At 72.1% G+C, this 41,516-nt stretch carries 38 protein-coding genes (1 of these 38 only partly in view); 24 read left to right on the top strand and 14 right to left on the bottom strand.

The genetic code is table 11. From position 1 onward, the window contains the following. Window positions 1-113 precede the first annotated feature (113 nt). Window positions 114-2,435 (bottom strand): transglycosylase domain-containing protein, encoded by a 2,322-nt coding sequence (locus tag ACZ4UB_RS19360; RefSeq protein ID WP_468071594.1) that lies wholly within the window; start codon window positions 2,433-2,435, stop codon window positions 114-116. 385 nt (window positions 2,436-2,820) lie between these two features. On the opposite strand from ACZ4UB_RS19360, the gene ACZ4UB_RS19355 reads away from it, so the two are divergent. Beyond that, complete coding sequence (locus tag ACZ4UB_RS19355) at window positions 2,821-3,171, top strand: WhiB family transcriptional regulator (protein WP_330331229.1); 351 nt, start codon at window positions 2,821-2,823, stop codon at window positions 3,169-3,171. Between the two features lie 17 nt (window positions 3,172-3,188). Here ACZ4UB_RS19355 and bagB read toward each other — a convergent pair whose 3' ends face one another. Both bagB and bagA read right to left on the bottom strand, forming a co-directional pair. After that, window positions 3,189-4,586, bottom strand: a complete 1,398-nt coding sequence (bagB, locus tag ACZ4UB_RS19350; RefSeq protein WP_468071592.1) for an ATPase BagB — start codon at window positions 4,584-4,586, stop codon at window positions 3,189-3,191. Next, window positions 4,583-5,563 (bottom strand): ATPase BagA, encoded by a 981-nt coding sequence (gene bagA, locus ACZ4UB_RS19345; RefSeq protein WP_468071590.1) that lies wholly within the window; start codon window positions 5,561-5,563, stop codon window positions 4,583-4,585. Before bagA ends, bagB begins: the two co-directional genes overlap by 4 nt. Before the next feature lie 96 nt (window positions 5,564-5,659). Between bagA and ACZ4UB_RS19340 the strand changes: the two genes are divergently transcribed. The 4 genes from ACZ4UB_RS19340 to ACZ4UB_RS19325 all read left to right on the top strand — a co-directional run bounded on the left by ACZ4UB_RS19340 (window position 5,660) and on the right by ACZ4UB_RS19325 (window position 8,157). After that, window positions 5,660-5,821 carry a DUF4177 domain-containing protein gene (locus ACZ4UB_RS19340; protein WP_007264966.1) on the top strand — a complete coding sequence of 54 codons (162 nt, stop codon included), beginning with the start codon at window positions 5,660-5,662 and terminating at the stop codon, window positions 5,819-5,821. Next, window positions 5,818-6,297 (top strand): RidA family protein, encoded by a 480-nt coding sequence (locus ACZ4UB_RS19335; RefSeq protein ID WP_468071588.1) that lies wholly within the window; start codon window positions 5,818-5,820, stop codon window positions 6,295-6,297. The genes ACZ4UB_RS19340 and ACZ4UB_RS19335 overlap by 4 nt, the downstream gene beginning before the upstream one ends. Before the next feature lie 88 nt (window positions 6,298-6,385). Continuing rightward, window positions 6,386-7,300, top strand: coding sequence for an NUDIX hydrolase (locus ACZ4UB_RS19330; RefSeq protein ID WP_468071586.1), 915 nt, complete (start codon window positions 6,386-6,388; stop codon window positions 7,298-7,300). Then, window positions 7,297-8,157: an MBL fold metallo-hydrolase gene (locus tag ACZ4UB_RS19325; protein WP_468071584.1), complete on the top strand. Its 861-nt coding sequence runs from the start codon at window positions 7,297-7,299 to the stop codon at window positions 8,155-8,157. The genes ACZ4UB_RS19330 and ACZ4UB_RS19325 overlap by 4 nt, the downstream gene beginning before the upstream one ends. On the opposite strand, the gene ACZ4UB_RS19320 is transcribed toward ACZ4UB_RS19325, so the two are convergent. Both ACZ4UB_RS19320 and ACZ4UB_RS19315 read right to left on the bottom strand, forming a co-directional pair. Then, window positions 8,154-8,954 carry a nucleotidyltransferase domain-containing protein gene (locus tag ACZ4UB_RS19320; RefSeq protein WP_468071582.1) on the bottom strand — a complete coding sequence of 267 codons (801 nt, stop codon included), beginning with the start codon at window positions 8,952-8,954 and terminating at the stop codon, window positions 8,154-8,156. The two genes, ACZ4UB_RS19325 and ACZ4UB_RS19320, sit on opposite strands and share 4 nt — an antisense overlap. Window positions 8,955-9,070: 116 nt before the next feature. Continuing rightward, window positions 9,071-9,745 carry a Crp/Fnr family transcriptional regulator gene (locus tag ACZ4UB_RS19315; protein WP_003981529.1) on the bottom strand — a complete coding sequence of 225 codons (675 nt, stop codon included), beginning with the start codon at window positions 9,743-9,745 and terminating at the stop codon, window positions 9,071-9,073. Between the two features lie 193 nt (window positions 9,746-9,938). Between ACZ4UB_RS19315 and nth the strand changes: the two genes are divergently transcribed. From nth to ACZ4UB_RS19300, 3 genes are all read left to right on the top strand, one after another. Beyond that, window positions 9,939-10,973 (top strand): endonuclease III, encoded by a 1,035-nt coding sequence (gene nth, locus ACZ4UB_RS19310; RefSeq protein ID WP_468071580.1) that lies wholly within the window; start codon window positions 9,939-9,941, stop codon window positions 10,971-10,973. 98 nt (window positions 10,974-11,071) lie between these two features. Continuing rightward, the gene (locus ACZ4UB_RS19305) at window positions 11,072-11,839 is read left to right on the top strand and encodes an NUDIX hydrolase (protein WP_354380706.1); all 768 of its coding nucleotides are present in this window, start codon (window positions 11,072-11,074) and stop codon (window positions 11,837-11,839) included. 13 nt (window positions 11,840-11,852) lie between these two features. After that, window positions 11,853-13,055, top strand: coding sequence for a MarP family serine protease (locus ACZ4UB_RS19300; protein ID WP_354380705.1), 1,203 nt, complete (start codon window positions 11,853-11,855; stop codon window positions 13,053-13,055). Window positions 13,056-13,132: 77 nt separating this feature from the next. Here ACZ4UB_RS19300 and ACZ4UB_RS19295 read toward each other — a convergent pair whose 3' ends face one another. From ACZ4UB_RS19295 to ACZ4UB_RS19270, 6 genes are all read right to left on the bottom strand, one after another. Further along, a complete protein-coding gene (locus ACZ4UB_RS19295) occupies window positions 13,133-13,312 on the bottom strand; it encodes a hypothetical protein (protein WP_468071577.1) in 180 nt (59 codons plus the stop codon). A 192-nt stretch (window positions 13,313-13,504) separates the two neighbouring features. Beyond that, window positions 13,505-14,476 (bottom strand): alpha/beta fold hydrolase, encoded by a 972-nt coding sequence (locus ACZ4UB_RS19290; RefSeq protein WP_354380703.1) that lies wholly within the window; start codon window positions 14,474-14,476, stop codon window positions 13,505-13,507. Next, window positions 14,473-14,931, bottom strand: coding sequence for a phage holin family protein (locus ACZ4UB_RS19285; RefSeq protein WP_354380702.1), 459 nt, complete (start codon window positions 14,929-14,931; stop codon window positions 14,473-14,475). Before ACZ4UB_RS19285 ends, ACZ4UB_RS19290 begins: the two co-directional genes overlap by 4 nt. Before the next feature lie 51 nt (window positions 14,932-14,982). After that, window positions 14,983-16,479 carry a Na+/H+ antiporter NhaA gene (gene nhaA / locus ACZ4UB_RS19280; protein WP_468071575.1) on the bottom strand — a complete coding sequence of 499 codons (1,497 nt, stop codon included), beginning with the start codon at window positions 16,477-16,479 and terminating at the stop codon, window positions 14,983-14,985. Between the two features lie 182 nt (window positions 16,480-16,661). After that, window positions 16,662-18,659 (bottom strand): acetate--CoA ligase, encoded by a 1,998-nt coding sequence (gene acs, locus ACZ4UB_RS19275; protein ID WP_468071573.1) that lies wholly within the window; start codon window positions 18,657-18,659, stop codon window positions 16,662-16,664. A gap of 172 nt (window positions 18,660-18,831) precedes the next feature. Further along, window positions 18,832-21,264 carry a SulP family inorganic anion transporter gene (locus tag ACZ4UB_RS19270; protein WP_468071571.1) on the bottom strand — a complete coding sequence of 811 codons (2,433 nt, stop codon included), beginning with the start codon at window positions 21,262-21,264 and terminating at the stop codon, window positions 18,832-18,834. Window positions 21,265-21,569: 305 nt separating this feature from the next. On the opposite strand from ACZ4UB_RS19270, the gene ACZ4UB_RS19265 reads away from it, so the two are divergent. Next, on the top strand, window positions 21,570-22,880 hold the full coding sequence (locus tag ACZ4UB_RS19265; RefSeq protein WP_468071569.1) for a polysaccharide deacetylase family protein: 1,311 nt from the start codon (window positions 21,570-21,572) through the stop codon (window positions 22,878-22,880). On the opposite strand, the gene ACZ4UB_RS19260 is transcribed toward ACZ4UB_RS19265, so the two are convergent. After that, window positions 22,846-23,898: an ATP-binding protein gene (locus ACZ4UB_RS19260; RefSeq protein ID WP_468071567.1), complete on the bottom strand. Its 1,053-nt coding sequence runs from the start codon at window positions 23,896-23,898 to the stop codon at window positions 22,846-22,848. The genes ACZ4UB_RS19265 and ACZ4UB_RS19260 overlap by 35 nt on opposite strands. A gap of 109 nt (window positions 23,899-24,007) precedes the next feature. Between ACZ4UB_RS19260 and ACZ4UB_RS19255 the strand changes: the two genes are divergently transcribed. After that, entirely contained in the window at window positions 24,008-24,874 is an 867-nt protein-coding gene (locus ACZ4UB_RS19255) for a Fic family protein (RefSeq protein ID WP_468071565.1), read from the top strand. 481 nt (window positions 24,875-25,355) lie between these two features. Here the strand turns inward: ACZ4UB_RS19255 and ACZ4UB_RS19250 are convergent, their stop codons facing one another. Continuing rightward, the gene (locus tag ACZ4UB_RS19250) at window positions 25,356-26,234 is read right to left on the bottom strand and encodes an HAD family hydrolase (RefSeq protein ID WP_354380695.1); all 879 of its coding nucleotides are present in this window, start codon (window positions 26,232-26,234) and stop codon (window positions 25,356-25,358) included. Between the two features lie 700 nt (window positions 26,235-26,934). On the opposite strand from ACZ4UB_RS19250, the gene ssd reads away from it, so the two are divergent. The 7 genes from ssd (at window position 26,935) to ACZ4UB_RS19215 (ending at window position 32,112) form a co-directional block, all read left to right on the top strand. Further along, window positions 26,935-28,143 carry a septum site-determining protein Ssd gene (gene ssd / locus ACZ4UB_RS19245; protein WP_468071662.1) on the top strand — a complete coding sequence of 403 codons (1,209 nt, stop codon included), beginning with the start codon at window positions 26,935-26,937 and terminating at the stop codon, window positions 28,141-28,143. Further along, window positions 28,140-29,288: a TadA family conjugal transfer-associated ATPase gene (locus tag ACZ4UB_RS19240; RefSeq protein WP_468071563.1), complete on the top strand. Its 1,149-nt coding sequence runs from the start codon at window positions 28,140-28,142 to the stop codon at window positions 29,286-29,288. Before ssd ends, ACZ4UB_RS19240 begins: the two co-directional genes overlap by 4 nt. After that, window positions 29,285-30,172 carry a type II secretion system F family protein gene (locus ACZ4UB_RS19235; protein ID WP_468071561.1) on the top strand — a complete coding sequence of 296 codons (888 nt, stop codon included), beginning with the start codon at window positions 29,285-29,287 and terminating at the stop codon, window positions 30,170-30,172. Before ACZ4UB_RS19240 ends, ACZ4UB_RS19235 begins: the two co-directional genes overlap by 4 nt. 104 nt (window positions 30,173-30,276) lie before the next feature. After that, complete coding sequence (locus tag ACZ4UB_RS19230) at window positions 30,277-31,008, top strand: type II secretion system F family protein (RefSeq protein ID WP_468071660.1); 732 nt, start codon at window positions 30,277-30,279, stop codon at window positions 31,006-31,008. Between the two features lie 45 nt (window positions 31,009-31,053). Further along, window positions 31,054-31,242, top strand: coding sequence for a DUF4244 domain-containing protein (locus ACZ4UB_RS19225; RefSeq protein ID WP_385779099.1), 189 nt, complete (start codon window positions 31,054-31,056; stop codon window positions 31,240-31,242). A 181-nt stretch (window positions 31,243-31,423) separates the two neighbouring features. Beyond that, the gene (locus ACZ4UB_RS19220) at window positions 31,424-31,732 is read left to right on the top strand and encodes a TadE family type IV pilus minor pilin (protein ID WP_468071658.1); all 309 of its coding nucleotides are present in this window, start codon (window positions 31,424-31,426) and stop codon (window positions 31,730-31,732) included. Continuing rightward, on the top strand, window positions 31,729-32,112 hold the full coding sequence (locus ACZ4UB_RS19215) for an Rv3654c family TadE-like protein (RefSeq protein ID WP_468071559.1): 384 nt from the start codon (window positions 31,729-31,731) through the stop codon (window positions 32,110-32,112). The genes ACZ4UB_RS19220 and ACZ4UB_RS19215 overlap by 4 nt, the downstream gene beginning before the upstream one ends. Here ACZ4UB_RS19215 and ACZ4UB_RS19210 read toward each other — a convergent pair. Beyond that, complete coding sequence (locus ACZ4UB_RS19210) at window positions 32,075-34,531, bottom strand: DEAD/DEAH box helicase (protein WP_468071557.1); 2,457 nt, start codon at window positions 34,529-34,531, stop codon at window positions 32,075-32,077. The two genes, ACZ4UB_RS19215 and ACZ4UB_RS19210, sit on opposite strands and share 38 nt — an antisense overlap. An 81-nt stretch (window positions 34,532-34,612) precedes the next feature. Between ACZ4UB_RS19210 and bldG the strand changes: the two genes are divergently transcribed. The 7 genes from bldG to topA all read left to right on the top strand — a co-directional run. Beyond that, complete coding sequence (bldG, locus tag ACZ4UB_RS19205) at window positions 34,613-34,954, top strand: anti-sigma factor antagonist BldG (RefSeq protein WP_008743037.1); 342 nt, start codon at window positions 34,613-34,615, stop codon at window positions 34,952-34,954. Between the two features lie 85 nt (window positions 34,955-35,039). Further along, entirely contained in the window at window positions 35,040-35,507 is a 468-nt protein-coding gene (locus ACZ4UB_RS19200; RefSeq protein ID WP_468071555.1) for an ATP-binding protein, read from the top strand. Between the two features lie 299 nt (window positions 35,508-35,806). Next, entirely contained in the window at window positions 35,807-38,209 is a 2,403-nt protein-coding gene (locus ACZ4UB_RS19195) for a sodium-translocating pyrophosphatase (protein WP_468071553.1), read from the top strand. 150 nt (window positions 38,210-38,359) lie between these two features. Further along, window positions 38,360-38,926: a small secreted protein gene (locus ACZ4UB_RS19190; protein WP_468071551.1), complete on the top strand. Its 567-nt coding sequence runs from the start codon at window positions 38,360-38,362 to the stop codon at window positions 38,924-38,926. Between the two features lie 140 nt (window positions 38,927-39,066). Then, the gene (locus ACZ4UB_RS19185) at window positions 39,067-40,593 is read left to right on the top strand and encodes a DUF7059 domain-containing protein (RefSeq protein WP_468071549.1); all 1,527 of its coding nucleotides are present in this window, start codon (window positions 39,067-39,069) and stop codon (window positions 40,591-40,593) included. 102 nt (window positions 40,594-40,695) lie between these two features. Further along, the gene (locus ACZ4UB_RS19180) at window positions 40,696-40,893 is read left to right on the top strand and encodes a hypothetical protein (RefSeq protein ID WP_354380684.1); all 198 of its coding nucleotides are present in this window, start codon (window positions 40,696-40,698) and stop codon (window positions 40,891-40,893) included. 312 nt (window positions 40,894-41,205) lie between these two features. Then, on the top strand, window positions 41,206-41,516 hold the beginning of the coding sequence (gene topA / locus ACZ4UB_RS19175; protein ID WP_468071547.1) for a type I DNA topoisomerase. 2,479 nt of this gene lie beyond the right edge of the window; 311 of the gene's 2,790 nt are visible here — the first part of the coding sequence; it begins with the start codon at window positions 41,206-41,208; the stop codon falls past the right edge of the window.

Below are 41,516 nucleotides of genomic sequence, written 5' to 3'. Positions count from 1 at the left end.
CGCCCTAGAAACGGGCAACCTTTCCCCCTACCAAACCGGGGCAAAGGGAGGGGGCCACCCACGGGGCGACCCCACCCCCCCCCCCCCCTCCTTCATGTCGTCCGTGGGTGCCCCTAGGGGCGGCGGCCCGTCGGCTCGCCCAGGATGCCCGCCGGGATGCTGATGCCGGGGTTGGGGATGCCCGGCGTACCGGCGCCCGGGTCGCCGGTGGCCGCACCCGCGATCGTCTGCCCGCCCGGCGAGCCGTCACCGGGCTTGCCGTCGCCGCCCGGCTTCCCGGGCTTGCCCGGCTTGCCGGGGCGGTTCGGGGTCGGCGGGTTCGCGTTGCCGCGGCTGCCGCCCGAGGGGACCGAGGGCTCCGGGATGCTGACCGTGGCGAAGTTCGCGGACTCGCGGCCGGACAGGGCGCCCGAGACGGCGTCCTTCCAGATCGGACCGGGCAGGCCACCACCGAAGACCTTCGGGTAGAACTGCCCGCCGATGGTGATGTCCTCCATCGAGATCTTCTTCGCACCGCCCGAGCCGACCCACACCGCGCCGGACATGTTCGTGGTGTAGCCGACGAACCAGGCGTTGTAGCGGTTGTCGGTGGTACCCGTCTTGCCCGCGCTGTCGCGGTCGGTCAGGCCGGCCTTCTCACCGGTCCCGGAGTCGACCACTCCGCGCAGCAGGGTGTTGATGGTGTCGGCGGTGGTCTCCGACATCGCCTGGTCGCACTTGGTCTTCGGCACCTGGAGCGCCTTGTTGTGCGAGTCGGTGATCGCCTCGATCGCGATCGGGGTGCAGTAGACGCCGCGGTTGGCGAAGGTGGCGTACGCGTTGGCCATCGTCAGCGGGGACATCTCGGCGGAGCCGAGCGCGATGGACGGGGACTCGGGCAGCTTCTCGCCGCTGGCCGGGACCACGTTCAGCTTCTGCGTCATCTCGGTGACCGGGCAGAGCCCGACGTCGCCGATCATCTGGACGAAGTACGTGTTGATGGACTTCTCCATCGCCGTCCGCAGCGCGTACGGACCGAACTCGTCCTCGGTCTCGTTCTGCGCCTTCTCGTACTTCCTGGTCTTCGGGTCGCGCTGGTTGACGTAGTTCGTGCCGTCGCAGCGCGCGATCGGGCTCGGGTAGTCGACCTCGTACGGCGCCGGGTACACCTTCGTCGGCAGCGTCCCGCGCTCCAGGGCCGCCGCCGCGATGAACGGCTTGAAGGTCGAGCCCGTCTGGAAGCCGAAGTTGGAGCCGCCCATCCGCTTGTCCACGGAGTAGTTGATCTGCGTCTCGTTCTTCCCGAAGCCGTACGGCTTCGACTGACCCATCGCCAGGACCCGCCCGGTGCCCGGCTGGACCATGGTCACGGCCGTCGAGATCGAGTCGTCCGCGTAGACGTGCTCCTTGATCGAGGCGTTGGCCGACTCCTGCGACTGCGGGTCCAGGGTGGTGCGCACGGTCAGGCCGCCCTGGTTCCAGACCTTCGCCCGCTCCTCCCGCGTCTTGCCGAAGACCGGGTCGGTCAGGAAGGTGTTGCGCACGTAGTCGCAGAAGAAGCCGGCGCCCTTGACGGCGGTGATGCAGCCGTTCTTGGGGCGGGTGACCTTCAGGGTGACGGGCTTGGCCTTCGCCGCGTCCGCCTCCGCCTGCGAGACGTCCTTCATGTCGGCCATCCGCTGGAGGACGACATTGCGGCGCTTCATCGACTCCGCGGAGTCGTTGACCGGGTCGAACCGGCTCGGCGACTGGACGATGCCCGCGAGCAGCGCGGCCTCGTCCAGGGTCAGGTCCTTGGCGGGCTTGCTGAAGTAGCGCTGCGCCGCCGACTCGATTCCGTAGGCCTGCTGGCCGAAGTACGTGATGTTGAGGTAGTTCTCGAGGATCTTCTTCTTCCCGAGTTCCTCCTCGACCTGGATCGAGTACTTCAACTCGCGGATCTTGCGGCCGAGGCTCTTCTCCTGCGCCTCGCGCACCTTCGACTCGTCGTCACCGGCCTCTTCGACGAAGACGTTCTTCACGTACTGCTGCGTCAGCGTGGAGGCGCCCTGTGCGGCGCCGCCCTCCTGCGCATTGCGGTTCACGGCGCGCAGGATGCCCTTGAGGTCCACCGCGCCGTGTTCGTAGAAGCGGGAGTCCTCGATCGCGACGATCGCCTTCTGCATGTACGGCGAGATCGCGGTCAGCGGGACGACCTGGCGGTCGCGCGAATAGACAGTGGCGATCAAGCCACCCTCGGAGTCCAGGATCGTGGTGCGCTGGCTCAGCGGCGGTGTCTTGAGATTGGCCGGGATCTCGTCAAATCCTTCGACCGTGCCCTTGGCCGCGAGGCCCAGCGCGCCCGCGCCGGGGATCGCGATGCCGGCGAGCACGACTCCGGAGAGAACGGACACCCCCAGGAACCTGGCGGCCTGTTGGCTCCCCGAGAGCCCTCCGCTTGAGCGCTTCTTTCCCATGAGGGGCAGCCTACGTTCTCATTCGCCGGACACATGCGAATGCCTTGGCCTAAGCTGGCAACAACTGTCACAGCAGTGTGGCGCGACATCAACCCTGCGGCGTGGTTTTCACCCTTCCCGAAAGGGGTGAACTCTTGTCCGAATCTCGCGCCTGTCACTGGGGGTTCACCGTCGATTCACCCGAATTGCCGGAATGGTCGGGCATGTCGTCCGATCACTCCGTCGGGTGATCTGCCGCTTACCCATAGTCCGTTCGGACCATTCAAGATTGGGCCCGACGGGGGTGTTGCACTGTGCCCGCCTTCCGTAACGTCCTCAACTGGCAGCGGTGAATATGCCGCTACCGCCGTGGGGGAGCCTCGATTCGGGAGAGGACGGCGCCGGGATGGGCTGGGTTACCGACTGGAGTGCGCAGGCAGCCTGCCGCACTACCGATCCGGATGAACTGTTCGTTCAAGGAGCGGCACAGAACAGGGCCAAGGCGGTGTGCACCGGATGTCCGGTGCGGACCGAATGCCTGGCCGACGCGCTCGACAATCGCGTCGAGTTCGGCGTGTGGGGCGGAATGACCGAGCGGGAGCGTCGCGCATTGTTGCGCAGGCGCCCCACCGTCACCTCGTGGCGACGGCTGCTCGAAACCGCCCGTACGGAGTACGAGCGCAGTACGGGCATCCTCACCGTGGATGTCGATGCGGAGGTCGATCTTCGGTTCGAGACGTACGCGGCAGCCGGGTAGACCCCCGCGCAGCCCGTCTACGCTCCGGCCGGTACCCCGGCCGCGAGCCGCTCTCCGATGGCCCGTAGCCCGGCGAGGTCGTGTACATCGCCGGGCAGGGCGGCCACTTCGGCCACCGCCACCTCCGGGTGGAGCGAGGTGAAGCGATCACGCGTGCGGCGTTCGCGCGCGATCACCTGCATGCGCTCGGCGTGCAGGCGCAGCAGACCCGCGGTGATCTCGTCCGCGGTGATCTCATCCGCAGTGATCTCGTCCGCGCTGGTTTCGGCGGCCGCGACCTGCTCGGTCTCGGGCGTTCCGGCCGTGGGGGTGTCGGCCGTGAAGTCGTGCGGAGCCGTGCCGTTGCTCGGGGCGGGGCCGGTGGAGGCGGGGGAGCCGTCCTCGGCGGAGCCACGATGTCCAGCTTTCCCGGACTCCTGATCGACAATGCCGCCCTCTTCAAGATTCTCTGCGGCGGCCAACGCCCGCTCCGCGGACAGCTGGTCGGCCCCGCTGCCGTGCACCCGGTTCAGCACCAGCCCGGCCAGCGGCATCCGTTCCGCGGCCAGCCGCTCCACGAAGTACGCCGCCTCGCGCACCGCGTCCGCTTCGGGCGCCGCGACCACGAGGAAGGCCGTACCGGGAGCCTGCAGCAGCCGGTACGTCGCGTCCGCGCGGGTCCGGAAGCCGCCGAACATCGTGTCCATCGCGGCCACGAAGGTCTGGACGTCCTTCAGCAGCGAGGCGCCCATCAGCTTGCTCAACGTGCCGGTCATCATCGACATGCCGACATTGAGGAACTTCATCCCGGCCCGGCCGCCGACCTTCGCCGGAGCCATCAGCACCCGGATGAACTTCCCGTCCAGGAAGGACCCCAGCCGCTTCGGCGCGTCCAGGAAGTCCAGCGCGGAACGGCTCGGCGGGGTGTCGACGATGATCAGGTCCCAGTCGTCCCGGGCGCGCAGCTGCCCGAGCTTCTCCATCGCCATGTACTCCTGCGTGCCCGCGAAACCGGCCGACAGGGACTGGTAGAAGGGGTTCTCCAGGATCGCCTGCGCCCGCTCGCCGTCCGCGTGCCCCTCGACGATCTCGTCGAAGGTCCGCTTCATGTCCAGCATCATGGCGTGCAGTTCGCCGCCGCCCTGCGCGTCATCGGCCCCGCCCACCCCGGCGACCCGCCGCGGGGTGTTGTCGAGGGAGTCGATGCCCAGCGACTGGGCGAGGCGGCGCGCCGGGTCGATGGTCAGGACGACCACCGTGCGCCCGCGTTCCGCCGCGCGCACGCCCAGCGCCGCGGCCGTGGTGGTCTTGCCGACGCCGCCGGATCCGCAGCACACGATGATCCGCGTGCTCGCGTCGTCGAGCAGCGCGTCGACCGCCAGTCGCGGCGGAGTGTCCAGGCCCATGGTCGCCGTGCTCCCCAGCTTGTCGCTCATTCGGTCCCCACCTGCTTGCGGAGTTCCGTCGCCAGCTCGTACAGCCCGGCCAGGTCCATCCCCGCGCCCAGCTGCGGGAGTTCGTACGCCGCCACGTCGAGCCCCGCCAGGACCGCCCGCTGCTCCCGCTCCAGCTCCACCCGGCCCGCGTGCTCCGCGGCCTGTTCCAGCAGCGGGTCCAGCAGCCGCTCCGCCAGGCCCCCGCGGTGCGCGCCGCCCAGGCCCGCCCGGGACAGGGACCGCGCCAGCTCGGTGCGGCGGCCCCCGGCGGCCGCTCGCAGGGTTCCCTCGTCCAGGTGGTGCGGTCGCATCATGTTGACGATGACCCGGCCGACCGGCAGCCCGGCCGCCCGCAGCTCGGCGATGCCGTCCACGGTCTCCTGGACCGGCATCTCCTCCAGCAGCGTCACCAGGTGCACGGCCGTCTCGGGGGACTTGAGCACCTTCATGACGGCCTGCGCCTGATTGTGGATCGGACCGAAGCGGGCCAGCCCCGCCACCTCGTCGTTGACGTTCAGGAACCGGGTGATCCGCCCGGTGGGCGGCGCGTCCATCACCACGTGGTCGTAGACGAACCGGCCCGCCTTGTCCTTGCGCCGCACCGCCTCGCACGCCTTGCCGGTCAGCAGCACGTCCCGCAGGCCCGGCGCGATCGTCGTCGCGAAGTCGATGGCGCCCAGCTTCTTCAGGGCGCGCCCCGCCGAGCCGAGCTTGTAGAACATCTGGAGGTAGTCCAGCAGGGCCCGCTCCGCGTCGATCGCGAGCCCGAACACCTCACCGCCGCCCGGTGCGACGGCGATCTTGCGCTCCTCGTACGGGAGCGCCTCCGCGCCGAAGAGCTGCGCGATCCCCTGCCTGCCCTCCACCTCCACCAGAAGCGTGCGTCGGCCCTCGCGTGCGAGGGCGAGCGCGAGTGCCGCGGCGACCGTGGTCTTTCCGGTGCCGCCCTTGCCGCTGATCACCTGGAGCCTGCTCACAGCGACCGAGCCTAATTCCTCGGTGGCGCGGGCGTGGGCGGTGGGGGCAGGACGGGTCGCGCATCACGTCCCGGGACAGGCACTACGCTCGCTCCCATGACCAAGAAGTTCGAATACGCGACCGTTCCGCTGCTGGTCCATGCCACCAAGCAGATCCTGGACACCTGGGGCGAGGACGGCTGGGAGCTGGTCCAGGTGGTGCCCGGACCGAACAACCCCGAGCAGCTCGTGGCCTACCTCAAGCGGGAGAAGGCATGAGCGCCGGCGCCGTGGAGGCGAGGCTGGCCGAGCTCGGCCTGACGCTGCCCGACGTCGTCCCGCCGCTGGCCTCGTACCAGCCCGCCGTGCGCACGGGTTCGTACGTGTACACCGCGGGCCAGCTCCCGATGGTGAAGGGCAGCATGCCGGTCACCGGCAAGGTCGGTGCGGAGGTCTCGCCCGAGCAGGCGAAGGAACTGGCCGCCGTGTGCGCGCTGAACGCCCTGGCCGCCGTGAAGTCCGTCGTGGGTGACCTCGACCGGATCGCGCGCGTCGTCAAGGTCGTCGGCTTCGTGGCCTCGGCCCCCGACTTCACCGGGCAGCCGGGCGTGCTGAACGGCGCGAGCGAGCTGCTGGGCGAGGTGCTCGGCGAGCGCGGCGTGCACGCGCGCAGCGCGGTCGGCGTCGCGGTGCTCCCGCTGGACGCCCCCGTCGAGGTCGAGATCCTGGTCGAGCTGACCCCCGACGAGGTCTAGGTCGTCCGAGCCCCTTGGCGTCGCTCCCTCCCGGGGGCGGCGGCAGGGGGCTCTCGAACATCCCGCCGGATACCCGTAGCATCCCGCCATGCCGAATGATCCGCACGGCCGGTCGCCCGGCGAGCCCACCGCCCCCGGCGGCCAGTGGTACCCGCCCGAGTGGCCCGACCGCATCCGCGCCCTCGCCGACGGGTCGCTGACCCCCGTGGCGCCCAAGCGCGCGGCCACCGTCATGCTGCTGCGCGACGGGGCGGGCGGCGGCGGTCCCGCCGTGCACATGCTCCGCCGGCGCGCCTCCATGGCCTTCGCCGGAGGCGCGTACGCCTATCCCGGCGGCGGCGTCGACCCGCGCGACGAGGACCACCGCATCGGGTGGGCGGGTCCGGCCCTCGCGACCTGGGCCGCGCGCATGGGCACGGACACCGCGAGCGCCCAGGCCATCATCTGCGGCGCGGTCCGCGAGACCTTCGAGGAGGCCGGGGTCCTGCTCGCCGGCGAGAGCCCCGACACGGTCGTCGGCGACACCACCGGTGACGACTGGGAGGCCGACCGGCGGGCGCTGGTCGCGCGCGAGCTGTCCTTCGCCGACTTCCTGGACCGCCGGGGCCTGCTGCTGCGCTCCGACCTGCTCGGCGCCTGGGCCCGCTGGATCACCCCGGAGTTCGAGCCGCGCCGCTACGACACCTGGTTCTTCGTGGCCGCCCTGCCGGCCGGCCAGCGCACCCGCAACGCCTCCACGGAGGCGGACCGGACCGTGTGGATCCGCCCGAGCGAGGCCGCCGCGGGCTACGACGGGGGCGAGCTGCTGATGATGCCGCCGACCATTTCCACCCTGCGCTCGCTGGAGCCGTACGGGAGCGCCGCCGAGGCGCTCGCGGCGGCCGCGGGGCAGGACCTGGCCCCGGTACTGGCCCGGGCGACGCTGGAGGACGGCGAGGTGGTGCTCAGCTGGCCGGGCCACGACGAGTTCACCAAGCGGGTCCGCCAGGGAGGCACACCGTGACCGACGCCGCCGCACTGCCGGGCCAGCCGCGCGGGACCGTCACCTCCGGTCCGGCCACTGCCCGCGCGGTGAACGTACTGGCCCCCAACCCCTCCGCGATGACGCTGGACGGCACCAACACCTGGCTGGTCAGCGAACCGGACTCCGACCTCGCCGTGGTCATCGACCCGGGCCCGCTGGACGAGGGCCACCTGCGGAACGTGGTCGACACGGCCGAGCGGGCGGGCAAGCGGATCGCGCTGACCCTGCTCACGCACGGCCACCCCGACCACGCCGAGGGCGCGGGCCGCTTCGCCGAGCTGACCGGCACCACGGTGCGCGCGCTGGACCCGGCGCTGCGCCTGGGGGACGAGGGCCTCGCGGGCGGCGACGTCATCCGGGTCGGTGGGCTGGAGCTGCTGGTGGTGCCCACCCCGGGCCACACCGGCGACTCGCTGTGCTTCCACCTCCCGGCCGACGGGGCCGTCCTGACCGGGGACACCGTCCTCGGCCGCGGCACCACGCTGGTCGCGCATCCCGACGGCCGGCTCGGGGACTACCTCGACTCGCTGCGCCGGCTGCGCTCCCTGACCGTCGACGACGGGGTGCGCACCGTCCTGCCGGGCCACGGGCCGGTCCTGGAGGACGCGCAGGGCGCGGTGGAGTTCTACCTGGCGCACCGCGCGCACCGGCTCGCCCAGATCGAGACGGCGGTGGAGAACGGCTTCGCCACCGCCGAGCAGGTCGTCGCCCACGTCTACGCCGACGTGGACCGCTCGCTGTGGCCGGCCGCCGAATGGTCCGTACGCGCCCAGCTGGAGTACCTGCGCGAGCACGGCCTGATCCCGGGCGGCCCCGAGACGGACGGCACGACCTAACGCGCGGACCTGCGGCCCAGCCGGGCGGTGTACTCCGCGGCGAGCCACGGCCCGAGGTCGTCGAGGTGCGTGCGCAGGATCTCCCGGTCGGGGCCGGGGTCGAGGCCCTCGGCGGCGGCCGCGCGCATCTGGTCCGCGCGGTCCGGGTAGTAGCCGGCGAAGACCCGCGCGGACTCGGCCAGGTCGCTGGTCCAGCCGCCCCAGCGGGGCATGACCAGGGTGAAGCCGGTGCGCACGAGCCGTCGCGCGAGGAAACGGTTCAGCTTGCGCAGCTCCGCGTCCGTCCGCGCCGCCGCGGCCCGCTCGCGCGCGGTGGCCAGTACGTCGTCCAGGTCGCCGTTGGTCTCCCGGGCGAGCAGCGCGTCCGGGCGGTAGCGCGGCAGGTGCTCGGCCAGGTCCGCACCGAGCAGCGGGGTGCACAGGCAGGCGAGGAACCACCCCAGGTCGTGCCGCTCCGCCTCGCTGAGCAGGGTCTCCTTGCCGTAGAGGAGGATGCCGGCGCCGTCCGTCTGCGCGAAGTCCAGGTCGAGCCCGCGCGCGAGCACCTCGGCGGTGTCCCGGTCCTCGCCCGTGGGCTCGCGGTGCAGGGCGAGCAGCAGGTCCAGGTCGGAGCGGCCGGGCCGGGCGGTGCCGCGCGGCACGGACCCGTACAGGTAGGCGCTGTGCAGCCGCTGCCCGTACGCCTCGGCGATCCGCGTCCGCGCGGCGGCGACCACGTCCCGGAAGGGCGCGGGCACCCGCCCGAGGGAGCCCTCGCGCTCGATGAACCCCTCGGAGTCCAGCCCTCTGTGTGCCATGCGGATCACTGTGGCACCCCGGCCCCGGGTACCGGCGGAGGCCGGGACGCGCGAAAGGGGGCCCCGCCCTGAACGGGCGGGACCCCCTCACGGGTGTCGCGGTGCGGCGGACGGCGTCAGCGCGAGCGCTTCGCCAGCCGCTCCACGTCGAGCAGGATCACGGCGCGCGCTTCGAGGCGGAGCCAGCCGCGCCCGGCGAAGTCGGCCAGGGCCTTGTTCACGGTCTCGCGGGAGGCGCCGACGAGCTGCGCCAGCTCTTCCTGCGTCAGGTCGTGCACGACGTGGATGCCCTCTTCGGACTGCACGCCGAAGCGGCGCGACAGGTCCAGGAGCGCCCGGGCCACGCGGCCGGGAACGTCGGAGAAGACCAGGTCGGACATCTGGTCGTTGGTCTTGCGCAGGCGGCGGGCCACCGCGCGCAGCAGCGCGGTCGCGACCTCGGGCCGGGCGTTGAGCCAGGGCTGGAGGTCGCCGTGGCCGAGGCCGAGCAGCTTGACCTCGGTCAGCGCGGTCGCCGTGGCGGTGCGCGGGCCGGGATCGAAGAGCGAGAGCTCGCCGATCAGCTCGCCGGGGCCGAGCACGGCCAGCATGTTCTCGCGGCCGTCGGGCGAGGTGCGGTGGAGCTTCACCTTGCCCTCGGTCACCACATACAGGCGGTCGCCGGGGTCGCCCTCGTGGAACAGGGCGTCACCGCGGGCGAGGGTCACCTCGCCCATGGATGCGCGGAGCTCCGCGGCCTGCTCGTCATCGAGCGCCGCGAAGAGCGGGGCGCGCCGCAGAACGTCGTCCACGAGTCTCTCTCCTATGTCGACCGGCGTCAGGGGACCTTCGTCCCCTATTTTGCCGGACGCCTTAAACAGTGCGATCAGTCACTCAAGTCACAAGGATGCCGGACATACGGGTGTGCTGTGCGGCGAGAGGCCAATCGGAGTGGTGTTACCAGAGGTCCGGGCGGGTGTCAGCGCCCGGCCTTAGGCTGGCCGGGTGTCCAATAAGCCGGTGAGAGCACAGGCCAAGGGGTCCGCGGGTGTGACCGCGGCCCGTAATTCAGCTGTGGGCGAACATGCCACTTCCGGGTCGGCTCCGGAGGGGTCGCCGCCCGCGAAGAGCAAAGTTTCGGCCAAGAAACCCGCGGTGAAGAAAGCCGGAACGGCGCCGGCCGCGAAGGAAGCGAAGACGGCGAAGGAAGTGAAGACGGCGAAGACGGCGGCCGGGGAGGCGAAGGGGGTGCGGCCCGTGAAGACGGCGAAGGCGGAGACCCACCTCGGCATGGTCCGGCGCGCCCGCCGGATCAACCGCGAACTGGCCGAGGTCTATCCGTACGCCCACCCGGAGCTGGACTTCCGCAACCCCTTCGAGCTGCTCGTCGCCACGGTCCTGTCCGCGCAGACCACCGACCTGCGGGTGAACCAGACGACCCCGGCCCTCTTCGCGGCCTACCCCACCCCCGAGGACATGGCCGCGGCCGTGCCCGAGGAACTGGAGCAGATCATCCGGCCGACCGGGTTCTTCCGGGCGAAGGCCAAGTCGCTGCTCGGCCTCTCGGCCGCCCTGCGGGACCGCTTCGAGGGGGAGGTGCCGGGCCGGATCGAGGACCTGGTCACCCTGCCCGGGGTGGGCCGCAAGACGGCCAACGTGGTCCTCGGCAATGCCTTCGGGGTCCCCGGGATCACGGTCGACACCCATTTCGGGCGCCTGGTGCGCCGGTGGAAGCTGACCGAGCAGGAGGACCCGGAGAAGGTCGAGGCGGAGATCTGCGCGATCTTCCCGAAGAGCGAGTGGACGATGCTCTCGCACCGGGTCGTCTTCCACGGCCGCCGGATCTGCCACTCCCGCAAGCCCGCCTGCGGCGCCTGCCCGATCGCGCCGCTCTGCCCGGCGTACGGCGAGGGCGAGACCGATCCGGAGAAGGCGAAGCTGCTCCTGAAGTACGAGATGGGCGGGCATCCGGGTCAGCGGCTGACCCCGCCCGCCGACTATCCGGGCCGTCCGGCGGCCCCGCTCGGCGCGGGGTCGTGAGCAGCGGCCCACGACGGTTCACGTTGGTGTCTTGAGGAACGAATCCGGCCAGGGACCGCGTTGTCCCGGTGTCGGAAGTACAGGGAGCAAGGGTGCCTATGACGCGCGGGACGCAGGACGACAGCGTGACCACCGAGACCCGGGCCCGCACCGGGCACGGACCCGTGGCCGGAGCCGTACCCGGGCCCGCGCCCGGTGACGGGGTCGAGGTCAGCACGCGCGGGCTGCCCGGCTGGCTCGACCCCGTGGTCACGGCCGCCCGGACCGTCCGGCCGACACAGCTGAGCCGCTTCCTGCCCCCCGAGGACGGCGCGGGCCGCCAGTCCGCCGTCCTGGTCCTCTTCGGCGAGGGCCCGCGCGGCCCCGAGCTGCTGCTGATGGAGCGCGCGGGCACCCTGCGCTCCCACGCGGGCCAGCCGTCCTTCCCCGGCGGCGCCCTGGACCCGCAGGACGGCGATCCCCACACCACCGGCCCGCTGCGGGCCGCCCTGCGCGAGGCCGAGGAGGAGACCGGCCTGGACCCGGCGGGCGTACAGCTCTTCGGCGTGCTGCCCCGGCTCTACATCCCGGTGAGCGAGTTCGTCGTGACCCCCGTCCTCGGCTGGTGGCGCGAGCCCAGCCCGGTCGGGGCCGTGGACCTCGCGGAGACCGCCCGCGTCTTCACGGTTCCCGTGGCGGATCTCACGGACCCCGCCCATCGGGTCACCGTCGTGCATCCCGGCGGCTTCCAAGGCCCCGCCTTCCAGGTCGAATCGGCTCTGGTCTGGGGTTTTACCGCCGGTGTGATCGACCGGCTGCTGCATTTCGCCGGCTGGGAGCAGCCGTGGGACCGCTCGCGCGAGGTCCCCCTCGACTGGCGCGCATGAGACGGTGGCCCACGTGAACGTGCTGGACATCCTGTTGCTGGTCGCCGCCGTGTGGTTCGCGATCGTGGGCTACCGCCAGGGCTTCGTCGTCGGCATCCTGTCGGTGACCGGCTTCCTCGGCGGTGGTCTCATCGCCGTGTCCCTGCTCCCGCTCGTCTGGGACCAGGTGACGGACGACAAGGCCAAGGTGTCCACCACCATGGCCGTCGTCGCGGTGGTCATCGTCATCGTCTGCGCCTCGATCGGCCAGGCCTTCACCACGCACCTGGGCAACCGGCTGCGCCGCTACATCACCTGGTCACCGGCCCGCGTGGTCGACGCGACCGGCGGCGCCCTGGTGAACGTCATGGCGATGCTGCTCGTGGCGTGGCTGATCGGCTCCGCGCTGGCGGGGACCTCGCTGCCCACGCTGGGCAAGGAGGTCCGTAACTCCAAGGTGCTCCTCGGCGTCTCGCGGGTCCTGCCCGACCAGGCCAACACCTGGTTCTCGGACTTCAGTTCCGTGCTCGCGCAGAACGGTTTCCCACAGGTCTTCAGCCCGTTCTCGAACGAACCGATCACCGCGGTCAAGCCGCCGGACCCCGCGCTGGCCAGTAGCCCCGTCGTCGAGCGCGCCAAGCGCTCGATCGTCAAGGTCGTCGGTACCGCGCCCAGTTGCAGCAAGGTGCTGGAGGGCTCGGGCTTCGTCTTCGCGCCCGGCAAGGTCATGACGAACGCGCACGTCGTCGGGGGCGTCGGCGAGCCGACCGTGCAGATCGGCGGCGAGGGCAGGCTGTACGACGGCAAGGTCGTGCTCTACGACTGGGAGCGCGACATCGCCGTCCTGGACGTGCCCAAGCTGAAGGCGCCGCCGCTCGAATTCGCCGAGAAGGACGCGGCGAGCGGGTTCGACGCGATCGTCGCCGGCTTCCCGGAGAACGGCGCGTACGACGTCCGCCCGGCCCGCGTCCGCGGTCGGATCAACGCGAACGGCCCGGACATCTACCACCGCGGCACCGTCCGCCGCGACGTCTACTCGCTCTACGCGACGGTCCGCCAGGGCAACTCCGGCGGCCCGCTCCTGACGCCCGACGGCAAGGTGTACGGGGTCGTCTTCGCGAAGTCCCTCGACGACGCGAACACCGGGTACGCCCTGACGGCGGACGAGGTCCGCGACGACATCAGGAACGGGAGGACGGCCCAGCGCCGGGTCGACAGCCAGGGCTGCGCCCTGTGAGCCCCCGCGCCGCGCGTCCCGCTTGAGCGAGCCCCGTTCGAGCGAGCCGCGCGCCGCGAGGTGCCGTCCCGTCCCGCCTACGTGCGTTGATGGCGCAGGCGGGCCGAGACCCAGCGGGCCCGGCGGCGCAGGATCAGCGGAATTCCGAGTCGGGGGTCGCGGCCGAGGCCTTGTCGACCGCCCCTCTCGTGGGTGCCCGGCGCGGCGGCCGAGCGTCGTTCGCGTGCGGAGTCACCGTAGTCGTGCGTCCAGCCCATACTTCGACCTCTGCCCGTGCCCCAAGGTCCGTAATCGCTTCGGAGTCGGCCAATTGGCCTATGCGGCGGGCAAGTGAACGTGCGTAGGACACCTGTTCTGGCGGGAGGGCCTTGCCGGTCCTCCGGCCGCCCCGCTCCCGGCGGTCCGTCAACGGACCCGCACGGCAACGCTGGTGGGCGGCGAACGGGAGGTCAGCGGTCCGGTTCGGGGTCCTTCAGCCAGTTCACCAGCTCGGTCGAGAAGAGGTCCGGCGCTTCCTCGTGCGGGAAGTGTCCGAGCCCGTCGAACAGCCGCCACCGGTAGGGGGCTTCGACGTACTGCCCGGAGCCGGCGGCGCTGCGCGTGCGCATCACCGGGTCGAGCGAGCCGTGCACGTGCAGCGTGGGCACGCGCACCGGCCGCTTCATCCGGCGGTTGAACTGGAGGCCGTCCGGCCGGGCCATCGACCGCATCATCCAGCGGTAGGGCTCGATCGAGCAGTGCGCGGTGGACGGGATGCACATCGCGCGCCGGTAGGCGTCGATCGCCTCGTCGTCCACGACGGCGCCGGCGCCCTCGCGCGGCAGCGGGCCGGACCACTCGCGGATCAGCTCGCCGACCAGCGCGCCCCCGTCGGCGACGAGCTGGCGCTCGGGGACGAACGGGCGCTGGAAGCCCCAGATGTGCGAACTGGCGCGGGTCTGCCCGAAGTCGGACAGCATCGCCGAGCGCCAGCGGCGCGGGTGCGGCATCGAGGAGACGACGAGCCGGCGCACCAGCTTGGGCCGCATGACGGCGGCGGTCCAGGCGAGGTACCCGCCCAGGTCGTGCCCGACGAGCGCGGCGTCGGGCTCGCCGAGCGAGCGGATGACGCCGGTGACGTCCAGCGCGAGGTTGGCGGGATCGTAACCGCGCGGGGTGCGGTCGCTGCCGCCCACCCCGCGCAGGTCCATCGCCACCGCGCGGTAGCCGGCGTCGGCGAGCGCCACCATCTGGTGGCGCCAGGTCCACCAGAACTGCGGGAAGCCGTGCAGCAGCAGGACCAGCGGCCCCTCGCCCAGCTCGGCGACGTGGAACCGGGCGCCGTTGGCGGCGACGTCCCGGTGGGTCCAGGGGCCGTCGATCCGCACCGGCGAGGCAGCCGGGGGCGGGGTGCTGCTGGGGTCCGGTGTGGGCGCTGTCATGAAGAGGAGCGTGCCACACCCACCGCGGTGTCACTGACCGGCCGCGGGTGCGGCTTGACGGTGCCGACGAGCGCCGCGGTCTGCTTGACGGAGGCGATGGAGCGCTCCGGCGGCTTGACCTTCTTGAACTTCGACACGGCGAGCAGCGCGAGCAGGCCCGCGAGCAGCAGGAACGCTCCGCCGACGATCAGGAACGACCAGGCGAGGCCGAGGCCGAGGGCGTGGATCCCGTACGCGGCCGCGAAACTCAGCACCGGCAGCGAGAAGATTCCGAGCACTCCGGCGATACCGATGGCGGTGCCACCGATGCCCACGCGCTTGACGTCCTGGCGCAGCTCCGCCTTCGCGAGGGCGATCTCGTCGTGCACCAGGGCGGACATCTCGGCGGTGGCCGAGGCGACCAGCTGACCGAGTGTGCGCTCGGCTCCTTGCGCCCCTTGGTCCACTGCGCTCATCGCTCTCTCCCTCATTCGTCTGCCGGCGACGGCTGTCCTCCGTCAGTCAGATCATGCCGGACGGTCGCCTCCGGCGGGGGACCCGGTGGCCCCGGCGGTGGCCGCTTGCGCTCCCTCGGCTCCGGTGGCGGCGCCGGCGGCCGCGGCCGCCGTGGCCCTGCGGCGGTGTTCGGCGGCCTTGTCCTCGTAGATCTTCGCCATCCGCAGGTGGTACTCGGGCTTGTCCTCCTCGTAGATGTCCGGGATGCCGTCGAGGTCCTCGTCGCGCTCCTCGGCGTCGGTCAGGGCCCGGTACTTGCGGTTGCGGAGCTTGAGCATCACGCCCGCGCAGATGGCGGCGATCAGCGAGCCGATCAGGACGGCGGCCTTCACCTCGTCGGTGAGGGCCTGGTCGCCGGTGAAGGCGAGTTCGCCGATCAGCAGGGAGACGGTGAATCCGATGCCCGCGAGCGAGGCGACCGCGAAGACGTCGGGCCAGGCGAGGTCGTCGTTCAGCTCGGCCTTGGTGAAGCGGGCGGCCAACCAGGTGCCGCCGAAGATGCCGATGGTCTTGCCGACGACCAGGCCGAGCACCACGCCGAGCGTCTCGGGCCGGGTGAAGACCTGCGCGATCGCGTCGTCGGAGAGCGAGACGCCCGCCGAGAAGAGGGCGAAGAGCGGCACGGCGAGACCGGCGGACACGGGCCGGACCAGGTGCTCGATGTGCTCGCCGGGGGAGTGCTCCTCGCCGTCCTTGACGCTGCACCGGAGCATCAGGCCCATGGCGACGCCGGCGATGGTGGCGTGCACGCCGCTGTTGTACATCAGGCCCCAGATGACCAGGGCGAGCGGGACGTAGACGTACCAGCCGCGGACGTTCTTGCGCAGCAGGAACCAGAAGAGGACGAGGCCGACGAACGCGCCGCCGAGGGCCAGGAAGTTGATGTCGCTGGTGAAGAACACCGCGATGATCAGGATGGCGAACAGGTCGTCGACGACGGCGAGGGTCAGCAGGAAGGCGCGCAGGGCGGAGGGCAGCGAGGTCCCGATGACCGCGAGCACGGCGAGCGCGAAGGCGATGTCGGTGGCGGTGGGGACCGCCCAGCCGTCCGTCGAGCCGTTGCCGAAGGTGGTGACCAGTACGTAGACCAGCGCGGGCACGGCCATGCCGCAGACGGCGGCGATCACCGGCAGCGCGGCCGCCTTGGCGTCGCGCAGGTCACCGGCGACCAGCTCGCGCTTGAGCTCGATGCCGGCCACGAAGAAGAAGATGGCGAGCAGGCCGTCGGCCGCCCAGTGCTGGAGCGAGAGGTCCAGGCCGAGGGAGGCGGGGCCGATGTGGAAGCCGCGGACGCTGTCGTAGCTGTCGGCGAGGGCGGGGATGTTCGCCCACATCAGGGCGGCGATGGCGGCCACCAGGAGCAGCACGCCGCCGACGGTCTCGGCGCGCAGCGCATTGGCCACGAACCGCCGCTCGGGCAGGGAGAGCCTGCCGAGGAGCTTGCGGCTGGACGGGTCGCTGGGCTGGGGCGCGGCCACGTGGGGACCTCCGGGTCGGTTGGACGGCATGACGAAGCACGTTGCCGACCAGACTTCCCGGCGCACCCTGTGGATCAACTATTTACGCTCTTAATACTTTACAGGGGGTACGCAAGGGATGTATCCGGCGATCATCACCTTAAGTGCGAAAGGGGCGCCCGGCGCGTTGTGCGCCGAACGCCCCTCTCGCCGGGTCGCCTACCGGGCCGGCGTCAGTCCTCGTTGCCCGCGGTGGGCAGCTGGGTCTGGATCAGGTCCATGACCGAGGAGTCCGCGAGCGTGGTGACGTCACCGACCGCCCGGTTCTCCGCCACGTCGCGCAGCAGGCGGCGCATGATCTTGCCGGAGCGGGTCTTCGGCAGCTCCTGGACGGGCAGGATGCGCTTCGGCTTGGCGATCGGGCCGAGCGTGGCGCCCACGTGGTTGCGCAGTTCCGCCACCAGGGTGTCGCTCTCGGCGGCGCTGCCGCGCAGGATGACGAAGGCCACGATGGCCTGACCGGTGGTCTCGTCCGCCGCGCCGACCACGGCCGCCTCGGCGACCGCGGGGTGCGAGACGAGGGCCGACTCGACCTCGGTGGTCGAGATGTTGTGGCCGGAGACCAGCATCACGTCGTCGACCCGGCCGAGCAGCCAGATGTCGCCGTCGTCGTCCTTCTTGGCGCCGTCGCCGGCGAAGTACTTGCCCTGGAAACGGGACCAGTAGGTGTCGATGAACCGCTGGTCGTCGCCCCAGATGGTGCGCAGCATCGAGGGCCACGGCTCGGTGAGGACCAGGTAGCCGCCACCGCCGTTGGGGACCTCGTTGCCCTCGTCGTCCACGACGGTGGCGCCGATGCCGGGCAGTGCGCGCTGGGCCGAGCCGGGCTTGGTCTCGGTGACACCGGGCAGCGGGGAGATCATCATCGCGCCGGTCTCGGTCTGCCACCACGTGTCGACGATCGGGCAGCGGTCGCCGCCGATGTTCTTGCGGTACCAGATCCACGCCTCGGGGTTGATCGGCTCGCCGACCGAACCCAGCACGCGCAGGCTCGACAGGTCGAACTTCGCGGGGATGTCGTCGCCCCACTTCATGAACGTCCGGATGGCCGTCGGCGCGGTGTAGAGGATGGTGACGCCGTACTTCTGCACGACCTCCCAGAAGCGCCCCTGGTGCGGGGTGTCCGGGGTGCCCTCGTACATCACCTGGGTGGCGCCGTTGGCGAGCGGACCGTAGACGATGTAGGAGTGTCCGGTCACCCAGCCGATGTCGGCGGTGCACCAGTAGACGTCGGTCTCCGGCTTGAGGTCGAAGACGGCGTGGTGGGTGTACGCGGCCTGCGTGAGGTAGCCGCCCGAGGTGTGCAGGATGCCCTTCGGCTTCCCCGTGGTGCCCGAGGTGTAGAGGATGAAGAGCGGGTGCTCCGCGTCGAAGGCCTCGGGGGTGTGCTCGGCGGACTGGCGACCGACGATCTCGTGCCACCAGACGTCCCGGCCCTCGGCGAAGGCGGTGTCCTGGCCGGTGCGCCGTACGACGAGCACGTGCTCGACCTGCGGACACTTGGTCACGGCTTCGTCGATGGCGGGCTTGAGCGCGGTGGCCTTGCCGCGGCGGTAGCCGCCGTCGGCCGTGATGACGACCTTGGCGTCGGCGTCCTGGATGCGGGAGGCGACGGCGTCGGCGGAGAAGCCGCCGAAGACCACGGAGTGGGCCGCGCCGACCCGGGCGCACGCGAGCATCGCGACGACGGCCTCGGGGATCATCGGCAGGTAGACGGCGACCCGGTCGCCGGTGCGCACGCCCAGCTCGGTCAGGGCGTTGGCGGCCCGGGAGACCTCGTCCTTGAGCTCGGCGTAGGTGATCGAGCGGCTGTCGCCGGGCTCGCCCTCGAAGTGGATCGCGACCCGGTCGCCGTTGCCGGCCTCGACGTGGCGGTCGACGCAGTTGTAGGCGACGTTCAGCTTGCCGTCCGCGAACCACTTCGCGAAGGGGGGGTTGCTCCAGTCGAGCGTCTCGGTGGGCTCCACGGCCCAGCTCAGACGACGTGCCTGCTCGGCCCAGAAGCCCAGCCTGTCCGCGTCGGCCTGTTCGTACGCCGCGGCGCCCACATTGGCGGCGGTGGCCAGATCGGCGGGCGGTGCGAACCGCCGCTCCTCCTTGAGCAGGTTGGCCAGGCTGTCATTGCTCACGACATCTCCCTTTCCCAGGGTGTCCGTTGTGTCCCCGGGCATAGCTCATCAGGTCAGACACCCAGGTGACAAGACCTTGCCGCAAATTGGTTTAGACCTATACCACGGCGGGCCGGGTGCACCGACCCCTGGGCGGGCAGGCGCCGATGGCCCCTTCCCGCGACGGATCGCGGAAAGGGGCCACCGGGGACGTTCGAGGAGGGAGCGTATCGGGTCAGGCGTGCGTGGCCGCCCTGGGCAGCGCGGGAGCATCCCGCTTGGCCGTTTTTGCCCCCTTGGTGTCCGGCAGGACACTGTCGAAGACCCGGCAGTCGAAGAAGTCCTCACCCGGAGAGAGCAGATAGGCCTGCGCCTCGCCCACGTGGAAGTACATGCCGTGCAGCTCCAAGGTGCCCTCGGCGAGCCTGCGCGCCACCGATTCGTGCGCCCGCAGGTGCTCCAACTGCTGCACCACATTGGTCAGGCAGAGCTGCTCCACCGCGTCCGCGGGCAGCCGACCGGAGATCCGCACCCAGGGGTGGTGGCGACTGCCCATCCGCGCCAGGCTCGGCAGCCCGTGCCGCAGCCAGCGGCGCAGCGGGGTCATCGGCGCGCCCGGAGTCGCGTTGAGCAGCGCCTGCATCGCCCCGCAGCCCGAGTGCCCGCACACGGTGATGCTGTCCACCCGGAGCACGTCCACCGCGTACTCGATGGCGGCCGCGACGGAGTCGTCCGTGGACTCGGCGCCCGGCAGCGGGACCAGATTGCCGACGTTGCGCACGGTGAAGAGGTCGCCCGGGCCGCTGGCCGTGATCATGCTGGTGACCAGACGGGAGTCCGCGCAGGTCAGGAAGAGCTGCGAAGGGCTCTGGCCCTCGCGCGCCAGGCGGGCCAACTCGTCGCGCACGTGCGGTGCGGTGTCGCGTTGGAAGGCGCCGATCCCGTTGGCCAGTTGACCGGCGCCGCGCCGCCGAGGCTCGGGAGCGGTCCGGGCGGTCCCCGCCTGCTCGGGGGCGGAGGCGTCCGCTGCCGCCGCGGGCTCCGGCTGCGCCCGGTGGTCGCAGTGGTTCTGCCAGGGGGTCCAGGGGCGGCAGCAGTGGTGCGCCCCGCGCTGGGCGCGGTCGGTCTCGCCGATCCGGGCTCCGGAGCGGCCGGTGATCTCCACCGAACCCCCGTGCGCCAGGTGGGAGTCCTGCCAGTCCTGGAGGATCTCGTACGCCGCGTGGTCGATGAAGGAACCGTCCAGCTCGATCACGACGTGCCCGTGATGCGGGACCTGGCTCAGCACCCGGCTGAGCCGGGGCACGGCGAGGAAGGTCAACTGGCCCCGCGCCCACACCCGGTGGACCGAGCCGTCCTGCCGCACCTCCAGGGTGATCCGGGTGCGCGCCAGCCGGTGCAGGGCGATGGCGACGGCCACCGCGATGCCGATGGCCACGCCTTCGAGCACGCCCCCGAGCACCACGGCCGTGATGGTCGTGAGGTAGACGACGAACTCGCGGTGCCGGGTGACGTTGCGCAGCCGCGCGATGCTCGCCATCTGTACGCCCACGGCCATGACGAGCGCGGCCAGCGCGGCGAGCGGGATCAGGTCCAGTACGGGCACGAGCAGCGCGGCCGCGAGCAGCACCCAGAGGCCGTGCAGCATCGACGCCCTCCGGCTGACCGCGCCGGACTTGACGTTGGCCACGCTGCGGGCGGCCCCGCCGGCGACGGGCAGACCGCCCAGCGCGCCGGAGACCATGTTCGCCAGGCCCTGGCCGCGCAGTTCGCGGTTCAGGTCGGCGCGCGCGGGGCGGTCGCCCGTGGCGCGGTCGGAGGCGATCAGCTTGTCGGTGGCCACCGCGGAGAGCAGCGACTCCACACTGCCGACCAGGGTGACGGTCAGGACCGCCGCGAGGATGCCGAGGACGGGCCCCTCGGGCAGCTCCGGCAGGGCGTGGCCGCTCCAGGAGGGCAGGTCCACCCGGGGCAGGCTCAGCCCGCCGAGTGCCGCGAAGGCGGTGGCCGAGGCGACGGCCATGAGCGCTGCCGGGACCTTGCGCAGCGCCCGACCGGCCCTGCCGGGCAGCCGCGGCCAGGTGAGCAGCACGGTCAGGGTGAGCGCGCTGACGGCGAGGGCCCCCGGATGGAGGTCGGCCAACTGGGCCGGCAGTCCCCGGACGTTGGCCACGGCGGAGCTCTGCGGGGTGCCGCCGAGCACGATGTGGAGCTGGGCGATCGCGATCGTCACGCCGACGCCCGCGAGCATGCCGTGGACGACGGCCGGGCTGACCATGAGGGCCGAGCGGGCGGTGCGCAGCAGGGCGAGGCCCACCTGGCACAGACCCGCGAGCACGGTGATGGCGCAGGTGGTGCGCCAGCCGTAGCGCTGGATCAACTCGGCGGTGACGACGGTGAGTCCGGTGGCGGCTCCGCTCACTTGGAGCGGGGCCCCGCCGAACCGTCCGGCGACGATCCCGCCCGCCACCGCGGCCACGAGTCCGGCCTGGAGCGGGGCGCCGGTGGCGAGGGCGATGCCCAGGGAGAGGGGCAGCGCGATCAGGAAGACGGCGGCGGAGGCGGACAGGTCGGCGGTGAAGCCGGGCCGGAACCGGGGCGGAATCCCGGGTGGCGCCGCGGGCGGGGCGCCGTGCTGGTCGGGGCGCGTGGGGGCGCTGGCGGTCATGTCCCGTCTCCTCTGGGGGCAGGGGTGAAGCGGCGGGAGTTTCAATGGCGGCGTCTCGACACCGGTGTTTCGACATCGGCGTTTCGACGCCGGTGTTTCGGCTGGAGTCTCAACACTCGGTAAATGGATGGTAATGGAGAGTAAAGGCCATGCCCAGACATAGGGGTTGAATGGGCTACGAATTAACTCGCAAGGGTGATTAAGTATTTTGTCGGGCTTGTCATACCTATCCCAGGGTGGGGTGCGTGCGACGTTTCGGTCGGAACGTGCGGAACACCGAAACGGGCAAGGGATGAGGTGGGCGGATGATGGCCGCCACGAAGAAGATCGCCGGCGGCCTGGTCGCCACGGCACTGGCCCTGGGGGCGACCGGGTGCGGCGCCTCGGAGCCCGTCAAGCCCACCGGCTCCGCCGGTGGGCAGGTCAGGAAGGGTGCGGCGGCGCCGGAGGCCCCCGGCAGCGTGCTCCGGATGATCGGCGACGGCTCGACCTCGTACACGGGCCCGCAGCCGCATGTGACCAAGCCCGAAAAGCTCAAGCCCGGCGAGAAGCCGCCGCAATTCGTGGTCTTCTCCTGGGACGGGGCCGGCGAGGACAGTCAGAAGCTCTTCTCGCACTTCCGCGAGGTCGGCAAGCAGTACAACGCGCGGATGACGTACTTCCTCAGCGGCGTCTACATGCTCCCCGAGGAGAAGCGTTCCCTCTACACCGCTCCCCAGCACTCGTCCGGCCGCTCGGACATCGGTTTCGGTGATCTCCAGGGCATCAAGGACACCGCCGAGCAGGTCCGCGGCGCCTGGCTGGAGGGCAATGAGATCGGAACCCACTTCAACGGCCACTTCTGCGGTCCCGAGGGCGGCGTCGGCACCTGGTCGGTGGAGGAGTGGAAGAGCGAGATCAACCAGGCCAAGTCCTTCGTCAAGTCCTGGAAGACGAACACCCCGGCCCTCAAGCAGGAGAAGGCGCTCCCCTTCGACTACGACAAGGAGCTGATCGGCGCCCGGACGCCCTGCCTCGAGGGCCAGAAGAACTTCATGCTGGCGGCCAAGGACATGGGCTTCCGCTACGACTCGAGCGGCATCAGCAAGCAGATCTGGCCGAAGAAGAAGGACGGCCTGTGGGACCTGCCGCTCCAACTGGTGCCGATGCCGGGCCGTGCGTTCGAGACGCTCAGCATGGACTACAACTACCTGGTCAACCAGTCCGGTACGACCACCCAGGGCGACCCCTCGCAGCACGCCTACTGGGGTGAGCAGATGCGCGACGGCCTGATGAAGGCCTTCAGCCGCGTCCACGACGGCAACCGGGCGCCGCTGATCATCGGCAACCACTTCGAGTCCTGGAACGGCGGCACCTACATGCGCGCCGTGGAGGACTCCATCAAGGGCATGTGCACGCAGAAGGACGTCCGCTGCGTCACCTTCCGCGAGCTGGCCGACTGGCTGGACGCGCAGGACCCCAAGACCCTGGAGTGGATGCGCACGCTCGACGTCGGCCAGGCGCCGAAGGAGGGCTGGACGAAGTTCCTGACGGCGGGCCCGCCGGCCACCCCGCCCTCCGCTCCCGCGGCGCCCGCGGGCGTCAAGCCGGCTGCGGAGTCGGCAGAGGAGAGCTGAGCGGCCCGCCGGGCACCCCGGTCCGCTGCTGACCCAGCCGCTCGTGCAGCACGAAGTCGGGGTCGATCTGGTCCGCCAGGTCGATCCCGGTCTTCGCGTTGCCCCAGCTCTCGGCGTTCTTCCGGTGGAAGTGCACCATCTGCTCGGTGTACCGGGCCCAGTCGCGTCCCGCGTAGGAGTCGTCGGCCGCGTCCTGCAGCACTTGCAGGGCCACCCGGTTGCTCGCCTCCAGCAGGTCGAAGGGGGCCGGACGGCCCTTCTCCATCGACCGCACCCAGTCGGAGTGCCCGACGGTGACGAGCAGGTCGTCCCCCACCTCGGCGCGCAGGAAGTCCACGTCGTCCTGGCCCTGCACCTTGTTCCCGACCACCTTGAGCGTGATCCCGAAGTTCCGCGCGTACTCCTTGTACTGGCGGTAGACGGAGACGCCCTTGAGGGTCGGCTCGGCGACCAGGAAGGTCATGTCGAAGCGGGTGAACATGCCGGAGGCGAAGGAGTCCGAACCGGCCGTCATGTCGACGACGACGTACTCGTCGGGCCCGTCCACGAGGTGGTTCAGGCAGAGTTCGACCGCGCCGACCTTCGAGTGGTAGCAGGCCACGCCCAGATCGGACTCGGTGAACGGCCCGGTCGCCATGAGTCGGACGTACTCGACGTCGCCCTCCTCGTGGCCGTCGAGCGTGACCGTACGGGCGCACGCGTCGTAGACGGGGTTGTCCTCGGCGACGCGCAGCAGACGCGAGCCGGTGCCGGGCGGGGTGGTCTTGATCATCGCCTCGGCGGAGGTGATGCGGGGGTTGGAGCCGCGCAGGTACTCCTTGATCAGCGGCAGGTGCGCGCCCATGGCGGGCATCGCGGCGGCCTCGTCCTCGGTGAGGCCGAGCGCGGCGCCCAGATGCTGGTTGATGTCGGCGTCCACCGCGACGACGGGGGCCTCATTGGCTGCGAGGTGGCGGATGAAGAGGGAGGACAGCGTGCTCTTGCCGCTGCCACCCTTTCCCACGAAAGCGATCTTCATGTTCACCAAGCGTAGTCGGTTGATCGCACGTGGTGGTCGGTGTGAGTGAAGAAGACCACTCCAAGGAGGGGTCGGTGCTATGGGTGAGCAGTGCGTAGGCTCCCTACTTATGAGTAGCGCTTCTGACCCGCTGGCCGCCCTGACGTCGCTCCCCGGCGTCCCGGACGCGGTGGACTCCGTACGCAAGGCCGTGGACCGGGTCTACGGGCACCGGGTGATGCGCCGACGGGCCGGGGAGATCACCTCGGAGGCCGCACTGCGCGCAGCCCGCGGTAGCGCCGCGCTGTCCGGAGCGGACTGGGCGCTGGAGGAGGTCCGGCGGCGCAGCGACTTCGGTTCGGAGGAACAGGCGCGGACCGTGGGAGCGGCGCTGCGGCTCACCGCCGAGGCCGGGCAGCTGCTGAGCATCTGGCGCCAGTCGCCGATGCGGGTGCTCGCGCGGCTGCACCTGGTGGCGGTGGGGCAGGTCAAGGCGGGGTCGGCGGGGTCGGAGCGGGGTTCCGGTGTCGATCCGCACGCCGGGGACACCGTGGGGCGGCCGAGGTTGGCCGGTGAGCCGGTGGACGAGCCGCTGGTGACGCTCGCGCTGCCGGACGCGCAGGAGGTCGCGGGGCGGCTCGAAGGGCTGTCCGGCCTGATCATCGGCGGGAGTTCGGCGCCGGCCCTGGTCACGGCCGCGGTGGTGCACGGCGAGCTGCTGGCCCTGCGGCCGTTCGGTTCGTACAACGGCCTGGTCGCGCGGGCGGCCGAGCGGATCGTGCTCATCAACAGCGGCCTCGACCCGAAGGCGATCTGCCCCGCGGAGGTCGGCCACGCCGAGCAGGGGTCGGCGGCCTACCTGGCGGCCTTCGAGGGCTACGTGTCCGGGACCGCGGAGGGGATGGCCGCCTGGATCGCGCACTGCGGGCGGGCGGTCGAGCTGGGTGTCCGCGAGTCGACGGCGGTGTGCGAGGCGCTTCAGCGCGGGGCGGCCTGAGGGCGCGCGGTCCGGGGGCGCGCGGTCCGAGAGGCGCGCGGCCGGAGAGGCGCGCGGTCCAAGAGGCGCGCGCGGCCCGAGAGGCCGACAAAGGGATGCGGCGACACCGTCTTGCTTTGGTGTCGCCGCTGGCATTTACGCCCAGTTACCAAGCGTCCTCGAAGTATGCCCATCAGGTCGGGAACTCTGCCCGTCACCTGGTGCGGCTGGCCCGTAATCGACGGGTCGACGTCGCGTGGGTGCTCGGCGTTCATGCGTTCTGCTCGGTCCGTGGGCCTTACTGCGGTTAAAGATGATCCTCTCGGATGTTCTTTGGTCTCGCGGGCCGTTGACTCATTTGTACCCCGCTTCCGAGGTAAGTGGAACCCCTAGCCTCACTTCTTTACTTTCCTGGGCGTAGCGGTGTGAATCGGACAGGCCGTGTCCGTGCTGGTCAGGGCCTTCGTCGGCGGGTGCGGGGTGGGGTCGGTTTCGGGCTGGGTCAGGCCGAACCGGTCACCGCGGCGAGGGCGTTCGCCCGGCGGCGGCTGGCGTACCAGACCAGGCCCGCCGTGGCCGCGGCGGCGCCGACGGCCGCGGCGGCGATCAGCGCGGGCCGGGCGGGCATGGAGAGCCCGGGCAGTCGCTGCTTGAGTCGGACCGGGCGGTTGAAGACCAGGACCGGCCACTCCCGGGCGATCGCCTCGCGCCGCAACGTCCGATCGGGATTGACCACGTGCGGGTGGCCCACCGCCTCCAGCATCGGGATGTCCGTCACCGAGTCGCTGTAGGCGTAGCAGCGCGCGAGGTCGTAGCCTTCGGACTCGGCCAACTCCCGTACCGCTTCCGCCTTGGTGGGGCCGTAGGCGTAGTACTCGATCTCGCCGGTGAAGCAGCCGTCCTCGCCGACCACCATGCGCGTGGCGACCACCCGGTCGGCGCCGAGCATCGCGCCGATCGGCTCGACCACCTCCGCGCCGGAGGTGGACACGATCACCACGTCGCGGCCCGCGGTGTGATGGGCCTCGATGAGCGAGGCGGCCTCGTCGTAGATGATCGGGTCGATGAGGTCGTGCAGGGCTTCGGCGACGATCTCCCGGACCTGCTGCACGTTCCACCCCTTGCAGAGCGCTGAGAGGTACTCCCGCATCCGCTCCATCTGATCGTGGTCGGCGCCGCCGGCCAGGAAGATGAACTGGGTGTACGCGGTGCGCAGCACCGCTCGCCTGTTGATCAGGCCGCCTTGGTAGAAGGACTTGCCGAACGTCAGAGCGCTCGACTTCGCAATGACGGTCTTGTCCAGGTCGAAGAAGGCGGCGGTGCGAGGCAAGGAGTGCGGCAAGGGCTGATTTTCCACGCCCCGAGCATATGCGCCCACCATTCGGCGTAAGGTGTGGCGCGTGGGTTTGCCTAAGAAGGCTCTCGGGTACACCATGGAAGTCACGGATCGTTCGCGACCGTGCTAACCCGGTCTGGCTCCTCCCCCCCCGAGTCGGACCGTGGGGACGACCCCCGCTCTCCCCCCCGGCGGGGGTCGTCGCATGTCCGGACGCGGTTCGCGTCCCTGCCTTCGGCCCCAAGTGATCATTCCTCTGGCCCCCTTCGCTCGGTGGGCCTGCGTGGCGAAGGCCCACATCTCCCCAGACGTGTGACGGTGCGTAGTCGTTCCGCGCCGCTCTGAACTCACTCGTGTGGGTGTCGGAGTTATTCACAGGCGAGTTCCTGTCCACAGTTTTCGAGCAAGATCCACTTGATTTCCCCTCATCGCTGCACGGTGATTCCGGGCGTGAAGTCCACGACCCGGGATTTGCGGTGAGAAATGGGTGGAGATCATGGCTGGATCGTTCGCCGGATCGACGGCGGGTACGTCGGTCGGCACTTCGTCCGGTTCCTCGTCCGGTGCGTCGGCGGCGCCGGTGGTGGACCCGGTCGCCGGGGCGAGGTGCCGGGGGCAGCGGGGCGGCTCCGGGATCGGTGCGAGGGCACGGCCGGGGCGGGCCCCGTCGGCTTCCGCCGGTGGTCGGCCGGGGTGGCGGGCAGACGCTCCGCGGTCCGGGGCCCTCGCTGGCGGCGGCCGACCACTGATCATCACGGAGGACCCGCTGCTGCTCGACGACCTGCTGCGGCTGTGCGCCGCCGCGGGGGCCGAGCCGCATGTGGCGCACTCGGTGCCCGAGCAAAGCGGAACCGCGTGGGCCCCGGGGCTTGGTGGAGCCGATGAAGCCGTCGGAGCCATCGGAGGCGTCGGATCCGGTGGGAGCGTCGGATCCGGCGGGGGCGATCGTGGTGGCGCGGGCGGTCGGGCGGAGCGTGGAGCGAGTCCCGGCGGCGCCGCGGGGGTCGGTTGGGAGGCCGCGCCGCTCGTCCTGGTGGGAGACGACGCCGCCCGGCGGGTGCGCGGGGCGCCCCGCAGGGACGGGGTGTTCCTCGTCGGTCGGGATCTGGACGATCCCCTGGTGTGGCAGCGGGCGGTGGAGATCGGGGCCGAGGAGGTCCTGTGGCTGCCGGACGCGGAGGGCCGGCTCGTCGACCGCATCGCCGATGTGGTGGAGGGCGCCGGACGGCCCGCCCTCACGGTCGGGGTGATCGGCGGGAGCGGTGGCGCCGGGGCGTCCACGCTCGCCTGCGCCCTGGCGGTGCGGGCCGCCGCCTCCGGGGAGCGGACCCTCCTGATCGATGGCGACCCGCTGGGCGGCGGGATGGACGTGCTGCTCGGGGGTGAGGGCGCGGAAGGGCTGCGCTGGCCGGACTTCGCCGGCTCGCGCGGTCGGGTCGGCGCTGACGCGCTGGCCGAATCGCTGCCGGAACTGCACGCGTTGCGGGTGCTCAGCTGGGACCGGGGAGACCGGGTGGTGGTGCCGCCCGCCGCGATGCGGTCCGTGGTGGCCGCCGCGCGCCGTCGGGGCGGGGTGGTGGTGGTCGACCTGCCGCGCCGCGTGGACGAGGGGGTGGCCGAGGTGCTGGCCCAGCTGGACCTGGTGCTGCTCGTGGTGCCGGGCGAGCTGCGGGCGGTGGCCGCCGCCGGGCGGGTGGCGGCCGGGGTGCGGATGGTGGCCCGGGACGTGCGGGTGGTGGTCCGGGGGCGGCTCCCGGGCGGGCTGGACGCCGAGGCGGTGGCCGAGCTGCTGCGGGTGCCGCTGGCCGGTGAGGTGCCGCTGGAGGTGGGGCTGCCGGGGCGGGTGGCCGAGGGGGAGACGCCCGGGGCGCGCTCCCGGGGTGCGCTGGCGCGGTTCTGCGACGGCTTCTGGGAGCGGGTGTCCGCCTCCGGCGGTCAGGGGGTGACGGGATGAGCGCGGGGTTGCTGGACGCGGTGCGCCAGCGGCTCGCGGAGAGCGGTGCGGAGCCGACCCCGGCCCGGGTGGCGGCGGCGCTGCGGGCCCAGGGGCGCCTGTTGGGGGACGCGGAAGTGCTGGGGGCCGCCGAGGAGTTGCGGTGCGAGTTGGTCGGCGCGGGGCCGCTGGAGGCGCTGCTGGCCGATCCCGGAGTGACGGACGTCCTGGTGGCCGCGCCCGACCGGGTGTGGGTGGATCGGGGCGGAGGGCTGGAGTTGACCTCCGTGACCTTCACGGACGCCGAGGCGGTGCGCAGGCTCGCGCAGCGGCTGGCCGCCGTCGCGGGACGCCGGCTCGACGATGCGCGGCCCTGGGTGGACGCGCGGCTGCCGGACGGGACGCGGCTGCATGCGGTGCTGCCGCCGGTCTCGGTGGGGTCGGCCTGTCTGTCGCTGCGCGTGGTGCGGCCGCGGGCCTTCACCCTGGACGAGCTGGTGGCCGCGGGGACGCTGCCGCCGGGTGGGCAGCGGCTGCTCCGGGCCATGGTCGAGGCCCGGCTCTCGTTCCTGGTCTCCGGGGGCACCGGGACCGGGAAGACCACCCTGCTCTCCGGGCTGCTGGGGTTGGTCGGGCCGGGCGAGCGGATCGTCCTGGCCGAGGATTCGGCAGAGCTGCGCCCGGACCATCCCCACGTGGTGCGGTTGGAGGCCAGACCGGCCAACCAGGAGGGCGCCGGCCTGGTCACCTTGGCGGACCTGGTCCGCCAGGCGTTGCGGATGCGCCCGGACCGATTGGTCGTGGGCGAGGTGCGCGGGCCCGAAGTGGCGGATCTGCTCGCCGCGTTGAACACCGGGCACGAGGGCGGCTGCGGGACGGTCCACGCGAATGCCGCCGGGCACGTCCCGGCCCGGATGGAGGCGCTCGGGAGCGCCGCCGGGCTGGACCGGGCGGCCTTGCACAGCCAGTTGGCGTCGGCGCTGTCCTTGGTGATCCATCTCGTCCGGGACCGTGGCGGGCGGCGGCGGGTGGCCGAGGTGCACGTGCTGGAGCGGGACCCCGCCGGACTGGTGGTGACGGTACCGGCGCTGCGTTGGGGACCGCGCGGCTTCGTCCGGGAGGCGGGCTGGGAGCGGCTGCGCCCGCTGCTGGGAGGGGTCCGGTGAGCGCGGGGACGTCGTTGGTGTCGGCTCCGGTGTTCGCCGCGGCACTGTGCGGCGGAGCGGCGGCCTGGTCGTTGGCCGGGGGCGACCGGGGGCCCCGGCGGGCCCGGCTGTTGCTGGCCGGGGCGGGGCCGGTGGTACCCGGTGGGCCGGTGCCGTGGGAGCGGGTGCTCGCCGCGGCGCGGGTACGGGCGGCCCGCCGACCGGAGTGGGGCGCGCTGCTGGTCGGGGTGGTCCTCGCGGTGCTGGGCCGATCGGTGATCCCGCTCGTCCTGGGCGCGGTGGCGGTGCCGTTGGTGCGCGGGCTCCTGAGGGTGCGCCGGCGGGCCCGGGCGCGGGAGGCGCGGGCCGCGGAGGTGGTGGCGCTGTGCGGGGCGGTCGTGGCGGAGCTGCGCTCCGGGGCGCAGCCGGGGCAGGCGCTGACGGCGGCGATGCGCCGCACGGTGGCCGGGCCGGGAGGTCCGGGCGCGGCGGAGGCGGGGTTGTTGGCCGCGGCGGCCTTCGGCGGGGACGTGGCCGGTGCGCTGCGGTCGGCGGCCCGGGAGCCGGGCGCGGAAGGGCTCGCCGGGATGGCCGCCTGCTGGCGGGTGTCGTTGGACGGCGGAGCGGGGCTGGCGGCCGGGCTGGAGCGGCTGGAGGGGGCGTTGCGGGCGGAGCGGGACCAGGAGGAGTCGCTGCGGGCCCAGCTGGCCGGGGCGCGGTCCACAGCCGTCGTGCTCGCGCTGTTGCCGTTGGTCGGTCTGCTGATGGGGACCGCGATGGGCGCCGATCCCCTGCGGGTGCTGCTCCACACGCCGCTGGGCCTGGGGTGTCTGGCGGTGGGCGGGGTCCTGGAGGCGCTGGGGCTGCTGTGGTGCCGGCGGCTGATGCGGGCGGGGGAGCGGTGATGGGCGGCGTCGCGGCCCAGCTCTCCGTCCACTCCCACCTCTCCGTCCACTCCCCGCTCTCCGTCCACAGGCTGGGGACGGCGCTCGCGCTCGCGGGAGCGGTGATGTGCCTGGGGGCGGTGCTGGGCGCGCGCGTCCGGGGGCGGGCGGCCCGGCGCAGGCTCGCGGTGCTCCTCGGGGTGGAGCGGGTGAGCCGCGGGCCCCGGTTCGGGACCCGGGTCCGGGGCGTCGCGGGGGTGTGGGCGGGGCCGCTCGGCGCGCTGCTGGCCGGCTGGGTCCTGGTCGGCGGGGCGGCGGGTGGGGCGGTCGGGTGCGCGGCGGCCTTCGGAGTGCGCAGGTGGCAGCTGCGGGCGCGGGCGCGGGCGTCGCCCGGGGAGGGGGAGGAGCTGAGGGAGGCGGCGCGTCAGCTGCCCCTTGCCGCGGATCTGCTGGCCGCGTGCCTGGCGGCCGGCGCCGGGCCGGTGGAGGCCGCCGAGGTGGTCGGGGAGTCGTTGGGCGGGCCGGTGGGCGAGCGGTTGGCCCTGGCCGGGGCGGAGCTGCGGCTCGGCGGTGAACCGGGCGGGACGTGGGGGAGGTTGGCCCGGCTGCCGGACGCCCGGGAGCTCGCCGAGTACCTGGACCGGGCCGCGCGGACCGGGGCGCCGGCGGCGGAGCAGGTGTCCCGGCTGGCGGCGCGGGTCCGGGAGGACCGGGCCCGGCGGTCGGGGGCCAGGGCGCAGCGGGTCTCGGTGCTCATCACCGCTCCGGTCGGGCTGTGTTTCCTCCCCGCCTTTCTCGCCGTAGGGGTGGCTCCGGTGGTGATCGGAATGGCTTCCGGTCTCCTCTCGGGCAACTGAAATCACATCAGTTACGAAAATTCACAGGAGGTTGTCGTGAGGATCATGTGGGTGCGTGTTCGGTCGGCTCTGCGGGGCCGCTGCGGGGACGCTGGAATGTCGACTTCGGAATACGCCATGGGCACGATCGCGGCGTGTGCGTTCGCCGCCGTTCTGTACAAGGTGGTCACGAGTGACGTCGTCGCGGCGGCGCTCCAGTCGACCATCGGGAAGGCACTCGATGCGCCTTTCTGATCACCGTTCCGGAGGCTCTTCCGGAGGCACTCCCGGAGGACCTCCTGGCGGCCCTTCCGGCGGGGTTTCTGACAGATCTTCTGATCCGTTTCGGGTCGGCTTTTCTGACGGTGCGTCCGGGGAGGCTGGGCGGTCGGGCGAATGGGGTGACCGGGGATATGTGACGGCGGAGGCGTCCTTGGTGATCCCGGCCCTGGTCCTCTTCGCGGCGCTGTTGGTGTGGGCGCTGATGGCGGCGGCCGCGCAGATCCGGTGCGTGGACGCGGCGCGGGCCGGGGCGCGCGTGGCGGCCCGTACCGAACCGGTCGAGGTGGCGCTCGCCGCGGCGCGGGAGGCCGCCCCGGCGGGGGCGCGGGTGGAGCTGGAGCGGGCGGGTGACCTGTGGCGGGTCAGGGTGAGTGCGCCCGCGCCGGGTCCGCGGGCCCTGTCGGTGCGGCTGGGGGCCCAGGCGGTGGCGCTGGCCGAGGACAGCGTGGGGGCGCCGCCGTGAGCCGGGAGCGGGGTTCGGCCACGGTGTGGGCGGCCGTGGTGGCCACGGCGCTCGTGGCGGTCTTCGGGGGCGTGCTGCTGCTGGGCCAGGCGGTGGTGGCCCGGCACCGGGCCGCGGCCGCCGCCGACCTGGCGGCCCTGGCCGCGGCCGCCAGCTGGACCCACGGCCCCGCGGCCGCGTGCGCCGCGGCGCTGCGGGTGGCGGTGGCCCAGGGGGCCCGGATGGCCGCCTGCACGGTCTCGGGCGAGGTCGCGGAGGTGACGGCCCTCGCCCCGACGGGCCCCTACGCCCCGCGGTCCACCTCGCGCGCGGGCCCCGGGCCGGACACCGGGGCGGGCCTGGCTAGGGCGGCGGCGGGGCCGCTGAGAGGAGGTGGGTGAGGAGACGGATGGCGCCGCGCTTGTGGAGGGGGTCGTTGCCGTTGCCGCACTTGGGGGACTGGATGCAGGACGGGCAGCCGGCCTCGCACTCGCAGGCGGCGATCGCGTCGCGGGTCGCGGTCAGCCAGGCGCGGGCCGTGTGGAAGGCCCGCTCCGCGAACCCGGCACCGCCGGGGTGGCCGTCGTAGACGAAGACCGTCGGAAGGAGGGTGTCCGGGTGGAGCGGCACGGAGACGCCGCCGATGTCCCAGCGGTCGCAGGTGGCGAAGAGCGGGAGCAGCCCGATGGAGGCGTGCTCGGCGGCGTGCAGGGCGCCGCCGAGGATCTCCGGATTGATCCGGGCCTCGTCGAGCTGGTCCTCGGTGACCGTCCACCACACGGCCCGGGTGCGCAGGGTGCGCGGGGGCAGGTCGAGCTTGGCCTCGCCGAGCACCTCGCCGGTGATCAGTTTGCGCCGTAGGTAGGAGACCACCTGGTTGGTGACCTCGACCGACCCGAAGCAGAGCGTGGCCGGGCCCCAGGGGATCGAGGTCTCGGTGTCCAGGACGGAGAGGGAGGTGATGTCGCGGGCGGTGGTGGAGAAGGGCGGGGAGGCCTCCTCGACGAGGGCGACCGAGTCCTCCAGGTCCAGGTGTTTCACCAGGTAGGTGCGGCCCTGGTGGAGGTGGACGGCGCCCTCGTGGACGGCGGTGTGGGCGGCCGCCTCGTCCACGGTGCCGAGCAGCCGGCCGGTGGCCGCCTCGACGATCTGCACCGGGCGCCCGCCGCCGCCCCGGATGTCGGTCAGGTCCGAGGCGCGCTCCCGGCGGGTCCAGTGCCAGGCCGTGGCCCGGCGGCGCAGCAGCTTCGCCGCTTCGAGCTGGGGCAGCAGGTCGCGGGCGGCCGGGCCGAAGAGGGCCAGGTCGGGCTCGGTCAGGGGCAGCTCGGCCGCCGCCGCGCACAGGTGGGGGGCGAGGACGTACGGGTTGTCGGGGTCCAGGACGGTGGCCTCCACCGGCTGCTGGAACAGGGCCTCGGGGTGGTGGACGAGGTAGGTGTCCAGCGGGTCGTCCCGGGCGACCAGGATCGCCAGGGCGCCGTGGCCGGAGCGCCCGGCCCGACCCGCCTGCTGCCACAGGGAGGCCCGGGTGCCCGGGTAGCCGGTGATCAGGACGGCGTCCAGGCCGGAGACGTCCACGCCCAGCTCCAGGGCGGTCGTGGCGGCGAGTCCGAGCAGCTCGCCGGAGTGCAGGGCCCGCTCCAGGGCCCGGCGCTCCTCGGGCAGGTAGCCGCCCCGGTAGGCGGCCACCCGGGGCGGTAGCGAGCGGTCGACGGAGGCGAGCCGCTCCTGGGCGATCAGGGCGATCAGCTCGGCTCCGCGCCGGGAGCGCACGAAGGCGACCGTACGGACCCCCTGGACGACCAGGTCGGTCAGCAGGTCGGCGGTCTCCGCGGTGGCCGTGCGGCGCACCGGGGCGCCCTTCTCGCCCCGCAGCTCGGTGAGCGGCGGCTCCCACAGGGCGAAGACGACCTCGCCGCGCGGAGAGGCGTCGTCCGTGATCTCGGTCACGCTCACGCCCGTCAGGCGGCTCGCCGAGGCGGCCGGATCGGTGGCGGTGGCCGAGGCGAGGAGGAAGACCGGATCGGAGCCGTAACGGGCGCACAGCCGTCGCAGGCGGCGCAGCACCTGGGCGACGTGGGAGCCGAAGACCCCGCGGTAGGTGTGGCACTCGTCGATGACCACGTAGCGCAGGGCCCGCAGGAAGGAGGACCAGCGCGGGTGGGCCGGGAGTATCCCACGGTGCAGCATGTCGGGATTGGTGAGCACCAGGTTGGCGTACTGGCGGACCCATTCGCGCTCCTCGACGGGGGTGTCCCCGTCGTAGACGGCGGGCCGGACCGCGTTTCCCAGGGGCCGGGCCAGCTCCCGCACGGCGCGCCGCTGGTCGGCCGCCAGGGCCTTGGTGGGGGCGAGGTACAGGGCGGTGGCGCCCCGACCGTTGGGCGCCTCGGCGCCGTCGGCGAGGGCGCTGAGCACCGGGGCGAGGTAGGCCAGGGACTTGCCGGAGGCGGTACCGGTGGCGACGATCACGGATTCGCCGTCGAGGGCGAGCTCGGCCGCGGCGGCCTGGTGTTCCCACGGGTGTTCGATGCCCGCCGCCTGGATCGCGGCTACGACGTCAGTTCGGATGCGATCGGGCCAGACCGCATGACGGCCCTCCCGAGGGGGCAAGTGCTCCGTATGGGTGATGCGCGCAGCTCGGGAAGGCCCCCGTGACAGGCGGTCCAGGACCGTGTCGGGGCCGGGTCGTGAGTCCGTGGCAGCCGTGGGCCGACCGGGACGGGGAGTATGGGACATCCGAAGTGAGTGTGTCACCGGTGTGCGGGACAATGGTCCCAAGGCGTCGTGCGCGCCTGCCGGTAAGTGATTGAATGCCATCGCGGCAGCCAATCCCTCCTCTACCTTCGGGTGAGGAGGCCCCTGGGGGGCGCCGCTCGATAGCAAGGTGCTGGAGGATCCGTGGACCTGTCCCTGTCGACTCGCACAGTTGGCGACCGCACAGTCGTCGAGGTCGGTGGCGAGATTGATGTGTATACCGCGCCCAAGCTGCGCGAGCAGTTGGTCGAGTTGGTGAACGACGGCAGCTACCACTTGGTTGTCGACATGGAGCGAGTGGACTTCCTCGACTCCACCGGCCTCGGTGTGCTCGTGGGAGGCCTCAAGCGCGTTCGCGCGCACGAGGGCTCGCTGCGCCTGGTGTGCAACCAGGAGCGCATCCTCAAGATTTTCCGCATCACCGGTCTCACCAAGGTGTTCCCGATCCACACCACGGTGGAAGACGCCGTCAACGCCACCGACTGACGGATCCCGCCAGTAGGAGCGGGGGGTTCCGGGCCATACGGCCCGGGCCCCTGCAAGGCACGCCCGTAGTCCGAGGGGGACGCGCATGGCCACCGTTGAACTCCGCTTCAGCGCTCAACCCGAACACGTCCGGACCGCCCGTCTGGTCGCGGCCGCCGTGGCGCGCCGGGCCGGCGTGGAAGAGGCCGTCCTCGACGAGGTCAGACTCGCCGTGGGCGAGGCCTGTTCGCGCGCCGTCGGGCTGCACCGCGGCAACGGGCTGACCGCTCCCGTGCGCGTCGTGCTGACCGAAGAGGAGAAGGTCTTCTCCATCGAGGTCGGTGACGAGGTGCCCGGGCCGCCCGGTGGCTCCGCCACGCCCTCTTCGGCCGACGCGGACGCCGGCCCGGACTCCGCCGCGGCGGTGGACGAGGTCGATGTCAGCGATACCGAGGACGAGATGAGCCTCGCGGTGATCAGCGGGCTCGTCGACGACGTCGAAGTGACCAGTGGGGAATCGGGCGGTGTCATCAGGATGAGCTGGCCGACGTCCGGAGCTTCCGAACTCCCCTAGTCCGCCCGTGTTTCTCGCATAGACCTCCCATAGATCTTTAATCCCATCTTCCGATATTTTTTCAAGGCCCTGCTGAGCAGGGCCTTTTTTGTTTTTCTAGATCGAATAGCGGCGATCCGGGAACGACGCGCGACCGGTCAATGGGTTTGCCCCATTACCACTTTCGAGGGTATTGGCGTGACGCGATCTATTGGTGAGGAGCAAGTGCAGGCCAATTCCGTTTCCCGCCCACTGTTTTGATCAGGTCGCGCTCCCTACAATCCGTCCACATCTTGGGCTCATCACGTCAAGGAGGACGAATGACGGGGCTCTTCACCCCTCTCGCGCAAGAAGGCACCGCTCCGCTGGCAGCGGCGGTGCTTACCGATGACAATCGGCTTATCGTGATCGTCATCGCCGCGGTGGCACTCGCGGCACTCGTGGTCGCGCAGATCCTGGTCCGCCAGGTCCTCGCCGCCGACGAGGGAACCGACCGGATGAAGGAGATCGCGGCGGCCGTCCAGGAAGGCGCCAACGCCTACCTGGGGCGGCAGTTGCGCACCCTCGGCATCTTCGCCGTCGTCGTGTTCTTCCTGCTCTTCATGCTCCCCGCGGAGAACTGGACCCAGCGGGCCGGACGTTCCGCCTTCTTCCTCGTCGGCGCGCTCTTCTCGGCCGCCACCGGCTACATCGGCATGCGCCTGGCCGTCCGCGCCAACGTCCGCGTCGCCGCGGCCGCCCGCGAGGCCACCCCCGCCGAGGGCGAGGCCGCCAAGGACCTCACCGAGGTCTCCCACAAGGCCATGCGGATCGCCTTCCGCACCGGCGGCGTGGTGGGCATGTTCACCGTGGGCCTCGGCCTGCTCGGCGCCTCCTGCGTCGTGCTCGTCTACGCCGCCGACGCCCCCAAGGTCCTGGAGGGCTTCGGGCTCGGCGCCGCGCTCATCGCGATGTTCATGCGTGTCGGCGGCGGCATCTTCACCAAGGCCGCCGACGTCGGCGCCGACCTGGTCGGCAAGGTCGAACAGGGCATTCCGGAGGACGATCCGCGCAATGCCGCGACCATCGCCGACAACGTGGGCGACAACGTCGGAGACTGCGCCGGAATGGCCGCCGACCTCTTCGAGTCCTACGCCGTCACGCTCGTCGCGGCGCTCATCCTGGGCAAGGCCGCCTTCGGCGACCTGGGCCTGGCCTTCCCGCTGATCGTCCCGGCGATCGGCGTGGTCACCGCCATGATCGGCATCTTCGCGGTCTCCCCGCGTCGCACCGACCGCAGCGGCATGAGCGCCATCAACCGCGGATTCTTCATCTCGGCGGTCATCTCGCTGGTGCTCGTCGCCGTCGCGGTCCTCGTCTACCTGCCCTCCAGCTTCAAGGACCTGGTCGGCGTCGAGGACGCGGGCATCACCGGCCACTCCGGCGACCCGCGCGTCTTCGCGCTCGTCTCCGTGGCCATCGGCATCGTGCTCGCGGCCCTGATCCAGCAGCTCACGGGCTACTTCACCGAGACCAACCGCCGTCCGGTCCAGGACATCGGCAAGTCCTCGCTCACCGGCGCGGCCACCGTCGTCCTCGCCGGCATCTCCATCGGCCTGGAATCCGCCGTCTACACCGCGCTGCTCATCGGCCTCGGTGTCTACGGCGCCTTCCTGCTCGGCGGCACCTCGATCATGCTGGCGCTCTTCGCGGTGGCCCTGGCCGGCACCGGCCTGCTGACCACCGTCGGCGTCATCGTCGCCATGGACACCTTCGGCCCGGTCTCCGACAACGCCCAGGGCATCGCGGAGATGTCCGGCGACGTCGAGGGCGCGGGCGCCCAGGTCCTGACCGACCTGGACGCGGTGGGCAACACCACGAAGGCGATCACCAAGGGCATCGCCATCGCCACGGCCGTACTGGCCGCCGCCGCGCTCTTCGGCTCGTACCGCGACGCGATCGCCACGGCCGTCAAGGACGTCGGTGCCAAGGCCGGGGACATGGGCCTGAGCCTGGACATCTCGCAGCCCAACAACCTCGTCGGGCTGATCCTCGGCGCGGCCGTCGTGTTCCTCTTCTCGGGCCTGGCCATCAACGCCGTGTCCCGCTCGGCCGGCGCCGTGGTCTACGAGGTGCGCCGCCAGTTCCGCGAGCACCCCGGGATCATGGACTACACGGAGAAGCCCGAGTACGGGCGCGTCGTGGACATCTGCACCAAGGACGCGCTGCGCGAGCTCGCCACGCCCGGACTGCTCGCCGTGATGGCCCCCATCGCGGTCGGCTTCAGCCTCGGCGTCGGGGCGCTCGGCTCGTACCTGGCCGGCGCGATCGCCACGGGCACGCTGATGGCGGTCTTCCTCGCCAACTCCGGTGGCGCGTGGGACAACGCGAAGAAGCTCGTCGAGGACGGCCACTACGGCGGCAAGGGCAGTGACGCGCACGCCGCGACCGTCATCGGCGACACCGTCGGCGACCCGTTCAAGGACACCGCCGGTCCCGCGATCAACCCGCTGCTCAAGGTGATGAACCTGGTCGCGCTGCTGATCGCCCCCGCCGTCGTGCAGTTCAGCTACGGCGCGGACGCCAGCGCGACCGTCCGCGCGGTGGTCGCCGTCCTGGCGATCATCGTGATCATCGGCGCGGTGTACGTGTCCAAGCGGCGCGGCATCGCGGTCGGCGACGACACCGGCAGCGACGTCGCCGAGCGGGTGGCCAAGCCGGCCGACCCCGCGGTGGTGAACTGACGGTACGCCGAAGGGCCCTCGCGGGGGCCGTGACGCGGGACCGAATGGCGGACGGGCGGCGCGTACTGACGCGCCGTCTGTCCGTCTTTCCGCTTATCCGGATGCAGACGTGTATCTTCCGGGCCGAGAGCCTTGGAAGGGACCGATCCGGTGAACAAGAAGTTTGCGGCCGCCTTGTCCGGCGGCGCGGTACTGATGCTCGTGCTGTCCGGTTGCGGTGACGACGGCGACAAGAAGACCGACGACTGGGCCAAGAAGGTCTGCGACAAGTGGCAGCCCGAGCTCAAGAAGATCGAAGCCGCCAACGCCGACATCAAGCGCGTGGCGACCGAGAGCAGCAAGCCCGAGGACGTGCAGAAGACCGACGCGGGCGCGTTCCAGACCATGTCCACCTCGTACAAGGCCATGGGTACGGCCCTGACGAGCGCGGGAGTTCCTCCGGTCAAGGACGGTGATGCGACCCAGAAGGCCGCCGTCAAGGGCTTCGAGGACACCTCCAAGGGCTATGCGGACCTCAAGACGAAGATGGACGCCCTCGATCCCAAGGACCAGGGCAAGTTCGCCGAGGGCCTCAAGACCATCGCGAGCGGCCTCGACCAGACGACCCAGGGCGGCAAGGCGGCCCTGGAGAAGCTGAAGGCGGGCGGCCTCGACAAGTCCATGAACGGCCAGAAGGGCTGCCAGGTGGCGGCGGCCCCGGAGCCGTCCAAGAGCTGACCGCCCGCCTCCTGACGGGGCGTACGTCGACCAGGGCGGCCGGGACCGGAAACGGACCCGGCCGCCCTGGCGCGCGCCGGGCCGCCGCCCGTGTCCGCCGCGTCGCACGCAATGTCGGCGACAGCGGCCACAATGGGCGGGTGAGTACCACCAGCCTTCCCCGCCTCCCCTCGCCCGCCCGCGCCGCCGCCCTGCGCGCGGCCCTGCTCGCCGCCGGCTTCACCGCCGACGGCCTGCTCGACCTGCTCGGCGCCCCCGCCTACGCCGCGCTGGCCCGCAGCGAGACGGTCCCCGCCCTGCGCGCCACCCGCGGAGACGGTCCGCTGGAGGGCTTGGTGCGGCTCTTCCTGCTCCAACGGCCCGTGCCCTACGACCGGGCCGCGGCCGCGCTGCCCGTCGAGGAGGCGCTGGCCGACGGCTGGCTGCGCCGCGCGGGGGACGACGTACACGCCGTGGTGGACGTGCGGCCGTACGGCGGCCCGGACGGCGAGGACTGGTTCATCGTCTCGGACCTGGGCTGCGCGGTCGGCGGGGCCGGCGGGATCGGCAGCCGGGAGGAGGGCGTGGTCCTGGGCGTCGGCGGGGCCTCCACCACCCTGGCCGGGATCACCGTGCGCACCCCGGTCGGCTCGGCCCTCGACGTCGGCACCGGATCCGGCATCCAGGCCCTGCACGCGGCGCAGCACGCGACCCGGGTCACGGCCACGGACGTCAACCCGCGCGCCCTGGACTTCACCCGTCTGACGCTCGCGCTGTCGGGGGCCCCGGAGGCCGAGCTGCTCACCGGTTCGCTCTTCGAGCCGGTCGGCGACGCGACCTACGACCTGATCGTCTCCAACCCGCCCTTCGTGATCTCGCCCGGGGCCCGGTTGACCTACCGGGACGGCGGAATGGGCGGCGACGACCTGTGCCGCGCGCTGGTCCGGCAGGCCGGCGACCGATTGAATCCGGGCGGATATGCGCAGTTCTTGGCCAACTGGCAGCACGTCGAGGGCGAGGACTGGCACGACCGGCTGCGCTCCTGGGTGCCGGCGGGCTGCGACGCGTGGATCGTGCAGCGTGACGTGCAGGACGTGACGCAGTACGCGGAGCTGTGGCTGCGGGACGCGGGCGACCACCGCGAGGACCCCGAGGCGTACGCCCGGCGCTACGAGGCCTGGCTGGACGAGTTCGAGGCCCGCAAGACCAAGTCGATCGGCTTCGGCTGGATCACCCTGCGCCGGACGGACGCGGCGGTCCCGTCGATCGTGGTCGAAGAATGGCCGCACTCGGTGGAACAGCCGCTCGGCGACACCGTCCGGGCCCATTTCGCCCGCCAGGACTACCTGCGCGAGCACGACGACGCGGCGCTGCTGGAGGGGTACTTCCGGCTCGCCGTGGAGGTCGTCCAGGAGCAGGTCGGCGCGCCCGGCGCGGAGGACCCGGAGCACGTCGTGCTCCGCCAGAACCGCGGGATGCGGCGCGCGACCAAGGTGGACACGGTCGGCGCGGGCTTCGCCGGAGTGTGCGACGGCTCACTGAGCGCCGGGCGCATCCTCGACGCGATCGCCCACCTGGTCGAGGAGGATCCGGTGGTGCTGCGGGACCGCACGCCGGAGGCGATCCGGCTGCTCGTGGAGCAGGGGTTCCTGGAGCCGGCGGAGCCCGCGGAGCCCTCGCAGCCGTGAGTTAACCCGGGGTTCGCCCGCCGTACGCCCGGGGCTGGAAGGGTCCGCACCGGGGGAGTCCGGGGGGACTTCGGCGGCGGCGCGCGGGGCGGGGGAATCGGCGTGGAAAGTGGTCCGGCGGTCTTCGCGGCGACCGTGTTCCTGCTGTTCGGCGCGGCCCTGCTGACCTGGACGGGGGCGCGCGCATGGCGCCGCGCGCCGGTCGCCGAGGGCGTGCGCCACGCCGTGGCCGTACCGGTCGCCGTCCTGGCCGGCGCGGTCTCGCTCGCGCTCGGCGCGTGGTGCCTCGGCCGGATCTGAAACCGGCGCGGGGGCGGGGCGCCGCAGGCCCGTGGGGCGGGCGGAGCGGCGGGCGCGAGCCCGTTCGCCAGGCCCGTTCGCAGATCGCCCGGGGAGGGCTCCGGGGGCGGGGCCAGACGGCCCCCAGGACCCCCCGCACGGTGATCGGGAGGGGGCCGCCGCGGCATCCGGGCGGCAGAAGTGGCACTTGTCGGGTTACCGTTCGAGTGGCCGTTGCGGGCTTGTGCCGTTTGACACGGGGGCGGGTTGTACCGTCACACTCCGCAGCGTCGCCGTACTGCGACCGAGTGCCGACCGGAGAGAAGAGCCAAGTTGTCCCCGACTAGCGAGACCGCAAAGGGCGGCCGCCGACTCGTCATCGTCGAGTCTCCTGCCAAGGCGAAGACGATCAAGGGCTACCTCGGCCCGGGATACGTCGTCGAGGCGAGCGTCGGGCACATCCGCGACCTCCCCAGCGGCGCGGCCGAGGTTCCCGACAAGTACACGGGCGAGGTCCGTCGTCTCGGTGTGGACGTCGAGCACGACTTCGCGCCGATCTACGTCGTCAACGCGGACAAGAAGGCGCAGGTCAGGAAGCTCAAGGAGCTGCTGGCCGAGTCCGACGAACTTTTCCTCGCCACCGA

The sequence above is a fragment of the Streptomyces sp. NPDC028419 genome, assembly GCF_055565515.1.
The sequence above is the reverse complement of the archived record's forward strand: the minus strand, read 5'-3'. Positions and strand labels throughout refer to the sequence as shown.

What these genes read in the sequence shown, in the direction of transcription:
- ACZ4UB_RS19360 (WP_468071594.1), bottom strand. Translation starts at nt 2,435, where the DNA reads ATGGGAAAGAAGCGCTCAAGCGGAGGGCTCTCGGGGAGCCAACAGGCC.
- ACZ4UB_RS19355 (WP_330331229.1), top strand. Translation starts at nt 2,821, where the DNA reads ATGGGCTGGGTTACCGACTGGAGTGCGCAGGCAGCCTGCCGCACTACC.
- bagB (WP_468071592.1), bottom strand. Translation starts at nt 4,586, where the DNA reads ATGAGCGACAAGCTGGGGAGCACGGCGACCATGGGCCTGGACACTCCG.
- ACZ4UB_RS19340 (WP_007264966.1), top strand. Translation starts at nt 5,660, where the DNA reads ATGACCAAGAAGTTCGAATACGCGACCGTTCCGCTGCTGGTCCATGCC.
- ACZ4UB_RS19335 (WP_468071588.1), top strand. Translation starts at nt 5,818, where the DNA reads ATGAGCGCCGGCGCCGTGGAGGCGAGGCTGGCCGAGCTCGGCCTGACG.
- ACZ4UB_RS19330 (WP_468071586.1), top strand. Translation starts at nt 6,386, where the DNA reads ATGCCGAATGATCCGCACGGCCGGTCGCCCGGCGAGCCCACCGCCCCC.
- ACZ4UB_RS19320 (WP_468071582.1), bottom strand. Translation starts at nt 8,954, where the DNA reads ATGGCACACAGAGGGCTGGACTCCGAGGGGTTCATCGAGCGCGAGGGC.
- ACZ4UB_RS19305 (WP_354380706.1), top strand. Translation starts at nt 11,072, where the DNA reads ATGACGCGCGGGACGCAGGACGACAGCGTGACCACCGAGACCCGGGCC.
- ACZ4UB_RS19295 (WP_468071577.1), bottom strand. Translation starts at nt 13,312, where the DNA reads ATGGGCTGGACGCACGACTACGGTGACTCCGCACGCGAACGACGCTCG.
- ACZ4UB_RS19290 (WP_354380703.1), bottom strand. Translation starts at nt 14,476, where the DNA reads ATGACAGCGCCCACACCGGACCCCAGCAGCACCCCGCCCCCGGCTGCC.
- ACZ4UB_RS19285 (WP_354380702.1), bottom strand. Translation starts at nt 14,931, where the DNA reads ATGAGCGCAGTGGACCAAGGGGCGCAAGGAGCCGAGCGCACACTCGGT.
- nhaA (WP_468071575.1), bottom strand. Translation starts at nt 16,479, where the DNA reads ATGCCGTCCAACCGACCCGGAGGTCCCCACGTGGCCGCGCCCCAGCCC.
- acs (WP_468071573.1), bottom strand. Translation starts at nt 18,659, where the DNA reads ATGCCCGGGGACACAACGGACACCCTGGGAAAGGGAGATGTCGTGAGC.
- ACZ4UB_RS19270 (WP_468071571.1), bottom strand. Translation starts at nt 21,264, where the DNA reads ATGACCGCCAGCGCCCCCACGCGCCCCGACCAGCACGGCGCCCCGCCC.
- ACZ4UB_RS19265 (WP_468071569.1), top strand. Translation starts at nt 21,570, where the DNA reads ATGATGGCCGCCACGAAGAAGATCGCCGGCGGCCTGGTCGCCACGGCA.
- ACZ4UB_RS19260 (WP_468071567.1), bottom strand. Translation starts at nt 23,898, where the DNA reads ATGAAGATCGCTTTCGTGGGAAAGGGTGGCAGCGGCAAGAGCACGCTG.
- ACZ4UB_RS19255 (WP_468071565.1), top strand. Translation starts at nt 24,008, where the DNA reads ATGAGTAGCGCTTCTGACCCGCTGGCCGCCCTGACGTCGCTCCCCGGC.
- ACZ4UB_RS19250 (WP_354380695.1), bottom strand. Translation starts at nt 26,234, where the DNA reads ATGGTGGGCGCATATGCTCGGGGCGTGGAAAATCAGCCCTTGCCGCAC.
- ACZ4UB_RS19240 (WP_468071563.1), top strand. Translation starts at nt 28,140, where the DNA reads ATGAGCGCGGGGTTGCTGGACGCGGTGCGCCAGCGGCTCGCGGAGAGC.
- ACZ4UB_RS19230 (WP_468071660.1), top strand. Translation starts at nt 30,277, where the DNA reads ATGTGCCTGGGGGCGGTGCTGGGCGCGCGCGTCCGGGGGCGGGCGGCC.
- ACZ4UB_RS19225 (WP_385779099.1), top strand. Translation starts at nt 31,054, where the DNA reads ATGTGGGTGCGTGTTCGGTCGGCTCTGCGGGGCCGCTGCGGGGACGCT.
- ACZ4UB_RS19210 (WP_468071557.1), bottom strand. Translation starts at nt 34,531, where the DNA reads ATGGCATTCAATCACTTACCGGCAGGCGCGCACGACGCCTTGGGACCA.
- ACZ4UB_RS19200 (WP_468071555.1), top strand. Translation starts at nt 35,040, where the DNA reads ATGGCCACCGTTGAACTCCGCTTCAGCGCTCAACCCGAACACGTCCGG.
- ACZ4UB_RS19195 (WP_468071553.1), top strand. Translation starts at nt 35,807, where the DNA reads ATGACGGGGCTCTTCACCCCTCTCGCGCAAGAAGGCACCGCTCCGCTG.